Source organism: Saccharopolyspora sp. NPDC049426 (assembly GCF_040676935.1).
Taxonomy (GTDB): domain Bacteria; phylum Actinomycetota; class Actinomycetes; order Mycobacteriales; family Pseudonocardiaceae; genus Saccharopolyspora.
The window spans coordinates 1-55285 of the sequence record NZ_JBFAPZ010000020.1; the positions used below are offsets into that span (position 1 = coordinate 1).

55 protein-coding genes, 5 tRNA genes and 1 other RNA gene (1 of these 61 cut by a window edge) are annotated in these 55285 nt (G+C 69.3%); 31 read left to right on the forward strand and 30 right to left on the reverse strand.

Going from position 1 to position 55285, the window contains the following annotated elements:
• Positions 1–258: 258 nt before the first annotated feature.
• From AB0J78_RS30705 to AB0J78_RS30725, 5 genes are all read right to left on the reverse strand, one after another.
• Complete coding sequence (locus tag AB0J78_RS30705; protein WP_363795090.1) at positions 259–3561, reverse strand: arabinosyltransferase domain-containing protein; 3303 nt, start codon at positions 3559–3561, stop codon at positions 259–261.
• Between the two features lie 216 nt (positions 3562–3777).
• Entirely contained in the window at positions 3778–4689 is a 912-nt protein-coding gene (locus tag AB0J78_RS30710; RefSeq protein WP_363795092.1) for a glycosyltransferase family 2 protein, read from the reverse strand.
• Positions 4686–5504: an ABC transporter ATP-binding protein gene (locus AB0J78_RS30715; RefSeq protein ID WP_132623511.1), complete on the reverse strand. Its 819-nt coding sequence runs from the start codon at positions 5502–5504 to the stop codon at positions 4686–4688. Before AB0J78_RS30715 ends, AB0J78_RS30710 begins: the two co-directional genes overlap by 4 nt.
• Positions 5505–5521: 17 nt before the next feature.
• Entirely contained in the window at positions 5522–6385 is an 864-nt protein-coding gene (locus tag AB0J78_RS30720; RefSeq protein ID WP_363795094.1) for an ABC transporter permease, read from the reverse strand.
• 107 nt (positions 6386–6492) lie between these two features.
• Complete coding sequence (locus AB0J78_RS30725) at positions 6493–7026, reverse strand: bacterial proteasome activator family protein (protein ID WP_363795096.1); 534 nt, start codon at positions 7024–7026, stop codon at positions 6493–6495.
• A 134-nt stretch (positions 7027–7160) separates the two neighbouring features.
• On the opposite strand from AB0J78_RS30725, the gene AB0J78_RS30730 reads away from it, so the two are divergent.
• Positions 7161–8360 (forward strand): cysteine desulfurase-like protein, encoded by a 1200-nt coding sequence (locus AB0J78_RS30730; protein WP_363795098.1) that lies wholly within the window; start codon positions 7161–7163, stop codon positions 8358–8360.
• A gap of 82 nt (positions 8361–8442) precedes the next feature.
• On the opposite strand, the gene AB0J78_RS30735 is transcribed toward AB0J78_RS30730, so the two are convergent.
• A complete protein-coding gene (locus tag AB0J78_RS30735) occupies positions 8443–9420 on the reverse strand; it encodes an NAD(P)H-quinone oxidoreductase (protein WP_363795100.1) in 978 nt (325 codons plus the stop codon).
• 152 nt (positions 9421–9572) lie between these two features.
• On the opposite strand from AB0J78_RS30735, the gene AB0J78_RS30740 reads away from it, so the two are divergent.
• A complete protein-coding gene (locus tag AB0J78_RS30740) occupies positions 9573–11084 on the forward strand; it encodes a M28 family metallopeptidase (RefSeq protein WP_363795102.1) in 1512 nt (503 codons plus the stop codon).
• A gap of 48 nt (positions 11085–11132) precedes the next feature.
• Here AB0J78_RS30740 and AB0J78_RS30745 read toward each other — a convergent pair whose 3' ends face one another.
• Positions 11133–11738 carry a hypothetical protein gene (locus AB0J78_RS30745; protein ID WP_363795104.1) on the reverse strand — a complete coding sequence of 202 codons (606 nt, stop codon included), beginning with the start codon at positions 11736–11738 and terminating at the stop codon, positions 11133–11135.
• A 149-nt stretch (positions 11739–11887) separates the two neighbouring features.
• A complete protein-coding gene (locus AB0J78_RS30750) occupies positions 11888–12322 on the reverse strand; it encodes a hypothetical protein (protein ID WP_363795106.1) in 435 nt (144 codons plus the stop codon).
• 114 nt (positions 12323–12436) lie between these two features.
• Here AB0J78_RS30750 and AB0J78_RS30755 point away from each other — a divergent pair, with 114 nt between their 5' ends.
• Positions 12437–13117 (forward strand): TetR/AcrR family transcriptional regulator, encoded by a 681-nt coding sequence (locus tag AB0J78_RS30755; protein WP_363795107.1) that lies wholly within the window; start codon positions 12437–12439, stop codon positions 13115–13117.
• 46 nt (positions 13118–13163) lie between these two features.
• Here the strand turns inward: AB0J78_RS30755 and AB0J78_RS30760 are convergent, their stop codons facing one another.
• The 3 genes from AB0J78_RS30760 to AB0J78_RS30770 form a co-directional block, all read right to left on the reverse strand.
• Positions 13164–13352, reverse strand: coding sequence for a hypothetical protein (locus AB0J78_RS30760; protein ID WP_363795109.1), 189 nt, complete (start codon positions 13350–13352; stop codon positions 13164–13166).
• 79 nt (positions 13353–13431) lie between these two features.
• Positions 13432–13650: a helix-turn-helix transcriptional regulator gene (locus AB0J78_RS30765; protein WP_363795111.1), complete on the reverse strand. Its 219-nt coding sequence runs from the start codon at positions 13648–13650 to the stop codon at positions 13432–13434.
• Between the two features lie 51 nt (positions 13651–13701).
• On the reverse strand, positions 13702–14589 hold the full coding sequence (locus AB0J78_RS30770) for a TIGR03620 family F420-dependent LLM class oxidoreductase (protein WP_363795113.1): 888 nt from the start codon (positions 14587–14589) through the stop codon (positions 13702–13704).
• Positions 14590–14695: 106 nt separating this feature from the next.
• On the opposite strand from AB0J78_RS30770, the gene AB0J78_RS30775 reads away from it, so the two are divergent.
• Positions 14696–15469: a sporulation protein gene (locus AB0J78_RS30775; protein ID WP_363795115.1), complete on the forward strand. Its 774-nt coding sequence runs from the start codon at positions 14696–14698 to the stop codon at positions 15467–15469.
• A gap of 69 nt (positions 15470–15538) precedes the next feature.
• Here the strand turns inward: AB0J78_RS30775 and AB0J78_RS30780 are convergent, their stop codons facing one another.
• Complete coding sequence (locus AB0J78_RS30780; protein ID WP_363795117.1) at positions 15539–16795, reverse strand: MFS transporter; 1257 nt, start codon at positions 16793–16795, stop codon at positions 15539–15541.
• A 135-nt stretch (positions 16796–16930) separates the two neighbouring features.
• On the opposite strand from AB0J78_RS30780, the gene AB0J78_RS30785 reads away from it, so the two are divergent.
• Both AB0J78_RS30785 and AB0J78_RS30790 read left to right on the forward strand, forming a co-directional pair.
• Positions 16931–17575, forward strand: coding sequence for a helix-turn-helix domain-containing protein (locus AB0J78_RS30785; protein ID WP_363795119.1), 645 nt, complete (start codon positions 16931–16933; stop codon positions 17573–17575).
• A gap of 53 nt (positions 17576–17628) precedes the next feature.
• On the forward strand, positions 17629–18462 hold the full coding sequence (locus tag AB0J78_RS30790) for a hypothetical protein (protein WP_363795121.1): 834 nt from the start codon (positions 17629–17631) through the stop codon (positions 18460–18462).
• Positions 18463–18525: 63 nt separating this feature from the next.
• On the opposite strand, the gene AB0J78_RS30795 is transcribed toward AB0J78_RS30790, so the two are convergent.
• Positions 18526–19272 carry a class I SAM-dependent methyltransferase gene (locus AB0J78_RS30795; protein WP_363795123.1) on the reverse strand — a complete coding sequence of 249 codons (747 nt, stop codon included), beginning with the start codon at positions 19270–19272 and terminating at the stop codon, positions 18526–18528.
• 194 nt (positions 19273–19466) lie between these two features.
• Positions 19467–19874, reverse strand: a complete 408-nt coding sequence (locus AB0J78_RS30800) for a hypothetical protein (protein ID WP_363795125.1) — start codon at positions 19872–19874, stop codon at positions 19467–19469.
• Between the two features lie 116 nt (positions 19875–19990).
• Between AB0J78_RS30800 and AB0J78_RS30805 the strand changes: the two genes are divergently transcribed.
• The gene (locus tag AB0J78_RS30805; protein ID WP_363795127.1) at positions 19991–20764 is read left to right on the forward strand and encodes an SDR family oxidoreductase; all 774 of its coding nucleotides are present in this window, start codon (positions 19991–19993) and stop codon (positions 20762–20764) included.
• Positions 20765–20943: 179 nt separating this feature from the next.
• On the opposite strand, the gene AB0J78_RS30810 is transcribed toward AB0J78_RS30805, so the two are convergent.
• Positions 20944–21028, reverse strand: a tRNA-Ser gene (locus tag AB0J78_RS30810).
• A gap of 50 nt (positions 21029–21078) precedes the next feature.
• Positions 21079–21507 carry a MarR family transcriptional regulator gene (locus AB0J78_RS30815; protein WP_363795299.1) on the reverse strand — a complete coding sequence of 143 codons (429 nt, stop codon included), beginning with the start codon at positions 21505–21507 and terminating at the stop codon, positions 21079–21081.
• 167 nt (positions 21508–21674) lie between these two features.
• Between AB0J78_RS30815 and AB0J78_RS30820 the strand changes: the two genes are divergently transcribed.
• The 4 genes from AB0J78_RS30820 to AB0J78_RS30835 all read left to right on the forward strand — a co-directional run bounded on the left by AB0J78_RS30820 (position 21675) and on the right by AB0J78_RS30835 (position 24935).
• Positions 21675–22646 carry an ABC transporter ATP-binding protein gene (locus tag AB0J78_RS30820; protein ID WP_363795129.1) on the forward strand — a complete coding sequence of 324 codons (972 nt, stop codon included), beginning with the start codon at positions 21675–21677 and terminating at the stop codon, positions 22644–22646.
• Entirely contained in the window at positions 22643–23413 is a 771-nt protein-coding gene (locus AB0J78_RS30825) for an ABC transporter permease (protein ID WP_363795131.1), read from the forward strand. The genes AB0J78_RS30820 and AB0J78_RS30825 overlap by 4 nt, the downstream gene beginning before the upstream one ends.
• A gap of 267 nt (positions 23414–23680) precedes the next feature.
• Positions 23681–24490 (forward strand): L,D-transpeptidase, encoded by an 810-nt coding sequence (locus tag AB0J78_RS30830; RefSeq protein WP_363795133.1) that lies wholly within the window; start codon positions 23681–23683, stop codon positions 24488–24490.
• A gap of 49 nt (positions 24491–24539) precedes the next feature.
• Positions 24540–24935: a hypothetical protein gene (locus AB0J78_RS30835; RefSeq protein WP_363795135.1), complete on the forward strand. Its 396-nt coding sequence runs from the start codon at positions 24540–24542 to the stop codon at positions 24933–24935.
• A 236-nt stretch (positions 24936–25171) separates the two neighbouring features.
• On the opposite strand, the gene hisC is transcribed toward AB0J78_RS30835, so the two are convergent.
• The gene (gene hisC / locus AB0J78_RS30840; protein WP_363795137.1) at positions 25172–26224 is read right to left on the reverse strand and encodes a histidinol-phosphate transaminase; all 1053 of its coding nucleotides are present in this window, start codon (positions 26222–26224) and stop codon (positions 25172–25174) included.
• Positions 26225–26421: 197 nt separating this feature from the next.
• On the opposite strand from hisC, the gene AB0J78_RS30845 reads away from it, so the two are divergent.
• The 4 genes from AB0J78_RS30845 to AB0J78_RS30860 all read left to right on the forward strand — a co-directional run bounded on the left by AB0J78_RS30845 (position 26422) and on the right by AB0J78_RS30860 (position 29431).
• A complete protein-coding gene (locus AB0J78_RS30845; RefSeq protein WP_363795139.1) occupies positions 26422–27108 on the forward strand; it encodes a dienelactone hydrolase family protein in 687 nt (228 codons plus the stop codon).
• Positions 27109–27172: 64 nt separating this feature from the next.
• On the forward strand, positions 27173–29149 hold the full coding sequence (locus AB0J78_RS30850) for an acetoacetate--CoA ligase (protein WP_363795141.1): 1977 nt from the start codon (positions 27173–27175) through the stop codon (positions 29147–29149).
• A 79-nt stretch (positions 29150–29228) separates the two neighbouring features.
• A tRNA-Ser gene (locus tag AB0J78_RS30855) sits at positions 29229–29318 on the forward strand.
• A 40-nt stretch (positions 29319–29358) separates the two neighbouring features.
• Positions 29359–29431, forward strand: a tRNA-Arg gene (locus AB0J78_RS30860).
• A gap of 263 nt (positions 29432–29694) precedes the next feature.
• Here AB0J78_RS30860 and AB0J78_RS30865 read toward each other — a convergent pair.
• Together AB0J78_RS30865 and AB0J78_RS30870 are read right to left on the reverse strand one after the other, a co-directional pair.
• A complete protein-coding gene (locus AB0J78_RS30865) occupies positions 29695–29985 on the reverse strand; it encodes a YrhK family protein (RefSeq protein WP_363795143.1) in 291 nt (96 codons plus the stop codon).
• A 142-nt stretch (positions 29986–30127) separates the two neighbouring features.
• On the reverse strand, positions 30128–30268 hold the full coding sequence (locus AB0J78_RS30870) for a LysR family transcriptional regulator (RefSeq protein ID WP_363795145.1): 141 nt from the start codon (positions 30266–30268) through the stop codon (positions 30128–30130).
• A gap of 83 nt (positions 30269–30351) precedes the next feature.
• On the opposite strand from AB0J78_RS30870, the gene AB0J78_RS30875 reads away from it, so the two are divergent.
• Positions 30352–31197: a PhzF family phenazine biosynthesis isomerase gene (locus AB0J78_RS30875; RefSeq protein WP_363795147.1), complete on the forward strand. Its 846-nt coding sequence runs from the start codon at positions 30352–30354 to the stop codon at positions 31195–31197.
• Positions 31198–31263: 66 nt separating this feature from the next.
• On the opposite strand, the gene AB0J78_RS30880 is transcribed toward AB0J78_RS30875, so the two are convergent.
• Entirely contained in the window at positions 31264–31443 is a 180-nt protein-coding gene (locus tag AB0J78_RS30880; RefSeq protein ID WP_363795149.1) for a hypothetical protein, read from the reverse strand.
• A gap of 125 nt (positions 31444–31568) precedes the next feature.
• On the opposite strand from AB0J78_RS30880, the gene AB0J78_RS30885 reads away from it, so the two are divergent.
• Positions 31569–32360, forward strand: coding sequence for an SDR family oxidoreductase (locus AB0J78_RS30885; RefSeq protein WP_363795151.1), 792 nt, complete (start codon positions 31569–31571; stop codon positions 32358–32360).
• A 24-nt stretch (positions 32361–32384) separates the two neighbouring features.
• On the opposite strand, the gene AB0J78_RS30890 is transcribed toward AB0J78_RS30885, so the two are convergent.
• Positions 32385–32507, reverse strand: coding sequence for a hypothetical protein (locus AB0J78_RS30890; protein ID WP_363795153.1), 123 nt, complete (start codon positions 32505–32507; stop codon positions 32385–32387).
• Between the two features lie 158 nt (positions 32508–32665).
• Here AB0J78_RS30890 and AB0J78_RS30895 point away from each other — a divergent pair, with 158 nt between their 5' ends.
• Complete coding sequence (locus tag AB0J78_RS30895; protein WP_363795155.1) at positions 32666–33463, forward strand: DUF3800 domain-containing protein; 798 nt, start codon at positions 32666–32668, stop codon at positions 33461–33463.
• A gap of 157 nt (positions 33464–33620) precedes the next feature.
• Here AB0J78_RS30895 and AB0J78_RS30900 read toward each other — a convergent pair whose 3' ends face one another.
• Positions 33621–34862 carry an MFS transporter gene (locus AB0J78_RS30900; RefSeq protein WP_363795157.1) on the reverse strand — a complete coding sequence of 414 codons (1242 nt, stop codon included), beginning with the start codon at positions 34860–34862 and terminating at the stop codon, positions 33621–33623.
• A gap of 70 nt (positions 34863–34932) precedes the next feature.
• Here AB0J78_RS30900 and AB0J78_RS30905 point away from each other — a divergent pair, with 70 nt between their 5' ends.
• A complete protein-coding gene (locus AB0J78_RS30905; RefSeq protein WP_363795159.1) occupies positions 34933–35910 on the forward strand; it encodes a helix-turn-helix domain-containing protein in 978 nt (325 codons plus the stop codon).
• 48 nt (positions 35911–35958) lie between these two features.
• Here the strand turns inward: AB0J78_RS30905 and AB0J78_RS30910 are convergent, their stop codons facing one another.
• The 4 genes from AB0J78_RS30910 to AB0J78_RS30925 all read right to left on the reverse strand — a co-directional run bounded on the left by AB0J78_RS30910 (position 35959) and on the right by AB0J78_RS30925 (position 38882).
• A complete protein-coding gene (locus AB0J78_RS30910) occupies positions 35959–36165 on the reverse strand; it encodes a hypothetical protein (RefSeq protein ID WP_363795161.1) in 207 nt (68 codons plus the stop codon).
• Positions 36166–36478: 313 nt separating this feature from the next.
• Entirely contained in the window at positions 36479–36949 is a 471-nt protein-coding gene (locus tag AB0J78_RS30915; protein ID WP_363795163.1) for a YbaK/EbsC family protein, read from the reverse strand.
• Between the two features lie 44 nt (positions 36950–36993).
• A complete protein-coding gene (locus tag AB0J78_RS30920) occupies positions 36994–38175 on the reverse strand; it encodes a cytochrome P450 (RefSeq protein ID WP_363795165.1) in 1182 nt (393 codons plus the stop codon).
• Positions 38176–38198: 23 nt separating this feature from the next.
• The gene (locus tag AB0J78_RS30925) at positions 38199–38882 is read right to left on the reverse strand and encodes a helix-turn-helix domain-containing protein (protein WP_363795167.1); all 684 of its coding nucleotides are present in this window, start codon (positions 38880–38882) and stop codon (positions 38199–38201) included.
• A gap of 209 nt (positions 38883–39091) precedes the next feature.
• Here AB0J78_RS30925 and AB0J78_RS30930 point away from each other — a divergent pair, with 209 nt between their 5' ends.
• Positions 39092–39289 carry an antitoxin gene (locus tag AB0J78_RS30930; protein ID WP_363795169.1) on the forward strand — a complete coding sequence of 66 codons (198 nt, stop codon included), beginning with the start codon at positions 39092–39094 and terminating at the stop codon, positions 39287–39289.
• Positions 39290–39503: 214 nt separating this feature from the next.
• Here the strand turns inward: AB0J78_RS30930 and AB0J78_RS30935 are convergent, their stop codons facing one another.
• Positions 39504–40475, reverse strand: a complete 972-nt coding sequence (locus AB0J78_RS30935) for a prephenate dehydrogenase (protein ID WP_363795171.1) — start codon at positions 40473–40475, stop codon at positions 39504–39506.
• A 122-nt stretch (positions 40476–40597) separates the two neighbouring features.
• Here AB0J78_RS30935 and AB0J78_RS30940 point away from each other — a divergent pair, with 122 nt between their 5' ends.
• The 4 genes from AB0J78_RS30940 to AB0J78_RS30955 all read left to right on the forward strand — a co-directional run bounded on the left by AB0J78_RS30940 (position 40598) and on the right by AB0J78_RS30955 (position 43778).
• Positions 40598–41086 (forward strand): tRNA adenosine deaminase-associated protein, encoded by a 489-nt coding sequence (locus AB0J78_RS30940; protein WP_132673303.1) that lies wholly within the window; start codon positions 40598–40600, stop codon positions 41084–41086.
• On the forward strand, positions 41083–41577 hold the full coding sequence (locus AB0J78_RS30945; RefSeq protein ID WP_363795173.1) for a nucleoside deaminase: 495 nt from the start codon (positions 41083–41085) through the stop codon (positions 41575–41577). The genes AB0J78_RS30940 and AB0J78_RS30945 overlap by 4 nt, the downstream gene beginning before the upstream one ends.
• A 174-nt stretch (positions 41578–41751) precedes the next feature.
• Positions 41752–41837 (forward strand) — tRNA-Ser (locus tag AB0J78_RS30950).
• Positions 41838–41996: 159 nt separating this feature from the next.
• On the forward strand, positions 41997–43778 hold the full coding sequence (locus tag AB0J78_RS30955) for an endonuclease/exonuclease/phosphatase family protein (protein WP_363795175.1): 1782 nt from the start codon (positions 41997–41999) through the stop codon (positions 43776–43778).
• Between the two features lie 39 nt (positions 43779–43817).
• Here AB0J78_RS30955 and AB0J78_RS30960 read toward each other — a convergent pair whose 3' ends face one another.
• Positions 43818–45179 carry an FAD-binding oxidoreductase gene (locus tag AB0J78_RS30960; protein ID WP_363795177.1) on the reverse strand — a complete coding sequence of 454 codons (1362 nt, stop codon included), beginning with the start codon at positions 45177–45179 and terminating at the stop codon, positions 43818–43820.
• A gap of 559 nt (positions 45180–45738) precedes the next feature.
• On the opposite strand from AB0J78_RS30960, the gene AB0J78_RS30965 reads away from it, so the two are divergent.
• Positions 45739–46362 carry a hypothetical protein gene (locus tag AB0J78_RS30965; RefSeq protein ID WP_363795179.1) on the forward strand — a complete coding sequence of 208 codons (624 nt, stop codon included), beginning with the start codon at positions 45739–45741 and terminating at the stop codon, positions 46360–46362.
• 331 nt (positions 46363–46693) lie between these two features.
• Here AB0J78_RS30965 and AB0J78_RS30970 read toward each other — a convergent pair.
• A tRNA-Ser gene (locus tag AB0J78_RS30970) sits at positions 46694–46779 on the reverse strand.
• 121 nt (positions 46780–46900) lie between these two features.
• Between AB0J78_RS30970 and ffs the strand changes: the two genes are divergently transcribed.
• Positions 46901–46995, forward strand: an RNA gene (gene ffs / locus AB0J78_RS30975) — signal recognition particle sRNA small type.
• Between the two features lie 58 nt (positions 46996–47053).
• Positions 47054–49258 (forward strand): DNA polymerase III subunit gamma and tau, encoded by a 2205-nt coding sequence (locus tag AB0J78_RS30980; RefSeq protein WP_363795181.1) that lies wholly within the window; start codon positions 47054–47056, stop codon positions 49256–49258.
• Positions 49259–49263: 5 nt separating this feature from the next.
• Here the strand turns inward: AB0J78_RS30980 and AB0J78_RS30985 are convergent, their stop codons facing one another.
• Positions 49264–51066 (reverse strand): S9 family peptidase, encoded by a 1803-nt coding sequence (locus AB0J78_RS30985; RefSeq protein WP_363795183.1) that lies wholly within the window; start codon positions 51064–51066, stop codon positions 49264–49266.
• A 241-nt stretch (positions 51067–51307) separates the two neighbouring features.
• On the opposite strand from AB0J78_RS30985, the gene AB0J78_RS30990 reads away from it, so the two are divergent.
• From AB0J78_RS30990 to AB0J78_RS31005, 4 genes are all read left to right on the forward strand, one after another.
• A complete protein-coding gene (locus AB0J78_RS30990; RefSeq protein WP_235877941.1) occupies positions 51308–51628 on the forward strand; it encodes a YbaB/EbfC family nucleoid-associated protein in 321 nt (106 codons plus the stop codon).
• Positions 51629–51859: 231 nt separating this feature from the next.
• Entirely contained in the window at positions 51860–52456 is a 597-nt protein-coding gene (gene recR, locus AB0J78_RS30995; protein WP_132673322.1) for a recombination mediator RecR, read from the forward strand.
• Positions 52457–52801: 345 nt separating this feature from the next.
• Complete coding sequence (locus tag AB0J78_RS31000; RefSeq protein ID WP_363795185.1) at positions 52802–54478, forward strand: ABC transporter substrate-binding protein; 1677 nt, start codon at positions 52802–52804, stop codon at positions 54476–54478.
• 82 nt (positions 54479–54560) lie between these two features.
• On the forward strand, positions 54561–55285 hold the 5' portion of the coding sequence (locus AB0J78_RS31005) for an ABC transporter permease (protein ID WP_363795187.1). Its footprint extends 286 nt past the window's final position; the window shows 725 of its 1011 coding nt (coding positions 1–725); its start codon is at positions 54561–54563; its stop codon lies beyond the right edge, outside the window.

The following is a 55285-nucleotide window of genomic DNA, read 5'->3' on the forward strand; positions in this document are numbered from 1 at the left end:
GCGAGAGCATCGCGCACCTGGGCGTGCTCTCGCACCACCTCGACAACCACCGGCCGCTCGTGGAGCGGTTCGCCGCGGGCCTGCCCAACAAGCTGCGCGAAATTCGAATCCGCCCCCGCAACGGGTGAACGCCTCCGGGGCAGGAGTGGCTCGGGAAGTGCGTGGTGATGCGGGAGGGGTCCTCGCACGTGCGAGCGCCCCTCCCATCGGACGTGGCCGGCAGGAGGGGCGCTCGGGGCGAGGTTCCTCGGGTGAGGACTACTGGTCCGACTCCTCGGGGGCCTCGAAGCCCTTGACGTCGTTGCGGTCGTCGGAGCTGGGGACGTCGCCCGGGAGCTGCAGGGACTTCGGCAGCGGCCCCGGAGTCCAGTTGCCCCAGTGGGTCTCCGTGTGGACGTCCATGGCCGTCTGAGCCGGTACGGCGTCCGCGTCGTACGGGTCCACGGCGTACAGCGAGCCCCAGTCCCGGTGGATGTTGTTCTTCATGTACGTCGGCAGCTCGCGCATGCTCGTCGCCACGTTCAGCCAGCCGAACGGGCCGCCGGAGTCCGGCGACGACCAGCCCTGGCCGATGTCGCGGACCTCGGCACCCGCCGCGACCCGGAACTTCGGGATCTCGGCGACGCCGTGGTGCACGCGCGGCAGCTGCAGGCACGGGTGCACCAGCGCGGCCGTCCACTCCACGAACGCGGGCTGGTCACCGACGAAGTCGGTCATGTTCACCAGCTGCGGCGCGCGCGGGGCGCTGACCGCGACCCAGCCGTTCGGGCCGAGCGCGTTGTCCACCGCGACCACGCGCATCTTCGTGGCGCCCTCGGACTTGCCGCCGAGCGTGTAGCGGAAGTCCCGCCAGTTCGGGCCGCCGTCCCGCTGCACCACGTACTTGCGCTCGGTGATCAGGAAGCCGTTCGGGGTGTCGTGCCCGAACTCCAGCGCCACCGAGTTCGCGCCCAGCTCGGCGCCGGCCAGCGACAGCACCACCGGCACCTCGCCGCGCTGCGCGCGCTCCGGCAGGTCGTACCACTGGGTGCGCAGCTCACCGGTGCCGACGGCGGCGGCGTCGTAGCTGCCCCACACCGGCGCATTGTCGTTGCCGAACTGGTGCGGCGGCTTCCAGTTGGGTTCCTGCGGGTCGGTGCCGTCGCCCGGCGGCAGGCCGGGCTGGTTGAAGCCGGACAGCTTCGCCCGCATGTACTCGTCGGCGTCTTCCTTGTCCTGCAGGCGCTTGGGCGGGACGCCGATCTCCTTGTCCTCGGACGGCGCCGCCGTGGCCGGTTGTTCCCCGGCCACGCGCAGCATCCCGGACTGCGGGTTGGTCTCGACGTAGATGTAATCGGACAGGCCGCAGCTGGTGCCCACGATCTGCTTGATGTTGTCCGAGCCGAGGCTGTAACTGCCCCACTGCTTCTGGATGACCTTGCCGAAGTTCGCCAGCTCGAACAGCACCAGCAGGGCGCACAGGATCGACAGCGGAGCGGTGCCCATCCGCAGCGCGCGGCTGCGCCTCTCCTCGCGGCTGAAGCGCTCGTCGACGACCTTCGGGTTGTGCTCGTCGATCCTCAGATGCTCGATGAACGCCACGACCAGCGCGATGAACGCGATGATCAGCAGGATGGTGCTCAGGTGCCTGCCCTTGAGCTGCGGCGGCATGTTGTACCAGGGCACACCCCAGCCCGAGACGTACCACCACGCGTTGGGGCCGGTGGCGGCGAAGGCCAGGATGACCATCAGCCCGGCGAAGAAGGCGGCCCGGTTGCGCTTGGAGCGCAGCACGGTGGTGCTGGTGGCCAGCGCGGTCAGCGCGGCCAGCGCTCCGCCGGTGGCGGCGAAGATGCCGAAGTGGTGCGACCACTTGGTGGGGGTCAGCACGAGCACGCCGAAGGACATGGCGCTGATCGCCAGCAGTCGCCGGCTCGGTCCCAGCGCCGCACCCCGGATCCGCCCGCGGCGCAGCAGCACCACGGCGCAGGTCGCCAGGCAAAGGATGACCAGCAGCACGGGGAAGCGTCGCGTCATGGAGCCGTCCGCCGTGGGGCTGAACAGCAGGTTGTAGCGGCTGAGCTCCTCGTACCAGCTCTGGCTCGGGCCGATGTCGGTGCGCAGGTCGGTGGCGTCCATGACCGACTGCCACGTCTGGTCGGCGAACACCAGCGTCAGGATCACGAACCCGGAGGAGGCGATCGGCGCCAGCACCGGCAGCCAGCCGAACTCCAGGGCCCGCTTGCGCACCAGCCGGAACAGCGGCTTGAGGGCGGCCACGAACGGCAGCACGGACACCATGCCGTGCGGGTTCGCGCCCACCGAGAGCGCGGCGACCACGAGGCCCAGCGCGGCCGGCATCAGCCGGTCGGTGGCCACCGCGCGCTCGACGGCGCACAGCGCCAGCAGCGAGAACAGCACCACGACGGGTTCGGGGCGCAGGCCGTTGTTGTAGGGCAGCCAGAACGCCAGGAACACGGCCGCGGCCGCCCACCCCGCGGCGTTGGAGCGCCGGACCTCCTGGCCGAGCCTGGGCAGCACCTCGCGGGAGATCAGCAGCCAGCTGACGATGCCCATCAGCAGCGCGGGGAGTCGCACCCACGGCGTGGCCGTGGAGACCTGCACCCACACCGAGTACAGCTCGTAGAACCAGCCGAACGGCGCCTCCGGGACACCGAACCACCGGTAGTAGTTGCTGACGTACCCGAAGCTCTCGCGCGCTCGCGCGATGTTGAGGATGTAGCCGTCGTCGGAGGTCATCGCCCCGACGACCCACCACACCAGCAGCGAGCCGATCACCGCGACGTCCCGGAACGTCGGCTTCCACCAGCCGATCGCCAGCCACTTCGGGGGACGCCTGCCCGCGCGCACGTCCAGGCGCCGCAGGCAGATCACCGAGCCGAGGAAGGCCAGCACGGTCAGCGCGATCACGGCGAGCTTCAGCGACGTCGCCTGGCTCTCGTAGCGGGTGTCCACGCGCGCCTCGAACGACAGTCCGCGCACGTCGTCGAGTCGGTCGTCGATGCTGGAGTACACGCCGGTCAGCTGCGGGCGCTGGTCGCCGCGCAGGTTGGCGATCGACTGGTCGCCGACGTTGGCGGTGCTGCCGTAGCCGTCGGACCGCAGCGAGATCGAGCAGTCCCCGGCGGGAATCGCCGCGGTGCCGACCTGCTGGCCCTTGGTCAGCAGCGTCAGCTGGCCGTTGTCGACCTGCAGCGTCAGACCGGTCAGCTTGCCGTAGTCGGACGAGGGCGGGTTGGTGCTCAGCAGCACGGCCGCGCCGTTGGTGCGCGCGTCGAGGCTGCGCGCCAAGACGCACGGCACCTCCGCGTTGAGCCACAGCGGCGAGTAGCCGACCAGCGGCGCCGACACCGACTTGGTGCCCTCCGCCGTCGGCCACTTCAGGGTCGTGACGTCGTGGTTGACGGGCAGGAACGGCACCGCCAGGGCGAGCACCGTGCCCAGCACGCCCAGCACGGAGGCGAACAGCTTCAGCCGCCTGGCCGACGGTCGAGCGCGGTCGGTCCCGTTGTCTGCCGAAGGGTCGTCCGTTCGGCGGCTGTCTTCCTGGCCACTGAGCACGAAAGGAGAATAGTAGTTGCTGGTCCGGGCGCTTTCGCGGCATTCCGAGGGTGTGCGAATCGACACCAGAGGTAACGTCGTGAGCTGCGAACTCAGTTCGATCTCAGGCGCCTCTAAGCGTCTCGTGACCTTCCGGTTATCGATCCCGCTGTGAAGTCCGCGTAAAAAGCGAGCGGTCGCCGGGAGTTCCGGCGACCGCTCGGTCGAAGCTTCGGATCAACGGCGGAAGAACCGCTCCTTGCGTCCCTGGATCACCAGGCGCAGCCACTCGCGGAACGCCTTCGGGTCCTTGCGCTGCACCACGAAGTACAGGCCGAACCGGACGACCTCCAGGGCGCCGATCTTGCGCATCCCCGGCTGCGAGAGCAGGTATCCGCGGTTGCGGTAGGTGTAGTAGCGCTTGTTGGCGTCGGAGGGGTCCTGGGCGTGGAACCGCCCGCCCAGCATCGGTTTGAACTCCGCCGAACCGTCCGGGTGCAGGAACTTCGTGCGGAACGTGGTCCCGAACGGCAGTCCCGAGCGCACCAGGCGGCGGTGGATCTCCACCTCGTCGCCCCGGAAGAACAGCCGGTAGTCCGGCACGCCCACGACGTCGAGCGTGGTGGCGCGGAACAGCGCGCCGTTGAACAGCGAGGCGATGCCCGGCAGGAAGTCCTCCGGCAGCTCGCTGACCTCGCGCTTCCAGGTCAGGCCGCGGCGCAGCGGGAAGGCGAGCGTGCCGGGGGTGTCGATGTTGACCACCACCGGCGACACGGCGGCCAGGCGCCGCTTTTCGGCGACCTCCAGCAATGTGGACAGCCCGTGCTCGTCCGCCGGGCGGCCGTCGTCGTCACCGAGCCACACCCACTCCGCGCCGAGGGACAGCGCGGTCAGCATGCCCAGCGCGAAACCGCCGGCGCCGCCGAGGTTTCGCTGCGAGGCGATGTAGGTGGAGGGCACCGGGCAGTCGTCGACCACGTCGGAGGCCGACTGGTCGGGACCGTTGTCGACCACGACCAGGTGGTCCGGCAACCGGGTCTGACTCGCGATGACCTTCAGGGACTCGGCCAGCAGCTCGCGACGGTGCCTGGTGACGATGACCGCGACTACGGATCCGGCGGGCAGCTGCTGTGCGGAGTCGGTGCTCATGAGCCTTCTTCGCTCCCGATCGTGGCCCGCGATTCGCCGATCCGGGCCAGGGTTTCCTCACTCAGGTTGTTGAAGGGGTCGTACCCCTTGTAGTGCGTCAAGACCTCGCGCAGCGAGCCCTCTTCGCGGATACCGCCCTTGTCCATCCAGATCGCGGTGCTGCACAGCTCGACGAGGAACTCGTCGGAGTGCGACGCGAAGACAAGCATGCCGGATCGCTTGACGAGGTCGTTGAGGCGGTCCCGCGCCTTCTCCAGGAACTCCGCGTCGACCGCGCCGATGCCCTCGTCCAGGATCAGGATCTCGGGGTCGATCGAGGTCACCACGCCCAGCGCGAGCCGGACCCGCATGCCGGTGGAGTAGGTGCGCAGCGGCATCGCCAGGTAGTCACCGAGCTCGGTGAACTCGGCGATGTCGTCGATCCGCTTCTCCATCTCCTTGCGGGACATGCCCAGGAAGAGGCCGCGGATGATGATGTTCTCGTAGCCGGAGATCTCCGGGTCCATGCCCACGCCGAGGTCGAACACCGGCGCGACCTTGCCGACCACGCGAGAGCTGCCCCGGGTGGGCTCGTAGATGCCCGACAGCAGCCGCAGCAGCGTGGACTTGCCCGCGCCGTTGTGGCCGACCAGCGCGACCCGGTCACCTTCGCGCAGCGACATGTTGATGTCGTGCAGCGCCTCGATGACCGGCACCCGGCTGTCCGTGCCGATCTTGCCTCCGGCTCGGCCGAGCACGGCCTTCTTCAGCGAGCGGGACTTCGCGTCGAAGATCGGGAAGTCGACCGCCGCGTTCCATACGTCGATGCTGACCATGGTTTATTCGGCCTCACTCAGACCCAGTAGGAGACACGGGCACGGTAGTTGCGCAGCACGACCAGTGCCACGGCCCAACCCACGACGGTGATCGCGCCGCACACCAACCAGTGGTGCCAGGCGATCGGGGTGCCGAGCATGGGCTGCCGGATGATCTCCAGGAAGTGCATGAACGGGTTGATCTCGGCGAGCTTCGCGCGCTCCGCGATCGCCACGTTCGGGCTGGACCGGAACTCGTCGTAGTTCCACACGATCGGCGTCATGAAGAACATCAGCTGCACGATGCTCTGGGTGACCGGCGGGATGTCGCGGAAGCGGGTCGAGATGGTGCCCACGACCAGGATCACCCAGGCGCCGTTGAGCGCGATCAGGGCGAAGGCCGGGATCGCCATCAGCGACATCAGCGACAGCGGCTTCGGGAAGATCAACAGCAGCACGAAGTACACGGCGAGGTTGTGCGCGAAGAACAGCACCTGCCGCCACAGCAGCCGCAGCACGTGAATGCTGACCGGTGCCGGGAGCTGCTTGATCAGGCCCTCGTTGGAGATGAAGACCTCGGAACCGTCGTTGACGCAGTTGCCGATGAAGCCCCACACGATGAAGCCCACCGCGAGGTAGGGCAGGTGCTTCTCCAGCGGCTGCCCGAACAGCTGCGAGTAGAGCAGACCGAGCGCCGTGACCGTGACGGCCATGCTGATGGTGATCCACAGCGGGCCGATGACGGAGCGGCGGTAGCGCTGCTTGATGTCCTGCCAGCCCAGATGAGCCCACAGCTGTCGCTGGCTGAGGGCGTCACTGATGTCCTTGAACGCTTTTCGCCAGGACCGCGGCGAGATCTCAGAAGGCGCCGTAGGTCGGTCTAGCGTGCTCGTAGCATGCACGAGCGAAAGAGTACCGACCGCGCGTGTGCACACTCGGGCTGGGCATCACTCGAAGGCGTAGCGCCCGCTTGACGTCGGGCGCTACCTTCCGTTATCGCGCAGGACCGCTAGAGGTACTGCCCGGTGCCCTTGGTCGGGCCCATGTCCGGTTCGCCGGAACCTGCCGGCAGACCTCGGCGCATCTGCTCCAGCTGGGCTCGTGCGGCCATCTGCTGGGCGAAGAGCGCGGTCTGCAGGCCGTGGAACAGGCCCTCCAGCCAGCCGACCAGCTGGGCCTGGGCGATCCGCAGCTCGGCGTCCGAGGGCGTGGTCTCCTGCGCGAACGGCAGCGACAGCCTTTCCAGCTCCTCGATGAGCTCCGGCGCCAGGCCCTGCTCCAGCTCCCGGATGGAGGACTGGTGGATCTCCTTGAGCCTGCTGCGGCTGGCCTCGTCCAACGGCGCCTGGCGGACCTCCTCCAGCAGCTGCTTGATCATGGTGCCGATGCGCATCACCTTGGCCGGCTGCTCCACCAGGCCGTTGATGTCCTCGCCGTGCTCCTGGCCCTCGTCGCCGACCTCGGTCGCGCCGGCACCCACGGGGTTGCCGTCCTCGCCCACCACGAACACCTGCGGGCGCTCTTGTTCGCTCATGGCTGCCATGGTTCCAGTGTGCCGCCAGGTCGTGGGAGGGGTCGTGCCGACTCGCCCGCAGCGCTGGGGCGACGGCTCGCGAGTGATGCAGTATCGACCACCCTGGACGTCGCCGAGTCCCGCGTTTCAGTAATGTCTGGATCATGGCGTTCGACGTCGCGGCGGTTCGCGGACTCTTCCCGGCGCTCGGCGACGGGTGGGTGCACCTGGACGCCCCGGCAGGCATGCAGGTTCCCGAGCAGGTGGCCACGGCGGCGTCCACCGCCCTGCGGGCCCCGGTTTCCGGTCCTGGCGGGAACTTCCCCGCTTCGCAGCGCGCCGAGGCGATCGTGGAGGCCGCTCGTCGCGCGATCGCGGATCTCGTGGGTGCCAAGCCCTCCGGAGTGGTGCTCGGGCCGAACTCCGCAGTGCTGCTCGGCAGGCTCGCCGACGCCCTGGGCGACGGCTGGATGATCGGCGACGACGTCGTCGTCTCCCGGCTGGACTCGCCCGACAACGTCGACCCGTGGCAGCGCGCCGCTCAGCGCTCCGGTTCGACCGTGCGCTGGGCCGAGATCGACATCGAGACCTGCGAGCTGCCGACCTGGCAGTACGGCGACCTGGTCACGCCGCGCACGAAGGTCGTGGCGATCACCGCGGCTTCGGGCGCGGTCGGCACCCGGCCGGACATCCGCCCGGCCGCGGAGGCCGCTGACGAGCACGACGCGCTGCTGGTCGTCGACGCCTCCTCCGCCGCGCCCTTCGTCCCACTGGACGTCACCGAGCTGGGCGCCGACGTGGTCGCCGTCAACGCCTCGGCGTGGGGCGGTCCGCAGGTGGGCGCGCTGGCCTTCCGCGACCCGGCGATGCTCGATCACCTGCCGTCGGTCTCGCTCGACCACAGCGCTCGGGGACCTGAGCGCCTGGAGATGGGGCCGCACGCGCTGCCGCTGCTCGCGGGCCTGATCGCGTCCGTGGACTACCTCGCCGGTCTCGACGACGCGGCCATCGGGCCGCGCCGGGAACGGCTGCTGACCTCGCTGCGCGCGGTGAAGTCCTACCAAGCGGGTCTGCTGACCAACCTGACCAACGGGCTGCGCAAGCTCCCCGAGGTGATGCTCATCGGCGACGCCATGCGCCGGATCCCGTCGGTGGCCTTCACCGTCAACGGCGTCAAGGCCGAGGACGCCGTCTCGCACCTGGCCGACCAGGGCATCTGCGCCTTCGCCGACCCGGGCACCCACGGCGTCTTCGCGGCCCTGGGCGCGGCCGAGGTCGGCGGAGCCATCCGGGTCGGCCTGGCGCACTACACGAACTCCACCGAGGTCGACCAACTCCTCCAGGCGGTCGCCGACCTCACCTGACCGGGTGGGGAATTCGAATTTCGCGCGAAATTTGAACGCCGAAGTTCAGGCTCGAATTTCGCGCGAAATTCGAATCCGGCCCTCACCGCACCAGGAGGATCTTGCCCCGGACGTCGCCCGATTCGAGGGTGGTGTGGGCGCGGGACGCCTCGGCCATCGGGATCCGCGTGTGCACCGGCATCCGCACCTCACCGCTCTCGATCAGCGGGCAGAGGCGTTCGCGCACGTCGGCGACGATGCGGGCCTTGCCGTTCGGTCCGTCCACGGGGCGCCCGCGCAGGCCTAGGGCAGACATGCGCAGGCGCTTCATCAGCATCTTGCCCATGTTCAGCTCGGCCTTGGCGCCGCCCTGCATCCCGATCACGGCCAGGAACCCGTCCATGGCCAGCGCGGAGAGGTTCCGGTCCAGGTAGGACGCACCCATGTTGTCGAGGATGACGTTCGCCCCGCCGAGACCCTTGACGACCTCGACGAAGTCCTCGTCGCGGTAGGAGATCACCGGGTCGGCGCCCAGTTCCGCGCAGAGCGCCCGGCTCTCGGCCGACCCCGCGGTCGCGGCGACCCGCGCGCCCAGCGCCTTGGCGATCTGGATCGCGCAGGTCCCGATACCGCCCGCGCCGCCGTGCACAAGGAACACGTGACCTTCGCGCAGTCCGGCCTCCATGACGACGTTCGACCAGACGGTGCAGCCGACCTCGGGAATCCCGGCCGCCTCCACCAGATCCACTCCGGCGGGTTTGGGCAGCACCTGCGCCGCGGGGACGGCCACCCGCTCGGCGTAGCCGCCGCCCGCGAGCAGCGCGCACACCTCGTCGCCGACGTTCCAGCCGGTCACGCCCTCGCCGATCTCGGCGATCGTGCCGGAACACTCCAGTCCGGGGATCTCGCTTGCGCCCTTGGGCGGCGGGTAGTTGCCTTGGCGCTGAGCGAGGTCGGCGCGGTTGACCGCGCTGGCCACGACGTCGATGGCCACCTCACCGGGGCCGGGTTCGGGGTCCGGGTGTTCGGTCCACACCAGAACGTCGGGGTCACCGGGCTCGCGGATTGAAATCCCATGCATGCCCGTGACGGTAGTCAGCCTCGGGCGGCGCGAAAACCGAGAACGCGGGCCGAGTCGGGAAATACGGGAAAGATTCCCGCTTCTCCAACTCGGTCCGGGTTCGCTTGACTGTGTCGGACAACCACTCGATCCGCACAAAACGGGGGAGCTCGATGAGTTCGCGAACCATCACACCCAGGCGCACGGCCGCTGCTGTGGCCGCCACTTGCGCGGCAGCTCTGGTCGCCATCGCCCCGGCCTCCGCGGCGCCGGCCGGCCTCGGCGACCGGATCACCGGTGACGCGGTCAACCGTCACCTGATCGCGTTGCAGCGGATCGCCGACAGCAACGGTGGGAACCGCGCGTCCGGGCTTCCCGGGTACGAGGCGAGCGTGGACCACGTCGCGGGCAAGCTGCGCGGTGCGGGCTTCGACGTGACCACCCCGGAGTTCACCTACGACGCCTACTACCTGGACTCCTTCAGCCTCGCGGTCGCCGGTCAGCCGACCGAGGGCGACGCGCTGGAGTACTCCCCGGCCACCCCGCAGGGCGGGATCACCGCTCCGCTGTCGGTCGCCGCGGTCGACGACACCCCGGGCTGCGAGGCCACCGACTTCCCCGCTGACGTGGCGGGTTCGGTCGTGCTGATCCAGCGGGGGTCCTGCACCTTCGCCGACAAGCAGCGGGTCGCGGCGGATCTCGGTGCCGCGGGCGCGATCATCTACAACAACGTCGACGGGCCCCTCAGCGGCACGCTCGGCGACCCCGCGGACGCGCGCATCCCCAGCGCGGGCGTGACCAAGCAGGTCGGCGAGGCCCTGGCCGGGCAGGCGGGCGCCGAGGTGAAGCTGGACGTCCAGTCGCGGTTGGAGACCGTCACCACCCGCAACGTCGTCGCGCAGACCCGCACCGGCCGCCCCGACAACGTCGTGATGGCAGGCGCGCACCTGGACAGCGTCGCGGAAGGGCCGGGCATCAACGACAACGGCAGCGGCAGCGCCGGATTGCTGGAGACCGCGCTGCGCATGGGCGGCAGCCCGCAGACCGAGAACGCGGTGCGGTTCGCCTGGTGGGGCGCGGAGGAGTCGGGCCTGATCGGCTCCACGAAGTACGTGCAGGGCCTGACCTTCGAGCAGCGGCTCGACATCGCGCTGTACCTGAACTTCGACATGATCGGCTCGCCGAACGCCGGTTACTTCGCCTACGACGGTGACGACTCCGACGCCGTCGGCTCGGGTCCCGGCCCGCAGGGTTCGGGTCAGATCGAGAAGGACTTCGTGGCCGCGATGGCCGCGGAGGGCGTGGAGCTGGAGGGCACCGACTTCAACGGCCGCTCCGACTACGGCGAGTTCATCGCCAACGGCATTCCCGCGGGTGGGCTGTTCACCGGTGCCGAGGGGGTCAAGACCGACGCCCAGGCCGCCAAGTGGGGTGGCACGGCGGGTGTGGCTTACGACCCGAACTACCACCAGGCGGGTGACCACCTCGGCAACATCGACCGCGTGGCCCTGGAGCGCAACGCCAAGGGCCTCGCGAACGTCGTCGAGGCGTACGCGCACAGCACGGAGGCGGTCAACGGCATGCAGACCCGCGAGGAGCGGGCCAGCGCGCGCCAGGCGCAGCTGTCCACCTTCGCCGCGCACGCCGAGGGCCGGGCGATCCCGCACGGCCACGACGCGAGCTGACCGGCCGCTTGAGCGGGGCGCGGTCGTCGCCGCGCCCCGCTCACCGGGTTAGGAGATGGTCACCTCTGCCGGGAGCTGCAGCGTGCCGCTGAGCGTCGCGCTGGTAGCGCCGTCGCAGAGCAGGCCGCTCTCCCTGATCGGGAACGAGGCGTTGGAGTTGGCGGTCAGCTGATGGGTGCCGTTGTCCCAGCCGTTGGCCGGTACGGCGGCGTTGTCCACGGTGATCGTGCACACGCCGCTGATGGTCACCGTCGCGCTGGCCTGGCTGATATCCACGCTGCCGGTGCTGGTCGCGGTGGCCAGCCACTGGCCGGACGGCGTGACGGTGGTGGCCGCGGACGGGGCGAGCGAGTTGGTGCAGCGGGTGATGGTCGGCGCTGCCGGAGCGCCGGAGGAATCCACGGTTCCGGCGACGGCCGGGTTGCCGGCGACAGGTGCCTGGACGTTGCCGTTGACCACGTCGCACCGGACCTCGGTGCCGGTGTTGGCCGTCATGACCAGCTGCGTTCCGCTGGCCAGGGTGATGGGTTCGACGGTGTTCTGCGGGTTCCACTGCACGGCCTGGGCGGTGGCCGCCTGGGCCGCCGCGGCGCCGCCGAGGTAGAACGCGGCGATCATCGCCACTGCTGCGATCTTGTGTCGTCCTGCGCGCATCATGACCTCCTGTCGTGGGCATGCCTCGCTGCTCCGACGGCACGTCGTTTCGCGTCGCGGAGTGGTGGGAGCGGTGGTGAATTCGAGGCTGCGCCCGAGGGAAAATGTATAGAAACACGCATGTTTCTAAACCGCAATGACAGGTTTGATCACCAGTGGTCGTCGCAGTTCCGATTCGTTCGAAGGAGAGGGGCGAATCGGGTGAGTCGGAGGGCCAATCGGGTGTGGTCGATCGTCTCCCTGCGTAATTCCTCGCGAACGAGATGGCGGAGCGCTCCGATGATGAATTCGATCTTCGTCTTGTTCTCCGGCTGGTTGTGCGCCGCGTTCAACTCGACGAGTGACCTGGTCAGATCGTTCGCGGAGGAACGGACGTAGGTCGACAACCAGGGATGCCCGGTCTCATCGCAGGCGCCGAAGTACAGCCGGGCGGCGGCCGGGTTGTCGGCCAACCAGGTGATCAGCGCGGAGACCACCGCGCCGTATCGATCAAGGCAGTTCTGGTTCTCCAAGCACGCCTGCTCGCAGGCCGCGTGCCACGCCTCCACAGCATCGGCGAACGGCTCAGGCGAATTCGAGATCACGTGCCCACCTTCGTTCCCCCCGGAATGTCCACGCGGGCACGTTAGCGGGCCGGTAAGCTTGATTTGAAGATCTTGCTTAGCCGATTCATCGACCACGAGCGAGGTAGCAGGCAGTTGGGCGCCAGGGTTCCCCGCGATCAGCGGAAGCTGCCGCCTGGGCGGCACGGAATCCCGGCGGATCAGGTGGCCGAAGACCAGCGCGGGCGCATCCTCGGCGCCGTGGTGACCGCCGTCGGTCGGCGCGGCTACGCGGACGCGACGGTCGAGGACTTCGTCAGCGGAGCCGGCGTCTCGCGCAAGACCTTCTACCAGCACTTCGCCAACAAGCAGGCCGCGTTCCTCGCCGCGCTCGACGACGTCGCCGAGCGCCTGGTCGCGGCCGTGCACAACGCCTACTCGGCGCACGAGGACTACGTCTCCAGCGCCCGCGAGGCGTTGGAGAGCACGCTGCGCGAGCTCGCGGCGGATCCGGACGCGGCGGTGCTGGGCATCGTCGAGGTCTTCGCCGCAGGCACTGAGGCGCTGCGCCGCCGAGGCGAGATCATCCGCAGCCTCACCGAGGTGATCACGGAGCAGACGCGGAACTTCCCGCAGACCGCGCTCGGGGCGAGCTTCACCGCCGAGACCATCGTCGGGGCGGTCCTCGAAGTCCTCTACAACCGCGTGCAGCGCGGTGAGGCCGAGCAGCTGCCCGAACTGCTGCCCGATCTGCTGTTCTGCGTCGTCGCCCCGTTCATCGGCGAGGAGCGGGCAGCGGAGGAACGCGCCAAGGCGCAGCGCATCGCGACGAGTTAGCTCCGCCGGACGGAGCGTCCTCGCCGCTGCCCTGACCGATGCGCCCTCAGGCGCCGACGACCTCGGCGCCCGCCTGCTCTCCTGCCAGCAACGCCACCCTGTAGTTCGCCAGCGACTTGTTGAGGCGGTCGCGGGCGAGCTTCGCCTGTTCGTCGTCGACCCCGATGCCGAGGTGCGCGCACACGACGGCGCCGGTGGGCTTGGGCCGGGCCTTCACGTCTTGCGTCTCATCCACGACCCCCATGCTCGCAGCACAGGGCAGACCGCGTTCCCCGAGCCCTCCGTCGGGAAGCTGAACCCTCGATGACGAGGGTTCAGGACTGCACCACCACACCCATCACTTCGAGGAACCGAAGCGCCAGCGGCTTGGCCGGGACGATCTCCTGCGCCTCGAAGCGCGCCACGTCGGACTCGGTGATTCCGGCCGACGCGGCGAGCTTCGGCTGGTCCCAGCCCAGCTCCTGGCGGGTGAGGAGCACCAGGCGGACCAGGTCCTCGGTGTCGTGGGGGTGTTCTTGCTCGGTTCCACTCACGTGCCGACCCTATCGGCGCAAGATCACTGGCCCGTCACCCTGGCGCGAGGCTCACAGATCGAGCGCGGGTGCGATCTCGCGCAGCGCGGGCAGCGGGTCCGCCGACGGGTCGTCCCCGAGGACCTGGATGACCACGTGATCCGCGCCCGCGTCCAGGTGGCGCTGCACGTGCTCGGCGATCGCCTTGGCGTCGCCGATTGCCACCAGGTGCTCGGCGAGCTTGTCGGATCCGCCGACGACGAGATCGGACTCGTCGAAACCCTGCCGCAGCCAGGAGTTCCGGTAGTTCGGCAGCTGCGAGTACATGTGCAGGTGCTCGTGGGCGCGGCGCAGCCCGACCTCGCGGTCGGTGGTCAGGGCGACCGCCTGCTCGCTGACGACCCACTTGTCGGGGCCGAGCAGCTCGCGCGTGCTCGCGGTCTGCTCCGGGGTGATCAGGTACGGGTGCGCGCCGTCGGCGGCGGTGCCGGACAGCTCGATCATCTTCGGGCCGAGCGCGGCCAGCAGCCGGGCCGGTCGGGCAGCACCGGGTTCGACCTTGTCCGAGAGCTCGTCCATGCGCTTGAGGTAGTCGCGCATGGTCGCCAGCGGCTTGGCGTAGGTCCCGGCGTTGCCCTCGACGAGGGGACCGTGGCTGACGCCGAGTCCGAGCACGAACCTCCCCGGGTGCAGCGCGCTGAGCGTCCGCGAACCGGCCGCGGCGGCCTTGGCGTCGCGGGCGTGGATGTTGGCGATGCCGGTGCCCACCACCAGCCGCTCGGTGGCTCCCAGCAGAGCCCCGGCCTGCGTCAAGGACTCCTTGCCGAACGCTTCGCCGTAGAACAGCGACCCGTACCCGAGCCCTTCCATCTCCTTCGCCCGCGAGCGCACGTCCTGGATGCCCCAGGCATCGCTGGTCCACCACACGCCGACACGGGACTGGAAATCGATCTGAGTCATGCCCCGACGCTATACCCGCGCGGCCGTCGTCGCGGTTTCGCTGAGAAGTGGCTGAACAATGGGGGATTCGGGCCCGTGCGGCGGGTGCGCCCGGAAGACTGGGGGCATGTTCAAGAAGTTACTGGCAGCGGTCGGCGTCGGCGGCGCAGAAGTGGAGACCGAGCTGCGCACCCCGGGCGTGCAGCCGGGAGGGCAGGTCCACGGGGTCGTGCGGTTGCGCGGTGGCGAGGTCCCGCAGCAGCTGGACGGTGTGTCGGTCGAGTTCGTGACCCGGGTGGAACGCGAGGTCAACGACGACGAGGTCGAGTCGGTGCGCGGCTTCGGCCGGCAGCGGGTCGGCCAGGGCGTGGCCCTGCAGCCGGGTCAGGTCCTGGAGCTGCCGTTCCAGGTGGCGGCGCCGATGGAAACCCCGATCACGTTCTACGGCGGCAGGCACCTACCGGGCGGTGAGATCGCGGTCCGCACGAGGCTGGAGATCAGCGGCGCGGTCGACGCCACCGACACCGACCCGGTCGGAGTCGGCGCGCTGCCCGCCCAGCACGTCCTGCTGGAGGCGGTGGAACGCCTCGGCTTCCGCCTGCACCGGGTCGACTGCGAGGCGGGCCACCTGCGCGGAACCCGCCAGACGCTGCCGTTCTACCAGGAGATCGAGTTCCACGGCTCCCCGAACTACCCGCGCCTGAAGCAACTCGAGGTCACCTTCATCGCGGGGCACGACGGCCTCGACGTGATCATCGAAGGGGACAAGAAGGCGGGCCTGCTCTCCAGCGGCCGGGACCTCACCAACGTCCTCAACATCGACTACCAGGCGATTCCCCAGGTCGACTGGACGGCCGAGCTCCACAACCACCTCACCCGCATGGGCAGCGGCTGGCTGTGACCCCCGAGCGGCCGCGGCCCGCCGGGTCGAGCCGTGGCCGCAACGGCCCAGAACCGCCCGCGGGCGACCTCACGGACGAACAGTGGCGTCCTCGTCCAGGGGAAGGTCGCGGACATGGCGGAGAGGTGAGCTGAGCAGCCACGCCGACGACAGCAGGACGCCCGCGCCCGTGATCCACAAGGTCGGCCGCATCCCCAGCTGGGTCGCGCTCACCCCGCCCAGCAGCGCCCCGAACGGCGCCGTCGCGCGGAACATGAACCGGATCGTCGCGTTCATCCTGCTCATCAGGTGGTCCGGGCACAGCGCCTGGCGGAAGCTGACCTCCACGATGTTCAACGCGACGAGGCTGAACCCGCTGATCAGGCCGCCGACGGCGAACCAGGCGAGGTGCGGGCCAGGCCCGGTCAGCGGCACCAGCAGCATCCCGGCTCCGATGCCGACGATCGCCACCCGCATCAGCCGCGCTTGCCCGACCCGGCGCGCGATGGCGCCCGTGGTCAGCGCGGCCGCCACCGCTCCGAGCGGGCCGACGCTGGTGAGCGCGCCGACCTTCTCGGGCGTCAGTCCTATGTCGACGGTCAGGAACGTGATCGTGATCGCGATGCTCCCGGCCTGGAAGAACACGACGCTGGCCCCGCTGCACGCGATCGCGCGCAGGAGCCGATGGGCGAAGACGAACCGCAGCCCCTCCTGGATCTCGCTGATCAACCGGCGGTCGGTGCGCCGCTCCCGCTGAGGTTCCGCGTGCTTGATCGAGCGCAGCCACGCCGCCGACCACACGAAGCTCAGGGCGTCGGCGACGATCGCCAGGGGAGCGGTCAGCCACTGGACGAGCAATCCTCCGGCGGCAGGCCCCGACACCTCCGCGATCGAGATGTTCGCCTGGAGCTTGGAATTCCCCTCGACCAGGTGCGCGCGCTCCACCAACCGAGGCAGGTACGTCTGGTGCGCGACGTCGAAGAACACGGTCAAGATCCCGGTGATGGCCACGGCCGCGTACAGGTGCCCGAGCGTGAGCACCCCGAAGACCGCCGCGACCGGCAGCGATCCCAACGCCACCGCTCGGCCCACGTCGGCGATCAGCAGCACCGGGCGGTTGCGCCAACCGTCGCACCACGCGCCCACCGGCAGCCCCAGCACCAGGAAGGCGGCCGTCTCCAGCACCACCAGCATCGACACCTGGAATGCCGAGGCGTTCAGCTCGGCGAGCGCCAGCAGTGGAAGCGCGACGAAGCTGATCCTCGCGCCGATCTGGCTGAGCCCGTCCGCCACCAACAGGCGTCGGAAATCGCGATCACCCCACAGCGAATCCCGACGAATCCTCACCGAGCCCTCCACGCGATCACTCCTGAATGCTGCCGGTCCGGGACGCGCCGGGGAACCGCCGAGGAGTGAGAAGCCGGGGAGATCACAGGCCGGGCGAGGTTGTTGTGGAGCGCATGCTCCATTACCGTGCGAGTCGTGCCCCGACCGCGTGTACACGACCTCGATCAGCTGCTGGACGTCGCCGAACGGCTCGTCGTCGACGACGGGCCGGAGCGGCTCACCGTGCGCCGGCTCTCCGCGGCCGGCGGTGTGCCCAACGGTGCGATCTACCACGCCTTCGGCTCGCTGGCGGCGCTGCGCGGACGGATGTGGCTGCGCGCCGCCACCGAGTTCCTGGACATGCAGGCGGCGCTCATCGATGAAGCTCTCGGCGCGTCACCGACGCCCGAGGACGCGATGAACGCGGTGGTCGCCGCCGCCGATGCCCCGGCGGTGTTGGCGGATCGGCGTCCGGCCGCGGCTCGGATGCTGATGACGGTGCGCAGGGAGCAGCTCCTCGGTCCCGAGCTGCCCGAGGAGCTCGCCGACTCGCTGCTCGGGCTCGACCGGAGGCTGGTGTCCGAGGTGCTGTGCCGGTTGAGCACGGCGATGTGGGGACGGCAGGACGGCCCGAGCGTCGAGGTGATCACCACCTGCGTGGTCGACCTGCCGACCGCGCTGCTGCGCCGACCCCTCCGCCAGGTCGACGCGGACGGCGCGGTGCGGATACCCGCCGACGTGAGGGAGCGCCTCGCGGCAGCCGTGCGCGCGGTCCTCGACCGCGAACCCCCGAGCCGATGACCGGAGACCGACCACGCCGCCGCGAGCGGCTCACCCGGACCAGAAAGACGGACATGACCAACGACTTCCCGCCCGAACTCCTCCGCGGAGCGAAGAAGGTCTCCGCAGGCAGCGGCCTGACAGGTCTGCTCTGGACGGACGTGAAATCGCAGCTCTCCACCCCCGCCCGGGAACACCTGCGCGCCACGTTCCCGTCCGTCGCGGTGCAGGCGTTCACCGCGACCACCGAGCAGTTCTGGGAGAACTGGCTCTCCGACGAGAAGCTCGACGAGTTGTCGGGACTCGTGATCGTGTTCGACCCGGCCGGTCTGCCGGTGGCGTGGGTGGCCAGCAACGACCGGAAGTTCGGCGGACGCAGGTGCTTCTACGCCAACTCCGCCGGCGTGCACCCGGACTACCAGGGCGCGGGTCTGTCCAGCACGATCTGGCGGGCGCTGCTGCGCTCGTCGATCGTCAAGGCCGCACCGCGCAGCCTGCACGCGGTGATGCGCACCGGGAACCCGCTGGTCTACGGCGCGTGGTCATCGGCCACCGGCAGGCCCGACGCCACCTGGCCCGCCCCGGGCCAGGCGATCCCGGACCACGTCCAGCGCATCGCGGCGGACGCCGCCGCCGACCTCGGCCAAGCCGACCGGCTGGACCGCCGCACGCTGGTCATCACCGACGCCTACGACGACACCGAAACCGGTTTGTGGACGCAACGTCCGACGTCCGATCGCACGGACATCGACGAGTGGTTCGCGTCGATCCTCGGCCCGCGCGACGCCATCGTCCTCGTCGTCGCCTTCAACCCGGCCCGCATCGCGATCGACGAAGCACGACGCAAGATCCGCCGAACCCTCGGCCTCCGCAACACCCCAACCAGAACCTCCCGAACCCCAACCTGACCCGAGCAGCAACGTGGCCCGGCGGGAGAGATCCCGACCGGGCCACATCCGGACAGCGGGCTGTCAGCGGCCCATCAGTGCGAAGACTCCCCAGCCGAGGCACTCGCGCTGGTACCGCACGTAGCGGGAGGGTTCGGTGTCGAGCTCGGCCCGCACCTCGGCGGCCAGCTCGTCATCGGGGTTCCCGTCGAGCCAGCGGCGGAGGTTGAGCCACTGCGCCGCTTGGTACCGGTCCCAGCTGTCCTGATCTGCCAGGACCATTTCCACCACGTCGTATCCGAGGTCGCCGAACTGCTCGATCAGGTCAGGCAGGACGAGGAAGTCATCCTTGCTGCCGGCGTGGCAGGCTGCTGCGGTTTCCTGGTCCGGGACTTCCTGACGCCAGTACGGCTCACCGATCAGCATCAGGCCGCCGGGGCGGAGACTGCGTTCCAGCAACTCGACGGTGCCGGGCACGCCGTCTCCGATCCAGGTGGCGCCGACGCACGCGGCGAGGTCGACCGGCTCGTCCGCGACGTAACCGGAGGCGTCGCCGTGGACGAAGGTGACTTGGTCGGCGACGCCGAGTTCGGCGGCGCGGACGCGGGCGTTCTCGGTGAACACCGTGCTGATGTCCACCCCGGTTCCGGTGAATTGGTGATCACGGGCCCACGTGCACAGCATCTCGCCGGATCCGCTGGCGAGGTCGAGCACGCGCGTCCCGGGTGCCAGGTGCAGCGCTTGGCCCAGGGCGGCGAGCTTGCCAGGGGTAAACGGGTTGTGGAGGCGGTGACTACTTTCGCGAATGGTGAAGATGCGTGGAAGATCCACGAGAAGTGTTCCCTACGTTCGATGAAGGAATGGCGTTCGCGGGAGACAGCCGACAGGAATCGACCGCCGTTGTTGACACCGTCATCGGGCACACCTCGTCGTGGGAACGCGTGGATCTTGAACGTGGCTGATTTTAACGATGCCGGATCGGCTCCTCCATCGATTTTCCTGTTGGCCAGCGCTGAAAGAAGGTCCTAGCCGCTTGTCCTTCGCTGAGACCTCGGAAGTGTGGGGAGGGCCTCGTAGGTTCTCGTGGCGCTCGGCTGGTCGGTGCCGGCCGATTGCGGGGCTTCACCGGTGAGCCACACCGTTTCCAGGTAGCCGTGATTGGTCCAGCTCGCGGCGTGGAGCACGAAACAACCCGGCTTCGGCTGGTTCTCGCGACACCAGGCCAGCGCCTCCAGCACATCGCAGCCGGTCAGCGTGCAGGTCCTGTACGAGAGCCCGCGAAGCGGATTGTCCTCAGCGACTTCCCACGACCACAGCTCGACCATGAACGAGGGGTGGTCCTCGCTGCTGCACACCTTCCGGTCGTCGAACTCCCGCACCTCCATGGCCACCCATGATGCAGGCAACAGCCACCGAATTTCAGCGATCCGCACCAAGCTCCCCGAACCTCGCGAGGCAGGGAGCAACTGCCACAACGACACCTGCTCGACTTGATCAGCACCCGATAACCATTGGCCTGCGCCGAACCGTCCCTCCTAAACTGCAGCCCGTGATCGACCCAGGGCTCGAGGGCAAGACGGTGCTGGTCACCGGTGGAGCGATGAACATCGGTGCCGCGATCTCACGGGCGTTCGCAGCACAGGGCGCACGCGTAGCAGTGCACTACGTCGACACGGCGACCACCGGGTCCCTGGAGCACGCTCACGCCACCCGCCAGGAAGTGGAGGCGTTCGTGGCCTCGCTGCCGGGCGCGGTCGCCGTCGAGGCGGACTTCGTGCTGCCCGGAGCGGCCGGGCTGCTGCTGGACCAGGTCGAGGAGAAGCTCGGGCCGGTGGACATGCTGGTCAACAACGCCGCGCACGCCGAGGAATCCGACGCGTTCGCCACCCTGGGCCAGGAGGGCGTGGAACGCACGTTCCAGGTCAACGTCGCCGCCCCGACTATGCTCCTGGCCGAGCTATCGCGCCGACTCCCGGAGGATGCGGCCAAGGGCTCGCGGTGCGTGGTCAACATCTCGACCGACGCGGCCCGAGGCTTTCCCGGCCAGGTCGCCTACGGCGCGTCGAAGGCCGCGCTGGAGTCCCTGACGCGTGGGGCGGCGCTGGACCTGGGGCCGGTGGTGCGGGTTAACGCGATCGCACCGGGGCCGGTGCAGACAGGGTGGATGGACGAGGACCTGATCGCAGCGGTGGAGCCCTCGATCCCGCTGGGCCGGGTCGGAGACCCCGCGGACATCGCTGACGCTGCAGTTTTCCTGGCCTCGCGCCAAGCGCGGTGGATCACCGGGCAAGTCATCCAGGTCGCGGGCGGGCACTGGCTCTGAGCACGAGCAGACAAGTCGACTCGGCATCGTGACGTTCCCCAACACGTCCTGGCCATGCGCCGATACGAGGACGTCACCCGGGGATCGGACCCCGCAACTGAGACGAGAATTGAGACGAACAGCAACAGGACCCGGTGGGAAAGATCCCCACCGGGCCCTGTTTGTGCTGGTCAATCGAGCGGAAGCGGCGGGATTCGAACCCGCGGTCGGTCTCCCGACGCTCGCTTTCAAGGCGAGTGCATTCGGCCGCTCTGCCACGCTTCCACGCCGCAGCGTAGCCAACTCCGGGTGGTCGGCCTACAGCCGGTCCGGGGTCATTCGAGGCTGCGGAGGTGGTCGGTGAGGCGGCTGAAGACCGCTGCGAGGGTTTTCTGCTCCTCGGCGTCGAGCAGGTCGATCATGTGGTCGCGGACGCCCTGGACGTGGGACGGGGCGGCTTCGCGCAGCTTGGCCAGGCCCTCCTCGGTGAGGACCGCGAGCACGCCTCGGCCGTCCTGCGGGCACTCCTGGCGGCGGACCAGGCCCTCGCTCTCCATCCTGCGGATCTGGTGGGACATGCGGCTCTTGGAATGCGCGATGCCGTTCGCCAGCTCGCTCATCCGCATCTGCATGTCCGGAGCCTCCGACAGCGAGACGAGGATCTCGTAGTCGGCGATGGACAGGCCGTGCGCGAGCTGCAGTTCTCGGTTGAGCCGATGCTCCAGCAGAGCGCTGCCCACGATGTAGGCGCGCCAGGCCGTCATCTCCGTGTCGCCCAGCCAGGGGGTCAGCTGCTCGGTCGCCTCACTCACCCGGTCAGGTTACCGAGCTCTGCGGGGAAGCGTGTCCAGGTCGGAAACCTCCGGTGGAAAATGGATTGCCTGACGTCCGGTTGTCGCGACTAGCATCGAGTGCGAAACAGGGGGTCGATGTGGCGGTCGCGGTCGAGGTCAGCGAGCTGGTCAAGCGCTATCCCAAGAGCCGCGCCAACGCGGTCGACGGGCTGTCCTTCCAGGTGCGCGCCGGCGAGGTCTTCGGACTGCTCGGGCCCAACGGTGCGGGCAAGACCACCACCGTCGGCATCCTCACCACCAGGGTTCAGCTGACCAGCGGGCGAGCGGTGGTCGCGGGGGTGGACGTCGCCGCGAACCCGGTGGCCGCGCGCAGCAGGGTCGCCGTCGTGCCGCAGCGGGTGAACCTGGACCGCTCGCTGAACTCCCGGCAGAACCTGATCTGGCACGCCACCTACCACGGGGTTCCGCGCGCCGAACGGAATCGGCTGGCCGACGAGCTGCTGGACCGGATGGGGCTGACCGACAAGGCCAAGGCCCGCGTCGACGACCTCTCCGGTGGGCAGGCGCAGCGGCTGATGATCGCCCGAGCGCTGATCCACGAGCCCGAGGTGCTGTTCCTCGACGAACCCTCCACCGGGCTGGACCCGCAGGCCCGGTTGTTCGTCCACGACCGGATCAACGACCTGCGCGACCAGGGCGTCACGGTGGTGCTGACCACGCACGACATGGACGAGGCCGAGAAGCTCTCCGACCGCGTCGGGGTCGTCGACCACGGCACGCTGCTGACCCTGGACACCCCGGAAGCCCTGATCCGCTCGCTGCCCGGCAGCGGAACCCTCGACGCCACGGTGCTGACCGACGGCCACCACCCGGACAAGATCGCCGACCTGCTCGCCGAGGTCCGCGGCGTGAACCGCGTCGAGCGGATCAGCGCCGACGACGCCGCTGAGCTGCGGCTCCGGCTCTACGTCGGGGCCGAGCCCGCCGCGCTGCTCGGACCGATCGCGCAGACCCTGCACGAGCAGCGGATTCCGGTCAGCGACCTGTCGCTGGGCTCGGCGACGCTGGAGGACGTCTTCATCGACCTGACCGGACGGGAGTTGCGATGAGTTCGGCCCGCGCTTTCCTCGCCGTGCTCGGGCGGGACGTCTTCGTCACCGGCCGGGAGCTGCCGAGCTTCCTCGCGCAGGTGCTGGTGCAGCCCGTGGCGCTGCTGTTCATCTTCGGCAAGGTCCTCGGCGAGCTCGGCTACACCCAGCCCGGCTACGCGCAGGTGCTGCTGCCCGGCATGATCGCGCTCAACGCGTTCCTGGTGGCGCTGCAGAACACCTCGTTCCCGCTGGTCCTGGACTTCTCGTACTCACGGGAGATCGAGGACCGGCTGCTCGCGCCGCTGCCGATCAGCTGGGTGGCCGTGGAGAAGATGCTCTTCGGCGCGCTGCGCGGGCTGTTCGCGGCGGTGCTGATGGTGCCGATGGGCGTGTGGATGCTCGGCCGGATCGACTGGGAACTGGGCGGTCTGCCGTTCGCGCTGCTGTGCATGGTCCTGGGGTCGGCGGCGGGCGCGGCGGTCGGGCTGACGGTGGGTGCGGCGGTGCCGCCGAGGCGCATCAACATCATGTTCGCGGTGATCCTGGCGCCGCTGATGTTCACCGGCGCGACCCAGTTCCCGTGGGCGCAGCTGGAGCACCTGCGCTGGTTCCAGGTGCTGTGCGCGATCAACCCGCTGACCTACGTCAGCGAGGGCATGCGCGGCGCCCTGCTGCCGGGGATCCCGCACATGGCTCCGTGGGTGTGCGTGCTGGCGCTGCTGTTCGCGACGGCCTTGTTCGGCGCGCTGGGGATCAAGTTCTTCCTGCGCCGCGCTCTCGACTAGAAGCTGTCGCTCGAACGAGGTAAAAGAGCCACACCATCAGGTGATCACTGCTCGGTAACGAGGCCCCGGTGGTGCGTCGGAAAGCCTGTTTTAGCTGATCAGAGGCTGAATTTCCCTCGCCGCCGCTGCGTGGCCCGGTGCGGTGGTGCTGGAACACCCGGATACCTTCCCGTCGGCATGTGATCTCTCCGATCAGCTGACCACCTCCGGGCGCCCCAAGGCGTTTCGACCCGGAGGACCGCAGCGCCAACGGGCCAGGAGCCGATGATGAGCCTACGTCGCACAGCCGGACGCACCGCACGCGTGGCGCGGTCGTTGACGGCCGCCTCGCTGGGCTTGGCATGCCTCGCGCTGACCGGTTGCGCGGCGGAGGGCAGTGCGCCGGTCGAGCGACCTCCCTACGCCATGGCCAGGGCCGACCTGGGCATGCAGGCCGACGCCACCACGTTCACCGAATTCCCCACCGCCCCAACCGATCCCGCCCCAGGTGGGCTGACGGAGGGGGTCGTGCTGCGGGTGCAGGCCGACGTGGCCGTGCACCAGTCGCCCGGTGGGCCGGTGATCGCGAAACTGCCCGCCAAGCAGCTGAACAACCCCACGTGGGTGCCGGTGATCGCCGAACGCGGCCGGTGGGCGCAGGTCCTGCTGCCCTCCCGGCCCAACGGCGCCACCGGCTGGGTGCTGGAGGACGACCAGGTCGAACGCGCCCGCACGCCCTACGTGGTCGACGTCGAGATCGACGCGCGGCGGCTGACGGTGCGTCGGGACGGCGCGGTCATCGGGGAGTGGGTGGTCGGCGTCGGGGCGGCGGATGCTCCGACGCCGCGCGGCCGGACCTACATCATGGCCGCGATCGAGGAAACGGTCACCAAGTTCAGCCCGATCATCCTGCCGCTCGGCATCCACTCCAACACCTTCAGCACGTACGGAGGCGGGCCGGGCACGGTCGCGCTGCACGGCTGGCCCGACCCCTCGGTCTTCGGCCAGGCCAGCAGCGACGGTTGCGTCCGCGTCCCCGACGACGCGCTGCGCCTGCTGGCAACGCTGCCACTGGGCACGCTCGTCCACCTGCGGTGACTTCGCCGCGGGTGGAATTCCCCACCGGAAAAGGAAGAGGAAGCGATCTATGCGCAAGACTGCTTACTTGGCGGGCGCGCTGGCCATGGGCACCGCGAGCATGGTCATCGGCGGCACCCAGGCGTTCGCCGACAGCACCGACAACGACGGTGTCAACGTCGGCAACGACAACAACATGAGCGTGCTGCCGATCCAGCTGTGCGGCAACAACATCGCCATCCTCGGCGCGGTCGTGCCGGTCGCGTCGCCGCAGAACGTGGTGTGCGGGGCGAACGCTCCGATCGTGGAGGGCCCGAGCGAGCCCCCGGCGGAGGAGCCGCCGACCGAAGAGCCCACCGAGCCGCCGGCCATGCAGCCGCCGCACGAGGTCTCGCCCGGCGAGGAGTCGCTGCCCGAGGCCCCGGCGCCGGTCGCGGTGCAGGGCCACCACGCGGTGACCGGCTGAAGTCCACTCGGATGGATGGGCCGACCACCTGAACGGGTGGACCCCTGCCGCTTTTGTAGCGGCTGGCCCGGCCCGCCACTACATTCCGGTGCTGCGTAGATCGCTACGCGTAGAAAGTGCGGTCGTTTCGGCTCAAGCGACCGCATCCGCATCGGTGGTGGTCGGCGAAGTACTCCCCCTCTCTTCGCCGGCCACCACCGTTGCTCCATTCTCCCGCGCGGGAGACCCGTTCCGAGTCAGCCGCCGAAGGACTTGGCGGCGGCCAGGAACGCGTCGTTCTCGTGCGCCTGGCCGATGGTCACCCGGGCACCTTCGCCGACGAAAGCCCGCACCACGACCCGGTTCTCCAGGCAGTGCTCGTTGAACGCGGTGGTGCGCTCACCGAGCGGCAACCACACGAAGTTGGCCTGCGTCTCCGGGACCTCGTAGCCCATCGCGACCAGCTCGCGGTGCACCCGGCCGCGCTCGGCGATCACGTCGGCGCAGCGCCTGCGGAGCTCCTCCTGTGCTTGCAGGGAAGCGATCGCGGCGGACTGGGCGAGAGCGTTGACGCTGAAGGGGATCGTGACCTTGCGCAGCGCCTCGGCGACCTTCACCGGCGCGATCGCGTAGCCGGCGCGCAGCCCGGCCAGGCCGTAGGCCTTCGAGAAGGTCCGCATCGACACGACGTTGTCGCGAACCCGGGTGATCTCCACGCCGTCGGGCGCTTCCGGGTCGTCGACGAACTCGAAGTACGCCTCGTCGAGCACCACCAGGACGTCGCCCGGCACGCGGTCGAGGAAGGCGTTCAGCTCGGCCTCGCGCACCAGGGTGCCGGTCGGGTTGTTCGGCGTGCACACGAACATCAGCCGCGTCGTCGGGGTGACCGCCGCCAGCATCGCTTCGAGGTCCAGGGCGTGCTCACCGGTCAGCGGCACCTTCACCTGCCGGGCCCCGACGACCTGCGTGATGATCGGGTACGCCTCGAACGACCGCCACGGGAAGATGACCTCGTCCTCGGCGGTGCAGGTCGCCTGCACCAGCTGCTCGCACAGCGCGACTGAGCCGCAGCCGACCGCGATCTGCTCCGGCGCGACGTCGTAGTGCGCGGCCAGCGCCTCGGTCAGCGCGCTCACCCCCATGTCGGGGTAGCGGTGGACCTCGGTCGCGGCCTGGTTGATCGCGGTCACCGCACTGGGCAGCGGTCCCTCGGAGACCTCGTTGCTGGCCAGCTTGATCGAACCGGGAACGGTCCGGCCCGCCACGTAGGGCGGCAACTGCTCCAGGTCGGCACGGGTGCGCACGCTCATCGACATCTCCTACCTCGCTCCGTCAACCAAAACGTTAGTACGACGTCCCCCGCCCCCACACCACCACTGTCCGCTTCCCGCCTCCGTGAAGTGGACAGTTGAACCCCGATCACGATGAGGTGCTCTTCGAACGAGTGTTGGTCCGTATGGATGACCGTGTTGCTCGATGTTTACCTACCTGTGGTTACCTGCCGGACATGATCCAAACCCGTACCGAGACGATCGCGCTCACCGACGGAACGGGCCTGCGGCTGACCGTCGCCGAGCCCGACAACGTGGTGCGCGGGGGCCTCGTCTTCCTCCACGAGGCGCGCGGAATCACGGAGCGGGTGCGCAAGCTCTGCAGCCTCCTGGCCCAGGAGGGTTGGCTCACGGTGGCCCCGCACCTGTACCACCGCGAAGGCACCGACGAGCTCGCCGAGGACCAGTGCGAGCAGGAGCAGGTGCGCAAGCTCTCGGGCGAGTCGATCCTGGCCGACTCCGACGCCGCGTTCCTCTGGCTGTCCGACCAGGGCGTTCCTGCCGACCGGCAGGGGATCGTGGGCTTCGACATCGGTGGTTCGGCGGCTCTCGTGGTCGCGTCCAACCGTTCGCTCGGCGCCGCTGTGAGCGTCGGCGGCAGCGGCATCCTCGAACCGCTGTCGGCGGAGCTGCCGCCGCTGGTGGACGTCGCCGGTGAGCTGGCGTGCCCGTGGCTGGGTCTCTACGGCGACGACGTCGAGGCCGGTGAGGTCGACAAGCTCCGCGAGATCACCGACGCCGCCGAGGTCGTCACCGACGTCGTCCGCTACCCGGGCGCGGGCCACCGCTTCGACCTCGACGAGGACGCCGCCGCTGAGGCGCTGCGCCGCGCGCGCAACTGGTTCGACCTGCACCTTCGCTGAAGCGGCGTGCCGGGGTGATGTTCGCCCTGGCAGGGAGGGCCTCCGGTGGGTTAGGAAGTAGCCCATGACGACCGCACCGGAGCTGTTGTGGGAACCGAGTCCGGAACGGGTGGCCGCCAGCCGCATGGCCGCCTTCCGCGCTTGGCTGCGCGATGAGCGCGGACTCGACGTGTCGGACTACCGCGCCCTGTGGGAGTGGTCGGTGGCCGACCTGCCCGGCTTCTGGTCGGCGATCGCGGAGTTCTTCGACGTCACCTTCCACGAGCGCGCCGACGAGGTGCTGGCCGAGGAGGTCATGCCCGGTGCCCGCTGGTTCCCGGGTGCGACGCTGAACTACGCCGAGCACGCTCTCCGCGACGGCGAGGGCAAGGGCGATGAGGACCTCGCGGTGGTCTTCGTGCGCGAGGACGGCCGCAGCGAGGAGATCAGCTTCGGCGAGCTGCGCAACCGGGTCGCCGCGACCCGCTCGGCGCTGGCCGAGCTGGGCGTCGGTGCGGGCGACCGGGTCGCCGCGCTGGCGCCGAACAGCCCGGAGACGCTCGTGGCGTTCCTGGCCAGCGCGAGCCTGGGGGCGACCTGGTCGTCGTGCTCGCCGGACTTCGGCGCCCGCGCCGTGGCCGACCGGTTCGTGCAGATCGAGCCGAAGGTCCTCATCGCCGTCGACGGCTACTGCTACGGCGGTCGCCGCTTCGACGTCCGCGAGACCGTCGACCAGCTGCGCGCGGAGATGCCCGGCCTTGCCGCGACGGTCCTGATCGACTACCTCGGCGAGGAGCACCGGCTGCCGGGCGCGCTGGACTGGTCGGAGCTGCTGGCCGACCACCGGGGCGCGGCTCTGGAGTTCACGCCGGTGCCGTTCGACCACCCGCTGTGGATCTTGTACTCGTCGGGCACGACGGGTCTGCCGAAGGGCATCGTGCACGGGCACGGCGGGATGGTGCTGGAACACCTCAAGGCCATCGGCCTGCACTGCGACCTGGGCCCGGGGGACCGGTTCTTCTGGTTCACCACCACCGGCTGGATGATGTGGAACTTCCTGATCGGCGGCCTGCTGACCGGGACGACGCTGGTGCTCTTCGACGGCAGCCCGGGCTATCCGTCGCTGTCGGCGCTGTGGGAGCTGGCGGCCCGGTGCCGGGTGAACTTCTTCGGCACGTCGGCCCCGTACATCCAGAGCTGCCTGAAGCGCGAGCTGCGCCCCAAGGACGCCTTCGACCTCTCGGCGCTGCGCGCGGTCGGCTCGACCGGGGCTCCGCTGACCACCGACGGTTTCCGCTGGGTCGCCGACGCGGTGGGAGCGGATGTGCAGATCGCCAGCGTCTCCGGCGGCACGGACCTGTGCACGGCGTTCGTCGGTGCGAGCCCGGACGTCCCGGTGTGGCTGGGTGAGATCTCCTGCCCGCTGCTGGGCGCTGCGGCGGCCTCCTACGACGAGTTCGGCGAGGAGCTGCACGAGGAGGTCGGCGAGCTGGTGCTGACCAAGCCGATGCCGACGATGCCGGTGTTCTTCTGGAACGACCCGGACGGGAGTCGGCTGCGCGAGTCCTACTTCGACACGTTCCCGGGCGTGTGGCGGCACGGTGACTGGGTCCGGATGACCGACCGGGGCTCGCTGGTGATCTACGGCCGGAGTGATTCGACCCTCAACCGCGGTGGCGTCCGGATGGGCACCGCGGAGTTCTACCGCGTGGTGGAGGGCTTCGAGCAGATCGCCGACTCCCTGGTGATCGACACCTCCGGCGCGGGCGAAACCGACGGCGAACTCCTGTGCTTCCTGGTCCTCGCCGAGGGGGTGGAGCTGAAGGACGTCATCCGCGAGCTGAAGGCCGCGCTGCGCACCGAGCTCTCGCCGCGCCACGTGCCGAACCGCTTCATCGTCGTCGACGAGGTCCCGCGCACCTTGAACGGCAAGAAGCTGGAGGTCCCGGTGAAGAAGATCCTCGCCGGCACCCCGCCGGAGCGGGCCGTGAGCCGCGACGCCCTCCAGAACCCGGCGTCGCTGGATCCGTTTGTGCAGCTCAGCAATACTGCGAGGGAGTGAACGGAGGATTAAGGGCCCCCCTGTTCGAAGGCGCTGAGGCGGTGTGTAAAGTATTCTCCGGTGGCCGCGAAGGACGCCGGGAGGCTTCGCCTAGTCTGGTCTATGGCGCCGCACTGCTAATGCGGTTGGGGGTTACGCCCCCTCCCGGGTTCAAATCCCGGAGCCTCCGCAAGGGCCCTACCCTAGGGTGGGACCCGACAATTGAACAAGCGCCCGTAGCTCAACGGATAGAGCATCTGACTACGGATCAGAAGGTTTGGGGTTCGAATCCCTACGGGCGCACGTCTGGTCGAGACAGCAGAAACCCCCAGTTACCTGGGGGTTTCTTGCTATTCCACCTCGCTCTCGATCTCCCCGCCGGAGTCCTCAGCAGGGCGGTTCGCCAATTTATCGCCAACTTTGCGATCCGCCGTCTTGACCACCAACGACAGCGCCTCGTGATCGGCCCGGGAGACCTGCCCCGGCCCATGCAGGTGTTGAGCGTCATCAACGGGTGGGAATGGCCCAGCACGTCGGCCACCTGACGGGCGGTGAGCCTGGAAGCGCTAGAAGTCCTGGTCCGATTCGTGTCCGGCGGCGTGATGGAGGCGACGCAGATGTACGTGCCGGATCATGCGGATGGTGGGGCGGATCGCCAGTTCGATGCTGCCCAGCAGGAACATCCAGGTGCCCAGGTTGACCATCGCGGGGTGGAAGAACATGACGCTTCCTGCGATGAACCAGATCGCAACGAGCATGTCGTTGACGATGCTGGCCGTTTCGTAGCGGTGGCGAAGCAGGAGTTCTCCGTGGCCGATGTGCCACCTGCCGGGCGTAGAGGCGGTGGGATCGCTCATGCGGTCCATTGTTGAGCGAGCGTGCGGCTCTCGCGAGGGCTGATGGGGAAGGACCAGGCCCTCTCGCAACGGTGATCGACTGCCTTCGCCAATCTATCGCCAAAAATCGACCGCGAACGACCGCAGCGACCAGCTCGATCGGCTAGCGAGCGCCGAGGGTCTTCTCCAGCGCTTTGATCCTGCTGGTCACCGTCGATTGGACCAGGTTCAGCTCCGCCGCGGCGGCCGTGAAGCTCTCGTGACGGGCCACGGCGAGGAACATGCGCAGCAGATCGGTGTCCACGCATCAAGGCCATCGGCTCAGTCCATCGGAGCGATCGAAATCCATCGTTTGAACGAATGGGGGAGCTGGTGGACGGTGGACGCATGGCTGACATTTACCGCTACGCCGCGTTCACCTCGACCCCCACCGGCGGCAATCCGGCCGGTGTGGTGCTGGACGCGAGGGGTCTGGACGAGACCCGGATGCAGCAGATCGCCGCCGAAGTCGGCTACTCCGAGACGGCGTTCGCCTTCCCCACCGGGCCGCGGCGCTACGATCTCCGCTTCTTCAGCCCGCTCACCGAGGTGGCCTTCTGCGGGCACGCGACCGTCGCCACCGCGGTCGCGCTCGCCGAGCGCACCACGACCGGCGACCTCCACTTCGACACCCCGGCGGGGGAGATCGCGATCAGCACCAGCGCCGACTCATCCGGAGTCGTCCGAGCGGGCCTGCGCAGCGTCGCCACGACGAGTCGCCCGGCCACCGATGGCGAGGTCCGGGAAGCTCTGAAAGCGCTGCGGTGGAACGACGAAGATCTCGACAGCGTCTTCCCGCCCCACGTCGCCTTCGGGGGCAACGAGCACCTGGTCCTCGCCGTGCGCACCCGGGAACGCCTGGCAGACCTGGACTACGACTTCGACGCGCTCAAAACCCTGATGCTGGAACGGAACTGGACCACGCTCCAGCTGGTGTGGCGGCACGACGACGAGGTCTTCCACTCCCGCAACCCATTCCCGGTCGGCGGGGTGGTGGAGGACGCGGCCACCGGTGCCGCGGCCGCAGCCCTCGGCGGCTACCTGCGAACCCTCGGCCACGTGACCGAACCGCGCCGCTTGACGGTCGTCCAGGGCGAGGACATGGGGCGCCCGAGCCGCATCACCGTGGACGTCGCACCCGACGACCCCCGCGTGACCGTGACCGGCGGAGCCGTCCCGATCCCGCTGGACTGAGCCGAGCGCGCAGGGGTCGACCGGGGCGGAGACCCCCGAGTCCCGGAGGTCTCCGCGCCGGTGCGATCAGTTGTCGCCCTCCTCCTGCTCCTCGCCGCCGTCCTCTTGCTGCTGCTGCTCGCCGTCCTGCTGCTCCTGCTGGTCCTCCTGCTGCGGGGGCTGGGCGAAGTCGCAGCCGGCGGTCGCGCCGAGTGCGAAGACGGCGCCGGCGACGGCAGTGACGATCCGGATTTTCGAGTTGCGCATAACTGGACGATACGGGCGACTCCGACGATTCGTCATGCCACGCCCGCAACCGGCGGGCCGCGGAGCTGACCGCCATGCCCGAAATCCGCCAGCGGTCGGGTTCGCGGCGCCGCACAGTGGTGGCCATGGAGCTGAACTTGCGTGAGAAGGTCTGCGTGATCACCGGCGGCAGCAAGGGGATCGGACTCGCGACCGCATCCGTGCTGGCGAGCGAGGGGGCGCACGTCGTGGTGGGTGCGCGGAACGCCACGAAGGAGTTGGAACGGCTGTGCGCCGAGCGCTCGGTGACGTTCGTCCCGGTCGATCTCGCCTCGCCGGGCGGAGCCGCTGAGCTGATCGACGTCGCGGTCGGCCGGCACGGCGGTGTGGACGTCCTGGTGAACAACGTGGGCGCGAGCGAACCGGCGGCGTCGATCAACGATTTCACCGACGAGCAGTGGCAGCGGATCTTCGACGTGACCCTGTTCAGCGCGGTGCGCGCCGTGCGCAGTGCCGTGCCCGCCATGCGCGGCAGGGAGGGAGCCGCGATCGTCACGATCGGCTCGCTGAACACCAGGCTGCCAGCGGGCATGATCGCGCCGTACTGCGCGGCGAAGGCGGCGTTGGGCAACTTCACCAAGGCCGTGGCGGAGGAGCTCGCGCCCGCCATCCGCGTCAACACGGTTTCTCCCGGGCCCGTGCGGACTCCGATGTGGACGGATCCGGGAGCGTTCGCGGACGTGTTCGCCGATCAGGCGAGCACCACGCGGGACGACGTGATGGACCGGCTGCTGCCCGAGATGATGTCGATCTCCACCGGCCGGGTCGGCGAACCGGAGGAGATCGCCGACCTCGTCGCGTTCCTGGTGTCACCGCGCGCGGCGAACATCACCGGCGCCGACCACATCGTCGACGGCGGCATGAACAAGACCGCCTGACCACAACGGCGATGCGGAGAACCCTCACCAGCCCCGCGTCGGCCGCTGCTGATCGCCGTCCAGCTGTTCCTGCCGGTCCTCCCGCTGCGGGCTTCGGGAGGTGCCGCAGCCGACGGCCGTGCTGAGCGCGAAAACGGCACCGGGCACGGCCCCGGCGATCTGGACTCACAAGTTGCGCGCAAACGGCCTGCGCGGTCGAGTCTCGGAAGGCAAGCCTTGCAGCGAGATGTCGAACATTCGTCCGACTCAAGATCACTCAAACAGGGGCGATCACGCACAGTGATATCGATCGTATCCTTGCGTCTATGTCGAGTGCGCCCCGTGTTCATGCCTACATCGACGAGACCGGTGACCGGGGCGCCTCAGCGAGTTCTAGTCCGATCTTCGGCATGGCCGCGATCGTTTTAGACGAGGGCGGCGTCGCCAACGTTCGCGAGGCGATCGGGTTGCTTCGGCGTGACTTCAAGGTGCCGGAGTCTGCGGTGATGTCGTGGAAGGACCACGTCAAGACCCATGATCGGCGGCGGCGAGCGGCAGAAGTTCTTGGTGCGGTCGATGGCCTGCGGGTCTGCTACGTGTACGCGATCAAACATGACCTCTGGCCGGGGACGTACCGGGACGACCCGACGCGGTTCTACAACTACGTCGCGTACCAGACGTACAAGTCCGTCCTGTGGGCCGCACGTGACTGGAAGGGAAATGCGAGGGTGTGGACGCGTTTCGGGCATGTCAAGGGACACGACCACCAGACGACCAACGCTTACATCCGACGAGAAGCGACGAAGGATGAGCGCGTGCCGTTTCACTTAGAGCAAGGGCTTCGCTGGGTCTCCGCGCGTAGCTATGTTGAGAGTCAGGCGGCAGACCTGTACGGGGGGTTCCTCAAGGCGGCCACTTGGCCCGCCGGGGAGTTCGGCTACGTCGAGTCTGCGTATCTGCTGAAGATCTGGCCTCAGATCCGAAAGCGTGATTCGTGCGCGATCCCGATGGGGATCAGGAGCATGCCGCGAAACGAGCTCGTCCGGACGAACGACTGGTTCCCATGCACCGGATGCAGCCATGAGATCGGCTCCCCAAGAGCTTCCAAGGGCCGATCCACTTAAGGAGAGCGGTGGCAGCACCGCGGGCAATCCTTGGCAAGCTCTTGAGGAGCCGATACCAGTACTGTAACCGCCCTCGGGCGCTCTGGTCGAGTCCCTTTCGCGCTTCACGTCTTCATCGCCCGATCAGGGCAAGGCGCAGGTCTGGAGATCGGGGTCCTCAGCGTGCGCAGGTCGCTTGAGCGGGGGCTGCGGCGGGTCGGGGGATCCGGGTGGCGAGCAGTGCTGCGGTGAGGCACAGCGCGCCGGTGGCCGGCCAGAGGAGGGCGTAGGTGCCGGTGAGGTCCCGGGCCAGGCCGCCGAGGAGTGCCAGGGTTCCGGCGCCGAGTTGGTGGGCGACGCTGATCCAGCCGAAGGCGATCGGGCCGTCGGTGCCGTAGAGCTCCCGGCACAGCGCGATGGTCGGCGGGACCGTGGCCACGTCGAGCAGGCCGAACACCACCACGAACGCGAGCATCCCCGGCTGCACGGACGGCCCGAACAGTCCGGGCAGCAGCATCAGCGACACGCCGCGGAACGCGTAGCAGGCGGTCAGCAGCAGGCGCGGGTTCACGCGGTCGGTGAGCCAGCCGGAGCCGACCGTGCCCAGCACGTTGACCACGCCGATGACCGCGAGCAGCGAGGACGCGACGCCGGTCGGCATCCCGTGGTCGTGTGCGGCCGGGGTGAAGTGGGTCCACATGATGCCGTTGGTCGACGCGCCGCACACCGCGAAAGTGCTTGCGAGCAGCCAGAAGGCGCCGCTGCGCAGCGGGAGGGCGCGCACCGCGCGGGCCACCGACGCGGGTGCGGTCCGCGGTTCCGGGTGCGTCGCGCCGTAGGGGAGCAGGCCGACGTCGGCGGGACGGTCCCGCAGCACCGCCCAGGCGAGCGGGGTGACCAACAGCGCGACCGCGACCAGCGCGCCGGTGGCCGCGTGCCAGTCGAAGTCGACCAGCAGCGAGAACACCGGCAGCAGCGCGAACTGGCCGAACACGGTGGCGGCGGTGAGCACGCCCGCGACCAGGCCGCGCCGGGCGGCGAACCAGCGGTCCGCCACCAGCGCGGCGAACGTCGTGGCCAGCGCGCCGCAACCGGTGCCGACGAGCAGTCCCCAGCCCAGCACGAACTGCCACGGCGCGGTCATCGCGGTGGTCAGGCCCGCGCCGGAGGCGATCAGCAGGAGGGCTGCGGTGACCACCCGGCGCATGCCGAAGCGATCCATCGCGGCGGCGCCGAACGGCGCGGTCAGCCCGTACAGCACGAGGTTCACCGAGGCGGCCGCGCTGATCGTGCCGTGCGGCCAGCCGAACTCGTGGTGCAGCGGCGTCACCAGCAGCCCGGCGGTCGTGGCGCAGGCTCCGGCTCCGATGATCACGAGGGCGGCCACCGCGGCGACCCACCAGGCTCGATGAACGGACATGCCCCCACCCTGCGATCCGGTGGGGTTCGCGACGAGTGGCCTGATGGCCAACATGTGAAAGGATCGGGCCATGTCCACTCGGGTGGCGGTGCTGGTCCGCGACGGCGTGATGCCGATGGAGCTCGGCCTGGTCCACCAGCTGTTCGGCAGTGCCCGCTCGCCCTCCGGCGAACCGCTGTACGAGGTCGTGACCTGCGCGCTCGTGCCGGGCGTCGTCCGCACCGACGCGGACTTCCCGATCCACGTCGAGCGCGGCGCGGACGCGCTCGCCTGTGCGGACACGGTGGTCCTGCCCGCCAGCCACGAGCCGGACGAGACCGAGACCGAGGGGCGGTTGCCTGCCGCCCTGGCCGCCGCGCTCGCGCGGATCCCGGACGGCGCCCGGATCGCGTCGATCTGCACGGGCTCGTTCGTGCTGGCCGCGGCCGGGCTGCTCGACGGCAGGCGGGCGACCACGCACTGGAAGTCCTGCGATCACTTCCGCCGGTTGTTCCCGCGGGTCGAGCTGGAACCGGACGTGCTCTACACCGACGACGGGGACGTGCTGACCTCGGCGGGGGAGGCATCGGGCATCGACCTGTGCCTGCACCTGATCCGCCGCGACCACGGGGCGGCGGTGGCCAACGAGGTCGCGCGCACCACCGTCGTTCCACCTCATCGGGAGGGCGGCCAGGCGCAGTACATCCGCCGGCCCGTTCCGGAACCGCGGGTCTCGACGACCGCTCGGGCGCGCTCGTGGGCGCTCGAACACCTCGACCGGCCGCTCACGCTGCGTGAACTCGCCGCGCAGGACTCGCTGAGCGTGCGCACCTTCACGCGGCGATTCCGCGAAGAAGTCGGGATTTCGCCGGTGCAATGGCTGACCCGGCAACGGGTCGAGCGAGCGCGGCAGCTGTTGGAGGAAACAGACCTTCCGGTCGAAAAAATTGCATGCGATTCAGGATTTGGAACAGCTGCGTCGCTGCGCCAGCACCTGCAAAGCGAACTGGGTGTTTCCCCGAGCGCCTACCGCGCGACATTTCGCGGCGTGCCCAGGTCCGACCCGTAGGTGAGGCCCCGCCGGGTGTGGCCGGCGGGGCCTCGGTCCGCGAGCGGGTCAGCCGATGATGCCTGCGTTGATGATGGAGGTGTCGTTGTGGTTCACGGTGGTGTCCCAGTCCCACCAGTTGCAGGAGTGGTGGACGCACTTCCCGTGGCCACCTCCGCGCGCCTCCATGTCGCCTGCGGAGGCAAGGCCTGCTCCGGCGAAAGCGAGCGGCAGGATGAACGCACCGACGACAATGGGACGAAGCAGCGAGCGCATAATTGCCTTCCTTCCAATTCGGCTTGCCCGGGGGTATTTCTGGATCAGGCTGACCCGGAATCGGGCAAATCAAGGTGTACCTGCCGGACCTCCGGGCCGCAGATGCTCCGACGGGGTCTTCACCGAAAAGTGTTCCGCCTCGTGAATGATTGCCCGACGCAACTCAATTCATCCGGCGAAAGGGTGACTTCCGCGTGCTTGTCACCTTGAGTGTTGAAAGCGAATCCAAAAGGGTGGTTTGCGGTGACGTGGCGTTGAGGGGCCGTCAGGTCGCCTCGCACCAGTTGTAAAAGGTTCCCCCTGACGGTGGCGTTCAGGACTGGGCGACGTCGGCCGCGGATCCGCCGGTGATCCGCAGCAGCTCGGCGAAGTTCGTCGGGAACATCGCGTGCTTGCTGCCGGCCCCCGCCCAGACCGTCGGATGCGCGGCCAGCGCGCGGTCCACCACCGTCCGGATCGCCTGCGGGTGCCCCACCGGCCCGACGCCGCCGACCGGCTGACCGGTCACCTCCGCGACGAACTCCGGACTGGCCCGCCGGATCTTGCGGACCCCGAGCGACCGCTCCAGACCTCGCGTGTCGACCCGGTGCGCGCCGCTGGCGATCACCAGCAGGGGGTCGCCGTCCGCGGTGAACACGAGGCTGTTGGCGATCGCCCCGACCTCGCAGCCCAGCTGCTTGGCGGCGGCCGCGGCCGTGGGCACCCCGGTGTCGAACTCGACGACCTCGCCCTCGGCGCCGAGGGCGCGCAGCCGTTCGGTGAACGCGTCCGTCATGTTGCTCATGCCGCGCAGACTATTGATCTGCGCGGCACGACGGCCAGCGGGTTTCACCGCAGCAGCAGCGGCAGCCTGCGGACGCCGGTCATGTTCGGGCTGGGCAGGAACTCCGGTGCGTCGTCGGGATCGGTGCGCAGCTGCGGGAAGCGGTCCAGCAGCAGGTTCAGGGCGACCTTGCCCTCCAGCCGGGCCAGCGGAGCGCCCAGGCAGAAGTGGATGCCGCGACCGAAGCCGAGCTGCGGGTTCGGATCGCGCGTCACGTCGAAGACGTTCGGGTCGGCGAACTGCCGGGGATCGCGGTTGGCCGCGGCGATCCACAGCAGCAGCATCTGATCCGCCGGGATGCGCACCCCGCCGAGCTCCGTCTCCTCGTTGGTCACCCGCGACACCGCCGCGAACGGGCTCAGGAACCGCAGCGACTCCTCGATCGCCGCCGGGACCATCGACCGGTCGGCCCGCACCGCCGCGAACTGGTCCGGGTGCGCGCCCAGGCACAGCAGCGTGTTCCCCAGCAGCATCGTGGTGGTGATGTGCCCGGCCACCAGCAGCACCATGCCGAAGTTGGTGATCTCGGCGTCGGTGAGCCGGACACCGTCCACCTCGGCCTCGACCAGCTTGGTCAGCAGGTCCTCGCGGGGCTTGGCGCGGCGTTCGCGGACGTGCTCGGTCAGGTAGTGCGCGAGCTCGCCGACCTGCTCCATGGCCGAGGCGAAGTACGCCTCGTCCTCAGGTGAACGTTCCTTGATCGAGATCTTGTTGGTCGAGTTGAACATCCCGTCGACCCACCGCTTGAACTTGTCGCGGTCGCTGGCGGGAACCCCGAGCAGTTCGGCGATGACGATCACCGGCAGCGGGTAGGCCAGGTCTGCCACCAGTTCCGCTCGGTCCTCCATCTGATCCATCAGCTCGACGGTGATCTCGGCGATCCTCGGCTCCAGGTCGGCCACCACCTTCGGGGTGAAGGCGTGGCTGACCAGCTTCCGGAGCTTCTGATGGTCCGGCGGGTCCAGCTGCGTCAGGTTGCCCTCGGAGAACCCGCTCGCCTCCGGGACCATTCGCTGGGTGTTGGAGGAGAAGGTCGCCGGGTCGCTGAGCGCCCGCAGGATCTCCGGGTACCCGTGGACCTCCCACATCCCGGTCGCTTCGTCGTAGTCGACCTCGCGGTCCGGCCGTTGGCCGCGCAGCCAGAACTGCGCGGCGTTGATCCCCCAGGTGTCGGCCAGTGCGGTCATGTCATGCCCCCAATCGCGGCCGGTCAGCCGCGTTGTTGTGGTGTGTAGATCCACTCCCGGAACTGCTCGTTGAGCTCGTCGAAGAGGCTCCCGATCTCGTCGGCGACGGTCGTTAGCGACTCGGGATCGGGGTCGCCCGCCGGCTCGAACGCGTTCCGGATGGTGTGTTCCAGCGCCCTCGCCTTGGCCTCGTCGTCGAGGGCGGCGAATTCCGGGTTGATGTTGTCGGTGAGGTGGAAGCCGGTCGCGGTGGCGACGACGGCCATGTAGACGTCCGGCACGTCGTCGCGCAGCAGCCGGTGCTTGAAGATCAGCTCGCGGTAGCGGTCGCCGAACCGCTGGGACTGCCCCTGATGCGCGGACTGCTTGATGCTGCCCAGCAGCTCGGTGTCGCCGGTGACGAGCGCTTTCATCAGCGGATCGCGCATGGCGGCCAGGAAGCTGCGGGCGAAGAACCGGTGCGGCAGGACCTCGGTCGGATCGGCCCGGAACGCCTCCACCAGGCCGTTGAGCACCCCGATCGACTCGCGCATGATCAGCGCCTCGAACAGCTGCTCCTTGGTGCGCCAGTGCAGGTAGACGGTGCCCTTGCCGATTCCGGCGCGGCGGGCGATGTCGTCGATGGTGACCTTGCGGTAGCCCAGCCGGACCATCAGCTCGGCGGCCGCGTCGAGGATGCGGTCCGCCCGGTCGGTGGGCTGTGTCATGCGACTACCTCCGTGACTCGTTGACCAGAATTGCAAATCTGGTCATCAGGTCACTTCAAGGTAGACCCGTGGTCGACCGTGCGCAAGGGTCACCTGGACGAGTCATTGGCCCTGCCCTGGCGGGTGTTGCGTCGAGCAGGAACCGACGATCGGGCTTAGCTTCGCCGGGGACTGAACGACGCTTTCCACGAGGCGCGGGAAGGAGCACCATGGGCTTCGGAGACTTCAAGGACAAGCTGCGGAACCTCGGTCAGGAGCACGGCGACAAGGTCGAGCAGGGCATGGACAAGGCCGGTGACGCGGCCAAGGACAAGTTCGGTCACGAGGACCAGGTCGACCAGGCCGTGGAGAAGGGCAAGGGCTTCGTCGGCGGAGACCAGGAAGAGCCCCCGCCGCCCGGCCAGTAGGACAGCTCGAAGCAACGGCGCTGCGGCCCAGGCTGGCGGCGGGACCAGGCGAGAGCCGTCCCGACCAGTGGTCGGAGCGCACCATAGAAGAGGTCGCCCCCACGCACAGGGCGACCTCTTCTTCGTGTTCTGCTCGTGGCGATCTGTGGTCGGCTTGCCCGGCGGTGTGAGCTACTCAGGTGGTGAAGGAGAAAGCACCTTCGGGGCTTGCCTGTTAGGCCACGGGGACTTGGGTCGTCGCCTGGTCCTCTTCGATGGCTGTGATTCGGCCGCCGAGTTCGCCGAGGTCTCGGAGTCGGGACAGGGCTTCGGGGCGGAGGCGGACCGTCGAGGTCGTCGTGCCCTCGCCGGTGGCCAGGTCGTCGAAGCGCTTCCGGGCTTCGTGGCCCGAGTCCAGAGTGGACTTGAGGCCGCCGGTGGAGGCGAGCGAACCGCGAGTGGCGCCCAAGCGACCCAGGGCGTCGTCAACGGCGTCGAGCAGCGCGGCCTTGTTGCCCTCGGTCATGGCGCGCACCAGCTCCGGGTCGCTGCCCGCGACCCGGGTTCCGTCCCGGAACGAGCCCGCCGCCAGCGACAGCGCGAGCGGGCCGCCGTCCGCGCCGACGGTGGCGAGGATCGCCGCGAACAGGTGCGGCAGGTGGGAGATCCGGGCCACCGAGTCGTCGTGCGCGGCGGCGCCTGTCGGGACCACGTGGGCGCCGCAGTCCAGCGCCAGCTGAGCTGCCTCCCGCCACGCGTCGATCGTGGTGGCCTCTTCGATGGTCACCGCCCAGGCGGCGCCCTGGAACAGCTCCGCTGAGCTCGCCGCGAAACCCGAGGCCGAAGTTCCCGCCATCGGGTGGCCACCGGCGTAGCGGGCGTTCGGCACGAGCTTCCGGACCTCGAAGTCGACCGGGTCCTTCACGCTGACCACGTCGGTCAGCCAGGCGCCCGGGTGGACCTCGGCGATCTCGCGCAGCACCCCGCGCAGCGCCGTCAGCGGCACCGCGACCACCACCAGCGCGTCCTCCTGCTTGGCCCGGCGCAGCGCGGCATCGGTTTCGAGCACCTCGAAACCGTCGTCGCGGGCTGCTGCGGCATCCGCTTCCGACGCGGTGGCACCCCACGAGGGGCGCCCGGCGCCGGAGGCGGCCCGCAGCACGGATCCACCGATGAGTCCCAGTCCGATCACGCACACGGCACGCATCCGTCCATCCTGCCCGACGGAGCCGCATCGCACGCACCCGGTTGAGCGCATTCCGTCCCCTGATGGATACGACAATCGCAATAGTGCTTTCGGGTGGCCTTCGTACGCTTTACGGTGTCTCCATGACGGTGCAGGAGCCGGTCGCAGGCTTCGCCGTCGCCGTGGTCCGGGAAGACGGGCGGTGGCGGTGCAGCGCGATGGACAACTCGGTGCTGACCGGCCTGGACGCTTCGATCACGGCGTTGCGCGAGCTGCGTTCCACCGGCGCGGTGTTCGGAATGTGCAATGTGGACGACGAGTTCTTCGTGCTGATCCGCCCGGTCCCGGGGGGTGTGGACCTGCTGCTGTCCGATGCCGCTGCGGCGCTGGACTACGACATCGCCGCGGACGTGCTCGACCTGCTGCGCGTGGACGCTCCGGATGAGGACGACGAGGAGGTCTGGCCGGAGGGCAACCTCGCGGTCCTGTCCGACCTGGGTCTTCCCGAGGGCGAGCTGCTGGTCATCATCGAGGAGGTCGACCTCTACCCGGACGAGCAGCTGGAGATGATCGCCCAGCGCTGCGGGTTCGGCGACGACTTCTCGAAGCTGTTGGAGAACATGTACCGGTGAACACCACCGAGGCCCGCGCCGGCGACGTCGAGCTGGTGCGGGCCGCGCTGCGGGTGGCCGCCGACGCGCCGTCCACGGGTGACGTGCCCATCGGCGCCGTCGTCGCCGATGCCGAAGGCCGCGTGCTGGCCGAGGCCTGCAACCGGCGCGAAGCCCACGGCGACCCCACCGCGCACGCCGAGATCCTCGCCCTGCGCGCCGCCGCCCAGGCCCACGGCGACGGCTGGCGGCTGGAGAACTGCACCCTCGCGGTCACCGTCGAACCGTGCACGATGTGCGCCGGCGCCCTGGTCCTGTCCCGGGTGGCCAGGGTCGTCTTCGGCGTCTGGGAACCGCGCACCGGGGCCGTCGGTTCGCTCTGGGACGTCGTCCGCGACAACCGCCTCAACCACCGCCCGGAGGTCGTCGGTGGTGTCCTCGCCGACGAGTCGGCGGCCCTCCTGGAGTCCTTCTTCACCACCCACCGCTCCCACGGGCCTCCCGCGCTCTGACTCGCCTCGGGGACGTGGCCTCGCCGATGGGCGGTTCTGGTCCGAACTGACCGGGCAAAACGATCGTTGATCATGGACGGTTTCGGACCCGAACCGCCCGTTGCCGCGGGGCGCGCACCGGGAGGCGGACCCCCCTTTGCGGGCGTCGAGGAGGCGGCCGGTAGCCTTATCGGCGGTAGCGTGTCCGAGCGGCCTAAGGAGCGCGCCTCGAAAGCGCGTGTGGTTAACAGCCACCGTGGGTTCGAATCCCACCGCTACCGCTCGCAAGGGCCGGTCCTCTCGGGGACCGGCCCTTTTGCATGCCCCGCCCCTGTGGATCGTGGCGAGTTCTGCTCAGGGGGTTCGGTGTTCACGCTGTCGTCGATTTGGCTGTTTAGCGTCCGCGTTGATCGGCTCTTCGACTTCAGGGGGAACGCGACGTGCGCGTCTTACCGTTGATCGCCACGGGTTTGCTCGCCACCACCGCCTTACCGGCCACGGCCTCGCTCGCCGCTGCGCAGCAGGCCGTCCGCATCCACGACATCCAGGGCACCACGCGGGTCTCCCCGCTGAACGGGCAGCAGGTGAGCGGGGTGACGGGCGTGGTCACCGGTGTCCGGGCGACCGGCTCGGCGCGGGGGTTCTGGTTCCAGGACCCGCAGCCCGACACCGACCCGCGCACCAGCGAGGGGTTGTTCGTCTTCACCGGGGAGCAGACGCCGCAGGTCGCGGTGGGTGATGCCGTCACCGCCTCCGGGACCGTCGTCGAGTACTACCCGGGCGGCCAGGACGGGCCGAACCAGTCCGTGACCGAGCTGACCTCGGCGACCTGGCAGGTCAGCGGCACCGGTGAGATCCCGCCCGAGCTGCTGGCCGCGGACAGCGTGCCGGTCGAGCACGCTCCCGCGGGGGAGATCGACTCGCGCGAGCTCGAACCGCAGCGGTTCGCGCTGGACTTCTACGAGTCGCGCGAGGCCATGGCGCTGCGGGTCGACGACGCCCGCGTGGTCGGTCCGACCGACGAGTACCGGTCGCTGTGGATCACCAGCAAGCCCGAGCAGAACGCCAACGAGCGCGGCGGCACCACCTACACCGGCTACGCCGACCCCAACGCCGGACGGCTCAAGGTCGAATCGCTGCCGGCCGGCGAGTTCCCGGCGGCAGCGGTCGGCGACCGGCTGCGGGGATCCACCTCCGGCCCGCTGGACTACAGCTCCTTCGGCGGGTACGTGCTCGAAGCCGCGCAGCTCGGCGCGCACGTGCCCGGCGGCACGCGGCCCGAGACGACCCGCGCGCAGCAGTCCGACGAACTCGCCGTCGCCACCTACAACGTGGAGAACCTCGACGCGGCCGACGAGCAGACCAAGTTCGACCGGCTCGCGCAGGGCGTGGTCGGCAACCTCGCCGCGCCCGACGTCCTCGCGCTCGAAGAGGTCCAGGACAACACCGGTGCCACCGATGACGGAGTGGTCGCCGCCGACGAGACGCTGCAGCGCTTCACGGACGCCATCGCCGCTGTGGGCGGCCCGCGCTACCAGTGGCGGCAGATCGACCCCGAGAACAACGCCGACGGAGGTGAGCCCGGCGGCAACATCCGGGTGGCGTTCCTGTTCAACCCCGCCCGGGTGTCCTTCGTCGACCGCCCAGGCGGCGACGCGACCACTGCGGTGCAGCCGGTGGCCGACGGCGACCGCGCCGCGCTGAGCGTCTCGCCCGGCCGCGTCGAACCGGGCAACGCCGCGTGGACCGACAGCCGCAAACCGCTGGCCGGTGAGTTCCTGTTCCAGGGGCGGCCGGTGTTCGTGGTGGCCAACCACTTCAGCTCCAAGGGCGGCGACCAGCCGCTGCACGGCCGCTTCCAGCCGCCGGCCCGGTCCTCCGAGCAGCAGCGCGCCGAGCAGGCGAAGGCCGTGCGCGGGTTCGTCGACCAGACCCTCGCCGTCGATCCGCAGGCCGCGGTCGTGGTGGCGGGCGATCTCAACGACTACGGCTTCTCCCCGGCGCTCGCGCCGTTGACCGAGGTCCTGACCGCGCCGGCCGACGCGCTGCCGCCCGTGGAGCGCTACAGCTACGTCTACGAGGGCAACTCGCAGCAGCTCGACCACATCCTGCTGGCCGGGCCGCTCACCGCCGACTACGACATCGTGCACGTCAACGCCGAGTTCTCCGACCAGATCAGCGACCACGACCCGCAGGTCGTCCGCCTCCGCGCCGCCGAATGACCCGCTGGGTGGCGAAGTTCCGGCTTCGCCACCCCCGGGTCAGGGCGCGATGTTCTGGTTCAGCCGGAAGAGGTTGTGCGGGTCGTAGTGGCGCTTGGTCGCCGCCAGGCGGTCGTAGTTCTCGCGGTAGTTCGCCTTGACCCGGTCCTGGTCGTCAGCGGCCATGAAGTTGACGTAGCCGCCCTCTTGGGAGTGCGGAGCGGTCGCGGCGTAGTAGTCCCGCACCCAGCTGATGTTCGCCTCGTTGTCGGCGGGATCCGGCCACATGCCCGCGATGACGGTCGCGAAGTTCGCGTCCCGGTAGGCGAAGGCCGTCTCGTCGGGTGCGACGCGGTGGCAGGCGCCGTTGATCGGGTAGATGTGCACCGTCGAGTTCACCACCGGAACCCGCGGTCCGTGCTGGACGTGCGCGGCGATCATCTCGTCGCTGAGCTCGGTGGCGAAGTTGGCCTTCCAGTAGTGCTGCAAGCCCGGTGGGACCAGTGCGTCGAAGGCGGCGTTGAGCGCCGGGTAGGGCATCGGGCCGAGGTGTTCGGCGGCCACCGGAGCCAGGTCGCGCAAGGCGGCCACGGCCGCCGGCCCTTCCTCGACCGGGCCCGCCCAGCAGCTGACCAGCGCGATGTGCGGGACGCCGTGCCGATGCTCGGGGATGAACGGCAGCGGCGGGGCGATCTGGAACGCCGGGAACGCGCCGAGTTCCTCGGGCGCCTCGGCGATCAGGTCGCGGAACCCGCGCAGCACGTCCGCCGCGTGCTCCAGGTCGAAGAAGATCGGGCCGCCGTAGATCTCGCTCACCGGGCTGAGCCGGTACTCGAACGACGTCACCGCGCCGAAGTTGCCGCCCCCGCCGCGAAGCGCCCACAGCAGGTCGGTGTTGTGCTGCTCGTCGGCGACAACGAAATCCCCGGAGGCCAGCACGACGTCGGCGGAGATGAGGTTGTCGCAGGACAGGCCGAGTCCCCGGGCCAGGTAACCGATCCCGCCGCCGAGGGTGAGCCCGCCGATCCCGGTGGTGGAGATGATGCCGCCGGTGGTCGCCAGCCCGTAGGCGTGCGTGGCCGCGTTGAAGTCGCCCCAGGTCGCGCCGCCCTCCGCGCGAGCGGTTCGCCGCTCGCCGTCGACGCGCACGCCGCGCATCCCGGACAGATCGGCCACCACGCCGCCTTCGCAGGTGCCGAAGCCGGGCACGCTGTGCCCGCCGCCGCGCACCGCCAGGTCGACGGCGTTCTGCCGCGCGAAGGCGACCGCGGCCCGCACGTCCCCGGCGTTGGCGCAGCGCACCACGGCGGCCGGGTGAAGGTCGATCATCGCGTTGTGGACCCGCCGCGCCGCCTCGTAGCCGGGGTCGCGCGGTGTGAACACCGGACCGCGGACCCGTTCCCGCAGTTGTTCGATCGTCATGCCCACGACAGCCGCCCCCGCTCCACTCCTGTGCGTTCGCCTCGCTCCCACCGTGCGCCACCTGCGGTGCGCTGCACAGAGACGTTCTGCCCGGAACGGGGGAGAAAAGCGAAGAGCCCCGGACCGAGTGGTCCGGGGCTCTTCGCGAGCGGAGGATACGGGATTCGAACCCGTGAGGGCTATTAACCCAACATGATCTCCAATTCCGACGCCGCAAGTGCCAGGGGGTAGCTGAGCGTGCCTTTTGCCTGGTCAGTGGCACTACGGCAACGGAAGATGCGGCTTGGTCTTTGCGTGTACTGAGACGAGAACTGAGACGATCCAAGAGCGCGGATTTCCGGACATGTGCCCACCTGGTGAGGGGAAGTTCGCGCGTCGTGCGTTCGTGGTGTCAGCAGCAATCTCAGGGCTCCGTGAGATCGCCGCATAGGTGCCTCGCCCCGGTCGGCGCGAATGGCGATCACTCAAGCGATGGCGCTGCACCCGCAGGGCTATGCCAGGTGGGACCTTTCCCGTTCCGGGGGCAGCAACAGGGCTCCTCGAACTAGCCTCAGGCGCCATGCCCGCCACGAACCACCAAGAAGCGCTACAGCCTCTCGCCCGCCTGGCCACGGTCCTGTTCTACCTGGGTGCCGCCGGATTATTGATCTTCCTGCCGGGTGCACTGTTGAGTCCGAACGTCAGCTACGGAGACGTCAGCCAGGACATGGTGTGCGTGCCTGCCGAGACTCTTCACTTGCCATTCGGGCCTATCGACCCTCCACCACCGAGCGTGCAGGTGTCCAGAGAAGCGGCGAAGGTCTGCACAACCGACCCAGTTGGCAGTGAGATCGCGGTAGGCGTACTTGCTCAGTTACCGAAAGCACTGCTGTACCTAGGTGCGCTATGGACGCTTCGAACGATGCACCGGGCCACAGGGCGCGAGGGGCTCTTCGGCCAATCCATGGTGCGGTGGACCCAGCGGTTGAGTTGGTGGCTACTGGCTGGTGGCGTGGTCGCGGCGGCACTCCAATCATGGGGTGAGGCAAACCTGATCAACCAGATCCTTCCAAGCGAAAACGCCCGCGTGCCGCGCGTCTTCCTGGACAACTTTCCGTGGGGCACCCTGCTGGCCGGCCTCGGTGTACTCACCGTCTCGCGTATCACCCGTGTCGCCAACCGCGAAATAGCCGACTCCCACTAATGGTCTTATGCCCCTACCGCAGCCCGAGGGGCTAGCGGGCCCCAGGGGGCAACACCGAACAATGCATGTTCAACGCTCTACGGCCATCTCATGGCCTCATGAGATCGGTGGCCGCGATCAGGAAGCTGGCAGGGGCGCTCCCACCGCGGCTGCGGGAGCTTCGAGGCGCTGCTGCCGGATGACGACGAGGACGACGGCCCCACTTCGGGCGTGGCCATCCCCGCGTAGCCGGTCTGGCTGGAACCCTGCTTAACGGGGCCTGCTGAGACGAAAACTGAGACTGGACGTGCAAGAGGCCCGGAAGCGTGATCGCTTCCGGGCCTCTGACCTGCGGAGGATACGGGATTCGAACCCGTGAGGGCTATTAACCCAACACGATTTCCAATCGTGCGCCTTAGGCCGCTCGGCCAATCCTCCGTGCGGAAGCCTAGCAGGGCGTTTCAGCCATTCGGATAGGGGGCCTGAGCTGCGGTGACCACTGGTGGCGCGAGTCGTGGGCCCCGGTTTTACGAGCGGGGCCGCGTCTGGGTACACTGTCCGTGGACCTCGTGCGGCGTCCATCCTGTGAACTCCCCCAGGGCCGGAAGGCAGCAAGGGTAAGCGGGCTCTGACGGGTGCACGGGGTCCCCTTACTTTTCAGGGAAGCTCACCCTGGTCCGAGTTGTCAGTCCGACCGCGTAGGGTTCCGACCGTGGCGCTCGCCCTTTACCGCAAGTACCGTCCGGCGACCTTCGCTGAGGTCGCCGGGCAGGAACACGTCACCGAGCCGTTGCGGACCGCGCTGTCCGCCGGGCGGATCAACCACGCGTACCTGTTCTCCGGACCGCGCGGCTGCGGCAAGACCTCCAGCGCGCGCATCCTTGCGCGGTCGCTGAACTGCGCGCAGGGCCCGACGGCGGACCCGTGCGGTGAGTGCGACTCCTGCGTGTCGCTCGCGCCCGAGGGCGGCGGCAGCGTCGACGTCGTCGAGCTCGACGCTGCCAGCCACGGTGGTGTCGACGACACCCGCGAGCTGCGGGACCGCGCGTTCTTCGCGCCGGCCCAGTCGCGGTACCGGATCTTCATCATCGACGAGGCCCACATGGTCACCACGCAGGGCTTCAACGCCCTGCTGAAGATCGTGGAGGAGCCTCCGGAACACCTGATCTTCGTCTTCGCCACCACCGAACCGGACAAGGTGCTGACCACCATCCGGTCCCGGACCCACCACTACCCGTTCCGGCTGATGCCGCCGGGCGTGATGCGCGAGCTGGTGGAGCGGATCTGCGCCGATGAGGGCGTCAAGGTCGAACCGGCGGTGTTCCCGCTGGTCATCCGTGCTGGTGGCGGTTCGGCGCGAGACACCCTGAGCGTGCTCGACCAGCTGCTGGCCGGTGCCGGGGACGAGGGCGTCACCTACGAGCGGGCCGTCGCGCTGCTCGGGGTCACCGACGTCGCGCTGATCGACGACATGGTCGACGCGCTCGCGGCCGGTGACGCCGCCTCCGTCTACGGCACGGTCGAGCGGCTGGTGGAGGCCGGGCACGACCCGCGCCGCTTCGGCTCCGACCTGCTGGACCGGCTGCGCGACCTGGTGCTGCTCAGCTCGGTTCCGGACGCGGGCGAGCGGGGTCTGGTGGAGACCACCGGGGACGAGCTCACCCGCATGCAGCAGCAGGCCGAGCAGCTGGGCGCGGCGACGCTGTCGAGGTTCGCCGAGATCGTCCACACCGGACTGTCCGAGATGCGCGGAGCCACGGCGCCGCGCCTGCTGCTGGAACTGCTGTGCGCGCGGATGCTGCTGCCGGCCGTGTCGGACTCGGAAACCGCGCTGCTGCAACGACTCGAACGCGTCGAGCGTCGGATGACCATCGCACCTGGCGAGGCCCCGGCCGCGGAAACCGCTGTTGCGGCACCGGTTTCGAGCGACGGCGACAAGCCGAAGCGGGTCTTCCAGCGACCGCACGAGCGCGCCGCCGCTGAAACCGCGCAGGAGGCGCCCGCCGCACCGAAACCGGCGGAAACCCCTCCCGCGCAGGAGAAACCCGCTCCCGTTCCGGCTCCTGAAACGGCACCGCAGCGGCCCGCCGCGCAGGCCGAGAAGCCCGCCGCGGCACCGCAGCCGCAGCGTCCCGCCGAGCCGCCGCGCCCGCCGGAACCGGCCCCGGAACCCGCCCAGCCCGCCGCGTCGCAGCCCGCCGCGTCCGCGCCGATCGGGTTCGACGCCGCAGCCGTGCGCCGGGTGTGGACCGACGTGCTGCAGGGCGTCGCCAAGCGCAACCGGCCGACGCAGGCGCTGCTGCTCAACGCCACCGTGCAGGACCTCGACGGCGGCGTGCTGGTGCTGTCGATGCCGACGTCCGGGCTGGTCAAGCAGCTCGCGCAGCAGCGGCGGCTGGACTTCGTCCGGGAGGCGCTGCGCGAGGTCGTCGGCGGCGAGTGGGACATCCAGTGCGTCGAAGCCGGGGCGGCCCCGCCGGCCCGGCCTGCCGCTCCGAAGCAGCCGCCGCAGCCCCCGCAGCGCCCGTCGCAGCAGCAGGCCCCCGCGCCGCAGCAGCAGCCGGCGGAGCAGCGCCCGCCGGAGCCGAAGCCGTCCCAGGGCAACGGGCAAGGTCCCAACGGTGCTGCTCAGCAGCGCAATCCCGGTGGTGCGCGGGGTGGTTCGGTCCCGCGCCCGCCGGAACCCGATGACATCCCGCCGCCGCCGGAGCCCCCGGACGAGGAGCCCCCGCCGGACGACATCCCGCCGCCGGAGCCGCAGCGCCCTGCGGCGCCGCCGCCGGACGAGGAGGACCCCGAGTCGATGCTCGCGGAGTCCTCACCGATGGAGGCCGGAACGCGCGTCGGCCGCGATCCCGACTCGGCGGCCGTCGAGCTCTTCGAACGGGAGCTGGGCGCTCGCCGCATCGAGGGCTGAAGCCGTCAGCCGAGGTGTCGGCCCAGGAAGGCGAGGGCCTTCGGGTAGGCGTCGAGGCGGTTGGAGCGCTTGGCGAGACCGTGGCCCTCGTCGGGGTACACGTGGAACTCGCACGCCACGTCGTTGCCGCGCACGGCTTCCACGATCTGCTCGGCCTCGGTCAGCGGCACGCGCGGATCGTTGGCGCCGTGGAGGACGAACAGCGGCGCCGCGATGGAGGAGACGCGGGTGAGCGGGGACGCCTCGCGGAGGAAGTCGGCGTCGGTGGCGAGGCTGCCGTACTCGCGTTCCCGGTGGGCCCGCCGGTAGGGCGCGGTGTTCTCCAGGAACGTGACCAGCGAGGAGATGCCGACGATGTCCACGCCCGCCGCCCACAGCTCGGGCTGGAAGGCCAGTCCCGCGAGCACCATGTAGCCGCCGTAGGAACCGCCCCACAGCGCCGCCCGGGACGGGTCGACGCCCACCGCGGGCAACCACCGGTGCAGATCGGCGAGATCGTCGACGGATTCGAGCCGGTTGCGGGCGTCGTCGGCCGAGTACCAGGTCTTGCCGTAGCCGGTGGAGCCCCGGACGTTGGGCACCAGCACCGTGTGGCCGCGCGCGACCATCGCCTGGACCAGCGGGTGGAACGCGCGCACCGACTGGCTCTCCGGGCCGCCGTGGATGAGCAGGACGGCCGACCCGTCCGGCTCGGCCGGGGCGTAGCGGAAGCACGGGATCTCCTGCCCGTCGCGAGCGGGAACCCGGTGCACGGTCGGCTCGGCGAGGACTTCCCCGGCCAGCTGGGCCGCCGAGAAGGTCAGCGGTGCGCAGGTGCGGGCGGTGGTGTCGACGAGCAGCACGTCACCGGGAGAGGTGGGGGAGCTGAAGGTGAGCGCGGCGAACCGGGAGTTCGGTGACCAGACCGGCTCGGGCAGCGGGAAACCGCACCAGCCCCCGGTCGGCAGCGCGATGTCCAGCAGGTGTTCACCGGTCTCGGCGTCGTGCAGGGCGGGCCGGTGCGCGCCGTCGACGGCGGTCAGCACCAGCAGGGTGCGCCCGTCCGGCGACAACCGGCCGGTGAGGTCGTGCGAGGAGGAGGTCACCAGCCACCGGTGCTCACCGGTGCGCGGGTCCAGCCGTGCGATGCCGGTGTGCTCGCGCTCGGCATCGCTGGTCACGACCAGCTCTCCGGACCGCCACCCGGGGTTGAGGTGGCGTGCCGCGAGGTCGCGGCCGGTGAGCTCGCGCATCCGGTCGGCGCCGGTCTCGGGCATCGTGTCGGCCAGGATCACCTGGTCCGACAGGGGTTTCGCGGCGGGCACGGTGATCGCCGCGTAGCGGGAGTCGGGGGAGACCGAGACCTCGGCGACCATCCCGCCGCCGTCGTAGACGACGTGCTCCTCGCCGGTGACGACGCTGCGGATCACCACGTCGAAGTCGACGCCGTTGCGGCGGTTGGTGGCGTAGACGATGCGGCCGGGCAGCACGTCGAGCAGCCGGTGCACGTGCTCGGGGTCGCGGACCAGCGGCTCCAGTTCGGACAGCTGAGCCGGTCGGCTCCGGCGGTCGTCGAGGCGCAGCAGCGAGAGCTGGCCGCGTTCGTTGCCGTCGCTGTCGTGCTGCACCACCACGGCGCGCTCTCCGGGCAGGTAGCGGCCGGTGACGGCGCCGGCCAGCGCGGTCAGCTCGGTGCGCCGGTCGTCGGCGAGCTCCACCAGCTGCACCGATCCGGACTCGTCGCAGCCCGCGAGCACCCGTCCGTCATCGGTCACGTCGAACGCGCGCCAGGTGTTCAGTTCCAGCAGCCGCGTGATGTCCAGCGTCACGTGATCACCCTGTCACGTCGTGTGATGGCGACCAAGGACGGGAGCCAGCGCGTTCGTCGTGCGAGGGCGAGGGCGAGGAGACGTGAAGGCCTCTCCCGAAGTCGGCAGCCTGTCACCCGAATCGCCAAGCAAGGTGAGTTCAGAGCGGGAACGGCAGAACCTCTACGCTGGTCTTGTGCCCCGTGTGGGGCACTCACCCGGGCGATGAGGAGTAACGGTGCAGCCAGGTGGCCAGCCGAACATGCAGCAGATCATGGAACAGGCGCAGAAGATGCAGGAACAGCTGATGTCTGCGCAGCAGGAGCTCGCCGATGCCGAGGTCACCGGGAGCGCCGGTGGCGAGTTGGTGACCGCGACCGTCACCGGTGCCGGGGAGCTCAAGGGACTGGTGATCGACCCGAAGGCGGCCGATCCGGAGGACACCGAGACGCTGGCGGACCTGGTCGTGGCGGCCGTCCGCGACGCCAACCGCGCCGCGCAGGAATTGCAGGCGCAGAAGATGGGCCCGCTGACGGGCGGTCTGGGCGGCGGCCTGGGCGACCTAGGCCTGCCGGGCCTGTGATCCGCAAGGAAGTTGGTGGTCTGCTTGCGCGGCGGTGCGGTTAGCGGAACCTGAGGCGGCCCTCCTGCTCCGGGCGCCCCGACTGATGTATGGCCAATACACGGCGTCGAGGCGTCCTCACAGGAGAACCACCTCAGAACCCGCGGCGGTGCCGGCTGCTGAGCTGGTGAACGAGGAAGCGGCTCCGCCGCTTGGAGACCACGAACATCCGCAACTTCTAAGCGAGTCGACGTGTACGAGGGTCCGGTACAGGATTTGATCGATGAGCTGGGACGTCTTCCCGGCATCGGTCCGAAGAGCGCGCAACGCATCGCCTTTCACCTGCTGGCCGCCGAGCCGGCGGACGTGACCCGGCTGCAGGAGGTCCTGCAGCAGGTCAAGGAGGGTGTGGTGTTCTGCGACGTCTGCGGCAACGTCTCCGAGGAGACGACCTGCCGCATCTGCCGGGACGCCCGGCGGGACAAGACGCTGGTCTGCGTGGTGGAGGAGCCCAAGGACGTGCTCGCGGTGGAGCGCACCCGCGAGTTCAAGGGCCGCTACCACGTGCTCGGTGGTGCGCTGGATCCGCTCTCGGGCGTCGGCCCGGATCAGCTCCGGGTCCGGGAGCTGCTGGCGCGGATCGGGACCGACGAGATCAGCGAGGTGATCATCGCGACGGACCCGAACACCGAGGGCGAGGCGACCGCGACGTATTTGGTGCGGATGTTGCGCGACTTCCCGGGGCTGAACGTCACGCGGCTCGCTTCCGGACTTCCGATGGGTGGCGACCTCGAGTTCGCCGATGAATTGACGCTCGGTCGGGCGCTGTCCGGTCGGCGTTCGATGTAGTAGGCGTAAACGTTTAAAACGCGAACAAATCAATAGTCAGAACGGCGGCGCCTTTCTTCTCGGACTCTCGGGAGGTCAGGCGCCGTCTTCGTATCCGAGGAAACAAGTCGCCAGGGTCTTGACGGGGTCGATTGATTCCTCTATTCGCCCGCGTTTAGCGGAGAACTCGCAGTTCTGGCAAGCCTCATCCTTTGTCCGATTGCTCCCCGTTCGATAAGGATCGCCTAAGTAGTGCGATCGTAACCTTGATTGTTCCATTCCCCTCCTTTCGAGGGTTACTCTCACGGAACTCTGCTGCCTATGGACACAAACGGGTGGGTAAATCCAATGAGTAGAGCTCCATCGGTGCGGCGAAGCGGAACCCGCTCTCTGCGTCGGATCATCACGGTCGGCATCGCTTTCGCAACTGCTGCGTCCCTGGCGGGCTGCGCGCAATCCGAGCGCGGGGCCGGTGGCGGAGAGGGCGGCACCTTCACCTTCGGTGCGGCCGGTGCTCCGGACCTGTTCGACCCCTTCTACGCCTCCGACGGGGAGACCTTCCGCGTCACCCGCCAGCTGATGGAGGGCCTGGTCAACTTCAAGCCCGGCTCGGTCGAGGTCGAACCCTCCCTGGCCGAGAGCTGGGAGCACACCCCGGACGGCAAGACCTGGACGTTCAAGCTGCGCAGCGGCGTGAAGTTCCACGACGGCACGGACTTCAACTCCGACGCGGTCTGCAAGAACTTCCAGCGCTGGTACAACCAGACCGGGGCCGGGCAGAACAACGCGCTGTCCTACTACTGGATCGAGAACTTCGGCGGCTTCGCCGACGGCAAGACGCCCTCGCTGTTCCAGAACTGCGAGAACCCGGACCCGACCACCGCGGTCGTGCACCTGACCCGCGCGACCTCGAAGTTCCCCGACCTGCTGGGGCTTCCGTCGTTCAGCATGCAGTCGCCGACGGCGATGGAGAAGTACAAGGCCAACGACGTGCAGGCGCAGGGCGACAGCTTCGTCTACCCCGAGTACGCCAAGGCCCACCCGACCGGCACGGGGCCGTTCAAGTTCGACTCCTACGACCAGTCCAACGGCACCATCAAGCTGGTCCGCAACGACCAGTACTGGGGTGACAAGACCAAGGTCAACGAGCTGATCTTCCGGATCATCCCGGACGAGACCGTCCGCAAGCAGGAGCTGGAGTCGGGCGCGATCGACGGCTACGACTTCCCCAACGCCGCCGATCTGAAGGCGCTGCGCGACGCGGGCCACAACGTCCAGGTCCGCGACCCGTTCAACATCATGTACCTGGGGATCACCCAGAAGAACAACCCGGCGCTGCAGAACCTCAAGGTCCGGCAGGCCCTGGCCTACGCGGTGGACCGGGAGACGCTGGTCAAGGCCAACCTGCCGGAAGGCGCCTCGGTGGCCGGCCAGTTCTACCCGGAGAACGTCGACGGCTACGCGCCCGACGTGCAGCCGTACCCGCACGACCCGGCCAAGGCCAAGCAGCTGCTCGCCGAGGCGGGCGCGTCGAACCTGACGGTGAACTTCTACTGGCCGACCGAGGTCACCCGGCCCTACATGCCGGACCCGCAGGGCATCTACAACGCCCTCGCCGAAGACCTGCGCGAAGCCGGGATCACAGTCAACCCGGTGAGCAAGCCGTGGAACGGCGGCTACATCGACGACGTCGACAACGCCAAGGCCGACATCTTCCTGCTCGGCTGGACCGGCGACTACAACACGCCGGACAACTTCATCGGCACGTTCTTCGGCACGCCGACCAACCGCTTCTACACCGCGGGCGCGCCGTGGGGCGAGGACCTGGCGGGCCAGCTGAAGGCGGCCGACTCCGAGCCGGACGAGGCCAAGCGCACCTCGATGTACCAGGACATCAACCGCAAGCTGCTGTCCGAGTACCTGCCCGCGGTCCCGCTGTCGCACTCGCCGCCGGCGATCGTGACGAGCTCCCGAGTCCAGGGTCTGGTGACCTCACCGCTGACCGCCGAAGAGTTCGCTTCGGTGAGCGTCTCGGAGCAGTGATCCCGAGGTGCTGCGCGCGGGGCCGGTGCGAACCGGTTGCGCGCAGCACCCGGTTCGCTGACTTGAACACGGGGGTTTTCGCGTGCTCCGCTTCACTGTTCGACGACTGGGACAGCTGGTGCTGGTCGTCTTCGTCCTGTCGATGCTGCTGTTCGGATGGCTGCGCATGCTGCCGGGCGGGCCGGTCTCGGCACTGCTGGGCGACCGCGCGACACCAGCCGCGCGGGAGCAGCTCGAGAAGGCTCTCGGGCTCGACCAGCCGATCTTCGTGCAGTACTTCAAGTTCCTCGGCCGGGCGGTCACCGGCGACTTCGGCACCTCGACAGGGGTGCAGCGCGGTGACTCCGCGCTGGACGTGTTCATCACGCGCTTCCCGGCGACGCTGGAGCTGTCCATCCTGGCGCTGATCCTGGCCGTGGTGGTCGGCATCCCGCTGGGGTACCTGGCCGCCCGCAAGCGCGGCGGATGGCTGGACAACCTGAGCATCACCTGGTCGCTGGTGGGCGTCGCCGTGCCGGTGTTCTTCCTGGCGTTCCTGCTGAAGTTCGTCTTCGCCATCGAGCTCGGCGCGCTGCCCGCGTCCGGGCGGCAGGACTCGGCCATCAACGCCACCCGCGTCACCGGCTTCTACATCCTCGACGGGTTGCTGACCCGCGAGTGGGACGCCTCCTGGAACGCGCTGGTGCACCTCATCCTGCCCGCCATCGCACTGTCGACCATCCCGTTCGCGGTGATCTTCCGGATCACCCGGGCCGCGGTGCTCGACGTGATGGACGAGGACTACGTGCGCACCGCGCGCGCGAAGGG

Bases quoted from the DNA above. Each gene is read 5' to 3' on its own strand.
- AB0J78_RS30710 (WP_363795092.1), bottom strand. From the start codon at position 4,689: ATGAGCACCGACTCCGCACAGCAGCTGCCCGCCGGATCCGTAGTCGCG.
- AB0J78_RS30715 (WP_132623511.1), bottom strand. From the start codon at position 5,504: ATGGTCAGCATCGACGTATGGAACGCGGCGGTCGACTTCCCGATCTTC.
- AB0J78_RS30725 (WP_363795096.1), bottom strand. From the start codon at position 7,026: ATGGCAGCCATGAGCGAACAAGAGCGCCCGCAGGTGTTCGTGGTGGGC.
- AB0J78_RS30730 (WP_363795098.1), top strand. From the start codon at position 7,161: ATGGCGTTCGACGTCGCGGCGGTTCGCGGACTCTTCCCGGCGCTCGGC.
- AB0J78_RS30735 (WP_363795100.1), bottom strand. From the start codon at position 9,420: ATGCATGGGATTTCAATCCGCGAGCCCGGTGACCCCGACGTTCTGGTG.
- AB0J78_RS30740 (WP_363795102.1), top strand. From the start codon at position 9,573: ATGAGTTCGCGAACCATCACACCCAGGCGCACGGCCGCTGCTGTGGCC.
- AB0J78_RS30745 (WP_363795104.1), bottom strand. From the start codon at position 11,738: ATGCGCGCAGGACGACACAAGATCGCAGCAGTGGCGATGATCGCCGCG.
- AB0J78_RS30770 (WP_363795113.1), bottom strand. From the start codon at position 14,589: ATGACTCAGATCGATTTCCAGTCCCGTGTCGGCGTGTGGTGGACCAGC.
- AB0J78_RS30775 (WP_363795115.1), top strand. From the start codon at position 14,696: ATGTTCAAGAAGTTACTGGCAGCGGTCGGCGTCGGCGGCGCAGAAGTG.
- AB0J78_RS30790 (WP_363795121.1), top strand. From the start codon at position 17,629: ATGACCAACGACTTCCCGCCCGAACTCCTCCGCGGAGCGAAGAAGGTC.
- AB0J78_RS30815 (WP_363795299.1), bottom strand. From the start codon at position 21,507: ATGACGGCCTGGCGCGCCTACATCGTGGGCAGCGCTCTGCTGGAGCAT.
- AB0J78_RS30825 (WP_363795131.1), top strand. From the start codon at position 22,643: ATGAGTTCGGCCCGCGCTTTCCTCGCCGTGCTCGGGCGGGACGTCTTC.
- AB0J78_RS30830 (WP_363795133.1), top strand. From the start codon at position 23,681: ATGAGCCTACGTCGCACAGCCGGACGCACCGCACGCGTGGCGCGGTCG.
- AB0J78_RS30835 (WP_363795135.1), top strand. From the start codon at position 24,540: ATGCGCAAGACTGCTTACTTGGCGGGCGCGCTGGCCATGGGCACCGCG.
- hisC (WP_363795137.1), bottom strand. From the start codon at position 26,224: ATGAGCGTGCGCACCCGTGCCGACCTGGAGCAGTTGCCGCCCTACGTG.
- AB0J78_RS30845 (WP_363795139.1), top strand. From the start codon at position 26,422: ATGATCCAAACCCGTACCGAGACGATCGCGCTCACCGACGGAACGGGC.
- AB0J78_RS30850 (WP_363795141.1), top strand. From the start codon at position 27,173: ATGACGACCGCACCGGAGCTGTTGTGGGAACCGAGTCCGGAACGGGTG.
- AB0J78_RS30865 (WP_363795143.1), bottom strand. From the start codon at position 29,985: ATGAGCGATCCCACCGCCTCTACGCCCGGCAGGTGGCACATCGGCCAC.
- AB0J78_RS30875 (WP_363795147.1), top strand. From the start codon at position 30,352: ATGGCTGACATTTACCGCTACGCCGCGTTCACCTCGACCCCCACCGGC.
- AB0J78_RS30880 (WP_363795149.1), bottom strand. From the start codon at position 31,443: ATGCGCAACTCGAAAATCCGGATCGTCACTGCCGTCGCCGGCGCCGTC.
- AB0J78_RS30885 (WP_363795151.1), top strand. From the start codon at position 31,569: ATGGAGCTGAACTTGCGTGAGAAGGTCTGCGTGATCACCGGCGGCAGC.
- AB0J78_RS30895 (WP_363795155.1), top strand. From the start codon at position 32,666: ATGTCGAGTGCGCCCCGTGTTCATGCCTACATCGACGAGACCGGTGAC.
- AB0J78_RS30900 (WP_363795157.1), bottom strand. From the start codon at position 34,862: ATGTCCGTTCATCGAGCCTGGTGGGTCGCCGCGGTGGCCGCCCTCGTG.
- AB0J78_RS30905 (WP_363795159.1), top strand. From the start codon at position 34,933: ATGTCCACTCGGGTGGCGGTGCTGGTCCGCGACGGCGTGATGCCGATG.
- AB0J78_RS30910 (WP_363795161.1), bottom strand. From the start codon at position 36,165: ATGCGCTCGCTGCTTCGTCCCATTGTCGTCGGTGCGTTCATCCTGCCG.
- AB0J78_RS30915 (WP_363795163.1), bottom strand. From the start codon at position 36,949: ATGAGCAACATGACGGACGCGTTCACCGAACGGCTGCGCGCCCTCGGC.
- AB0J78_RS30920 (WP_363795165.1), bottom strand. From the start codon at position 38,175: ATGACCGCACTGGCCGACACCTGGGGGATCAACGCCGCGCAGTTCTGG.
- AB0J78_RS30925 (WP_363795167.1), bottom strand. From the start codon at position 38,882: ATGACACAGCCCACCGACCGGGCGGACCGCATCCTCGACGCGGCCGCC.
- AB0J78_RS30930 (WP_363795169.1), top strand. From the start codon at position 39,092: ATGGGCTTCGGAGACTTCAAGGACAAGCTGCGGAACCTCGGTCAGGAG.
- AB0J78_RS30935 (WP_363795171.1), bottom strand. From the start codon at position 40,475: ATGCGTGCCGTGTGCGTGATCGGACTGGGACTCATCGGTGGATCCGTG.
- AB0J78_RS30940 (WP_132673303.1), top strand. From the start codon at position 40,598: ATGACGGTGCAGGAGCCGGTCGCAGGCTTCGCCGTCGCCGTGGTCCGG.
- AB0J78_RS30960 (WP_363795177.1), bottom strand. From the start codon at position 45,179: ATGACGATCGAACAACTGCGGGAACGGGTCCGCGGTCCGGTGTTCACA.
- AB0J78_RS30965 (WP_363795179.1), top strand. From the start codon at position 45,739: ATGCCCGCCACGAACCACCAAGAAGCGCTACAGCCTCTCGCCCGCCTG.
- AB0J78_RS30990 (WP_235877941.1), top strand. From the start codon at position 51,308: ATGCAGCAGATCATGGAACAGGCGCAGAAGATGCAGGAACAGCTGATG.